The sequence below is a fragment of the Streptomyces sp. NPDC006733 genome, assembly GCF_040636125.1.
GTDB lineage: Bacteria > Actinomycetota > Actinomycetes > Streptomycetales > Streptomycetaceae > Actinacidiphila.
The window spans coordinates 1-48,771 of record NZ_JBEYJD010000059.1 but is presented as its reverse complement, the minus strand read 5'-3'; the positions used below and the strand labels follow the sequence as shown (position 1 = coordinate 48,771).

Sequence of the window (48,771 nt, the reverse complement as noted above, 5' to 3'; positions counted from 1 at the left end):
GTCAACCCACCACCTTGCGCATACCTCATGAAAACGGCATACCGCGAGGATCAAGACCTGTCACCACCACCGACATCACAAGTAGAAGGTCAGTAATGGCGGCCCGTACTCCGGATCCACGGCACCGCCCCAAGGCTTGCGACGCGGCGGGCGGCGTCGTGCCACGGCTCCGGCAGCATACCGTGCTGCCGGAGCTTTTCAGCAGGCTGAATGCGGCGGGAGAGGCGACGCAGGAGTTCACCACGGTGCTCGATACCTGCGATCCCGAACCTGTACGAATGGCCGGGCGATGTCCGCGCACAACGCGCAGTTTGATCACCACTCCTCGGCGCACGAGTCCGCCCGAGCCCGCTCCTGGCTCCCGGTCACGGAGCGCCTGAGCACGCTGGCGTTGAGCCGCCGGGTGGTCCCGCCTACCGATGATTTGAAGGTAGGTCGTATGCCTCATCGCCTGCCGCGGCGCATCGCCGGATGCCAGCTACCTCGACCGCCGGCCCATTGCCCTGCTCTGCTTGCTGTACGGCGTCCCGGTCCCAGTCGGATGCGCGAGGCTGTAGCGGTATGACGCCAGCTTCCCAGCGCCCGACCGGTAAACCACCGGGCCTCATGCTCCGGACCCGGGCACGGCGCACCCCTGGCCCGGCGGTCAGCGGGGCTGGATACGATCAGCGTCGTGTCTATCGAGACCATTACCTCTCTCGTCACTGCCGCCGTCGCAGTGGTCGGTGTACCCGCCGTCTACCTGCAGGCCCGTGCAGCACGCCTATCGGCAGAGGCCGCCGGGCGCGCGCAGCTGCAACACACCCGTCGAACGAGCCAGCACGCGGCGAGCGTCGAAGTGCTGACAGCGGCAGACGAGCTGAAGCGAGCCTGCGACAACAGCGGCAGCGCGACCTCGTGGCTTACCATGATCTACGAAGATCAGGCGAGCGACGACAACATCCGCCGACAGCGAGCCGCGGAGCAGAGGGAGAGCGCCGAGCAGCGCCAAGAAGAGGCATTCGACCATGCCTTCGAGGCGTTCGAGCGCCTGGTCAAGGCCGTAGCACGAGTCGAGTTGGAAGGCCCGGACGCACTCATCGCCTCCGCGGCCAGACTGGCCGACCTGGGCGACCTGCTCCAGCTTCAAGGGCGCAGCACGGACTTCGACGAGGACCGTCTGGTCTACGTGACGGAGCACGATCAGCAGCCCTTTACCTGGGTGGTCAGCCAATTCGCCGCAGCGCGAAGCACGTTCATCCTCGATACGCGTTCCTACTTCAACGACATCTGACGGGTGGCGCTGCACGGGCGCCTGACGTGCGGTGGCCCCGATCCAGGAGCTCCTGACCACGGGGGATGGGCAATAGGCTTGAGTGCTGCGACCGAGTGCGTTCTACCACGCTGACAGCACCCCGGCCAGGTGCTGCCTGCAACCCGATTGACATCTTCGGCGAGGTCACAGGGCCAGCCAACTGCTGGGTGTGTAGGTTGTCCAGCTGCTGCCCGATGCCATCAAAAGGGGCTGGCTCGGGAAGTGCTTGCAGACGGTCCGGTGCGCAGGGCTCTACCTGCAGTGGCGCCTGGGCGACATCATGCAGCGGCCGTCATCGCGCAGCACCGGCAGCGCGGCCTCACCCAGCGACGGCACGTCGAGGACCTTGTCGAGAACACCATGCGCCGTGCGACCCCCCCGCCCGGCGGCAACACATGAGCGCCCAGTCCTCGCCTTCCGGGGTACGGTCTACGCCACCTGCGAGCAAAGAGCCGCAGCGCCGATCGCAGGCCAGCTCGCGCGGTGCCGCTCGAAGCGGCTACCAGGGCGGGCTGCTGGAGCCGTCCGCTTCTAGGCCGCAGCGCACCAGCTGCGCCTCCCCGCCGGGGAAGCTCGGATGCAGGAGCTGAGCGAGCTCGGTCAGTACGGTGTAGTCGCCGCCGTCGATGGCGTCGCGAAAAAAGGACTCGGCCTTCGTCGTATCGCCGGTGATCAGCGCATGCTGTCCCAGGAGCCGGCGCGCCTCGGTCCGGTGGGCACAAGCCTTCTGCAAGAGGTTCAGGATCTCCGGCGGCACCGCAGACCCAGCTTTTGGGTTGGTCTGCTGCCATTGATCAAGGCGCCATAGGGCCAACGCCATCTGTGCCCCGCCATACCCATCATCGGCAAGTTGGCCAAGGTGCGCCTCGGCCAGACGTCGTACGGCAGGTTGGGGCCGCGTCAGCAACGGACGCAGGGCGGACACCATGGCCTGGAACCGCCCGCTGTGCCGGCACCGCGCCAGCAGATCTTCCGCCTTTTGGGGCCGGCTCGTACACCAGCGGGAGACCAGCTCGGCGACAGCCTGGTCGTTTCCTTCCTCGGCCGCCGTCATCAGCACGGATGCCGCAGCCTCATCTCGTCCTTGGGCCGCCAGAGACCGTTCGAGGTCGAAGACGGCGACCTGCGAGCCGCTGTCGATCACGGCGGACAGCAGCTGTTCGGTGAGATCCGCGTATCCGTGGTCGGGCAGGCGGGTCTGCCAGCGCAGCGGTAGCAGTGACGGTTCGCGAACGGGGCGGCGTGCCAACCGGCGGATCTCGTCTGGGGAGGCAATCACCTTCGCTGCCCCCTCCTCCTGCGGGCCGGTCGTGCGCTCCAGTACCTCCCGGATGCTCTGCACGAGCCCAGGTCCCTCCCCAAGCTCCGGGGCAGGCTCGACCTCGCTCTGACGCGCGTGCGCAGTGAGCTGGGCCGCCTCGACGGACAAACCCGTGCTTTCCCACAGCTCAGCCAGGGAGAACGCGGCGTCCCGGTATCCCGCTGCGTAGGAGTCGGCCAGAAGTTCGGCGGCCAGGACGCACATCTGCTGGTCCTGTTCCTCTGGGCCGATGCTGGCCAAGGTCGAGCCGACGAACCACAGGCTGTAGCCGCCATCGTCTGCCGCGCGTGCCAGCGCGGCGAGCTCGTCGCGGCCCTGCGCGGTCAAAACCCGGCCGGTCTCGCAGTAGCTGAAGCACATGCCCTCTACGGCATCCGTGCTGCCCTGCGTCGCAGCTCGCAGGTACAGCTCGCGGGAGATCCGGTAGCGGCTGCGGGAGAAGGCGTGCAGCGCCAACCGCTCAAGATCGTCGCCGCTGCCCAGGTGCTGGCGCGCGGCATCCCAGAACGTGGCAGGCGGCACCTGGTCCCAGCGCTGGGCTCCGGCATGCTGCTCGAGATAGTCCGCCACCTCGACCACGCCCGGCAGCGGACCCATCCCCGTGGGATGGGGCACCGGCAACAGGGCACTGGTGACCTGCTTGATCGGCCGGCGCGCATACGCCATCGCCTGCTCGAACCAGTCGGGCTCCGCCTCGGCCCGCTCGCGTGGTGTGAGATATCCAGCGACTGCCTGCTGCAGGAAGACCTCCCGAAGCGGTGTGCGCACACCAAGGCGCCGCGCATCGATGGCCGCGGTGAGCAAAGCCTTGCTGCAGGCGTGCGGCGCCTGCTGCCAGTGCTCCAGCAACTCCGGCCCCGCGGCCAGAGTCTGGGTCACCGCCCCCGCTCTGCCGGCGGCGACCGCCACCGCTGTCAACGACGGGTCCGAGGCGGCCCGCTGCACAAACTCCCGCCACTCCTGGCCGGCGAACGACTCGGGCACGTCCACCGTCCAGCCGCTGTGGAGCAGAGCGCGGGCCTGACCATGGCGATCTGCCTGCCCGTTCCCGGGCGTCGCCACCAAAGCCCGGTGACTCTCCGGCCAGATCGTCGCCACCACTGCCACCGGCCCCGGCCGCTCCAGCAGATCCCGCAGCAGGGCTGCCGCCTGTTCACCGGCAGGCTCGGCCAGCAGCCGGTGCAGATCGTCCAGCCACACCACCGTCCGTGCCGCCACGGTGGAGCCGGCCAGCAACTCCACCAGATCCTGGGCCGTTTTCGGATACGCCAGTGGCCAGGTGAAAACCACCTCCCGCACCGCCTCGTACGCGGTGCGGGTCTTACCGGTACAAGACCCGCCCCGCAACACCAGCAACTCGGCCTTGCCGTCGTCCGCAAGATGCCGCAGCCGGTCACGGACCGCGACATCGTGCCCCCGCGGCACGTAGGCGGGCAGTACGAAATCATCCTGCCCGCCAGCGCATCGTTCGCCCGGCACTGCGGCGTGCACGCGCAACTGGCGGGCGCTCCACGAGGACACCGCACGGTGCACCGGCGATCCCTGCTCCGCGGGCGCACCGACCGGCTGCGGCCGGCCCCGCCGAGCCCGCCCGGTACGGGCCGACCGGCCGCGGGACTCACCGCGCACGGCCTGGACCGCCGCGTGCGCCGACGACCAATCGACCTGATCAAGGCGGGCCACGTGAGCGGCGGTTGACGCACCGGAATGCTGACGTGCCGCAGCCAGCAACAGGCCGGCCGTCCTCTTCACCGCATCGACCTCATCGGGAACCTTCCCGTCCCGCAGCCAGGACTCCAAGGTGGTCCGCGGCACACCGACCCGCGCCGCCAGCTTCCGCCAGGACACCTCCACCAGGCCCCGCAACTCTCCCAGCGTGAGCAGCAGCGTGCGGAAGTACTCCTCCGGCTCTACCGACCCCTCCCCGCGCAACGCCACAGGCCCGACGCCCTTCCTGCCTCGCTCCAGCAAAACCAGCCCCGCGCACCGTCGGACACGCTGTCCCACGCACAGCCCCGCTGAACTGCACATTTTACGGCCCAGGCACCGGGGTGTCCGACGGGCGTGACGGACACCAGGCGCTGTCGGCACCGTAGGGGCATCACGGCACGCACACGGCGTGACCCCGCCCCAGCTCAAGGAGAACGCATGTCTCTTGCCCTCATCGTGGCCTTCCTCGCCCTGGCCGTCACCCTCTTGTGCGCCGCGCTCCTGGCCGCACTGGCGGGGCTACTGCAGCGCCTGGACGGGGCCAGCCTGCCCCTCGCCATGAGGGAGGCCCTCCTGGCCTTCTTCATCATGTTCGCCACGGGTATCGCAGCGCTCGCGCTGCTCACGTCGTGGATGCCCAGATGACCAGGAGCCGCCGCGGAGCACGACCGCCGCCGGGCCGACACCGGCGGCTCGGCGCCCCGCTGCCGATCTTCCCGAGTGGGTTGGTGCGCGCACCACCGAACCGGTGCGGTGAGGCCTTCCTTGCACAGGAAGGCCCGTTTGATCCCGCAGACCAGATGGTGGGTGCGGAGGGCCAACCCGGGGCGGTGAATACGTCACGGGCCTGCGGCACTGCGGCTAGCATCGCGCAGCCGGCCCGGCCGTCCACCAGCACGACATACTGGGCTGCAGCGCCCGCGCCTCGCCTGGTATTTGGTGAGGTACGCGCTGGGAGCATATGCGGACTGTCGCTACGCCTGACCGTAACGAGAGCGGCGTCCGGCCTGGTTCGGGCGGTCTGGGAAGGCCAGCCCAAGGGGACCGGTCCGCTGCCAGGTCACGAGCCGGCGCCTATACTGGTGCAGGCGCAGGTGCAGGCGCGGACCCCGCCGAGCTTTGTCGCCTTCTCCCGCAGTCGCCGCCCGTATGAGCAACTGCCGCACTGTGCAACAGTTGTTCGGCCAGTTCACCGCAGAGCGCCGTAGTTCGATACTTCGGCCGGGCGCGCGACGCCGTAGGACGCGGGCGGATCGGGAAGCGACCCACCCCCGTCCCCTACGAGGAAGATTTGCCGGTGGCCCCGGCCGCTCAACGACTGCCCATCGGGCTCAAACAGGCGACGCGGCCGTGGCTTCCTCGTTGTCCTTGATGGACTTCCCCCGGTCGTCCTTCCACTCTGTTCTGCCGTTTTTGCTGCCGCCGGCGAGGACGCTGGCGGCACTCGACGGGCTGTCGAAGATGTATGTCCTGGACAGCCGATACTGGCTCTCGTTCTCGCCCGTCAGGATGCCTTCCGCGATGAGCTCCTTGCGGACTCGTTCGTATCCCGGGACCATCACCTTGGTCTCCCTGCGAGCCAGGGCGCCCACCAGGACTGCGAACCCCCGAGAGTCGCTGAATCCCTCAGCTTCGGTGTGCTGCGTTTTCAACCAGTAACGTTTACCGGCGATCGCCGCCTGATCGTTCTTCGTCACTGGCGCTGCCGCAGATGCTTCGGGTGCATCGTAGATCTCGAAGGCCGTGACTCCCATGAGGGGAAGCAACGTCAGCGCCTCGTCAAGATAGGACTCCATGTCCGCGGTCTCCGGCTCGGACAGTCGGCCCAGCGTGGCCGGGTTGGTCGCGTTCTCGACCGCCGCGATCTGCGCGGCCTGAGCCATGGCGATCAGACGCGCTTCCAGGTACCTGATGTGTGCCTTGTTCAGCGAATCATCCTTCGTGGACAAGACGAAGGCAGTGGACCAAAAATCCTTCTTCGTGACGTGAGAGTCGAGACGGGTCCGTACTTCCTCCCCCTCACCGATGTAGATCCTGACAGGCCGCACGCCCTGCGGATCTGCTCCCACAAGGACGTAGACACCAGAGTGCTGCAACTCCTCACGCTTGCGGGCCCGGTCCCAGTCGGCGCGCGAGAAACCCAAGCAGCACCCTGTCCAGCCGATGCGCTCCACCAAGCGCATCCCCTGAGGCGTCCCATCGATAAGGAAGATTCTTATACTGGCGCCCCGCTGCTGCGTATTCATCGCACCCCTGCTGTGAAGAAGCTGCCGGGCTCGACTGGTAGGAGACCCTCGACGAGCACATCTAAGGAGAAAGGATCATAGAGCAGCAGCCGACGGCCTGCGGTGTCGAGGTGCTTTCTTTCTGGCGTGCACGGTGGTGTCCCGGTGCCCGTCGGTACGTGGCGTGAGCAATACACCCACCGACGTGAGATGTGTGAGGTCTGTGCTCTCGCTGGGTTCGTGGTGGCGTAGCCGGAGCCATGCGGAGAACGCGGCGCGGGGGTGCGGTCGGTCAGGGCGGAGCAGACGGCGAAGCCGAGCTGGTCGTGATCGGGGCCGGCGCCGAAGGTACGCATCCGCCACACCGTGGTGCCGGGCTGGGCCTCGGTGACGGTCGCCAGGGCGTCGAGCAGCAGACAGCCCAGATCGGAGCGGTACCCGACGGGCAGACTGTCGAGGGAAGCCAGCGTCCGCAGCCAGCTCTGCCGCTCGCCGGGCCTTTCGCGGGCAGGGGCCACCGCTCAGGGGGCGGTGGTAGGGATGGTGTCATCGATGATGACCTCCGGGGCGGGATCACTGCTGGTCCGAACGGCAGTGATCTTGTCCACGGCTTGTGACAGTGCGTCATACACGCGCGTCGACTCCGCCTTGTTGTCCCTGCCGCCACTAGCCCACCCCGGGTGGGCGTTAGCATCAAGCTCCTTCAGATAAGCGACCAGTTGTGGGCCGGTAAGAGTGATCTGAACTAGCCCTCGCTGCCCACGCTCGCCGGGAGCCGGTGGCGTGCTCACCTTGGTGCCGATCGGTCTGGTGTCATCCCACAAGCCCTTGACGCAGATGACCGTGATGCTGCTGACGCCGGCTGCTTTGGTTAGCCGTGCTCCCTGAGCAGCGGGCGAATGGGTTCCCGCTCCGCAGCCCGCCAGAAGCAGAATTGTGGCTGTCATAGCTATAGGGGCAGTGCGCGGCATCGACATCCCGACATCGTCAGGGGTGGGTTGAGGATGACGCGCGGGCTCGGACAAATATGTCCGGAATTCGCCCTGGGGCGCTACGCAAGGGGCGTGAGGGCGGAAGGCGAAGGCCCCATCGGATGAGGTCTCCGCTCCCGCGGTGGCCCACGGCGTCCTGGCGGTTGCGCCTCACCTTGTGCAGGCGATGTGCCTTCGACGGGATGGGTGGAGGTTCTGATCGGGAGAGTCGTGTCCCTGACATGCGGCCGTAGAGGCCGATGTCAGTGCCCGCGGGGCGGTGGACGCAGGCGCACAGGAACGCCGCGATGATGGCCGCGTCACGGGGATGGAGAAGAGCAGTAGCGCCGTATCGGCGGCAGCCTACGTGTTGTCCTGCCCCTAGTACTCCCACCGCTCGACGTTTCCCCAGGTCAAGCCACGAAGTACGGCTGGAGTACTAGTCCCAGGCGCCCTCACGTCCTCATCGCGCTTCCCGCGCGTGCAGCGCTGGTGTTGGCTCCGGGACGACTGGCAGGAGGTGAGCTGCTCATGGCCGCGGTCCTCGCCGAGGCCCAGAAGTTGGCGGTCCCTGATACGCCGCGCCGCGCACATTCGCTACGCGTGCACGGCCGGCTGCCATCAGCGGTCGACGCCCGTCAGCTGCACCCCAGCAACCGGGGATCCTCCGCCGGCTCCCGCTGCAGGGCCGGTCCGCTCAACCACGAGGATCACGTGGCCTCTCCACTTCACGCCCTTGCTCCCGCCGGAAGCCAGACGCCGTCGGCCTCCCAGGGAACCAACACTCCGTGCCGGCGCAGTGGCACGGAAGGCGATTTGTTAGCGGATGAGCTTCCCGAAGAAGACCACGCCGCCGGCGAATCCGACGCCTGCTGCGAGGACTGCGGCGGGCAGGGGCTGATGGCTTGCCCAGGTCAGGAACCCGGCAGCTATCCCTACCCAACATCCCAGAAGAAGGATCACGGCGGCTCGAAGATCCATTAGAGGGGCCTCGGGGCCTTGCGGCGCCGGCAGGGCCGGTTCCCCTGCAGAGCCGTTTGCCTGAGGGTCGTTCTGGCTCACGGTAACTCCATGTCGATGTCGATCGGAACTTGCCAACTCTTAGGCACCAGAGGGCCGCTCCCCCTCGCAGGAAGTAAAAAAAGAAAGTTGTCGCCCACGCGAGGGGAGGGGCGCATCCACGCCCTACAAGGAGACGTCGTCACCCACAACAGCTGATGCGCCTCAGGAGGTCGCGCGTGGTCTCGAACCATGAGGGTCACAGAACGGAGGAGTGTGCGGCCTCTCCTCCCGGCGGTCGCGATCCTTCGGATCTCGGCGAAGGCGACATGGCGTTTGCGCAGATAGCTTCAGCCTCGGCGAGTTCCGTGGCACCGCCGGGACTTGAGACACCGCCACCACGTCCGAACGCTCAAAATCGGTCAAGGCGGCCGGCCGCAGCCCCCGTCCTGGACGGTTGGACGGATCTCCAGCTCGCGGAGCGTCTACGCAAGGATGGCTTCGATGGCGAACTGGGCCGTGCCGTCGTCGAGAGACTCATGCGGTATGGGCTGGGAGTATTAACCGCCTGGATGAACTCTGGCGTGATCTGGGATCGTGTCCCCGGCGGCGGGGTATGCAACTGGAGCGAGACGCAAGCGATTGACTTGCGCGCCACCACGGTGACCGACGCGGTGATGGCCTTCAAGAAGCAGATCCTGGAAGGAACTTGGGACCCGGCTAGGGCAAGCCTGCGCACATGGTTCATCGGCGGCTGCAAGTTCAAGTTCGCCGACGCGTACCGGGCTTCAGGGCTCGCCAGCAATAAATGTGTGCCAATGGAAGACGTTCCGAATCCACGCATGGGACAGGATCCAGAAGTCATATCCGTGCAGCGGGACATGATTGCCTTCCGAATGAAAGATATGGACCGACGGCTCCAACGTATTCTCTATTTGCGATCGGAAGACTATACGATTCCTGAAATTGCACACCTTCTGGGCGTGACAGATAGTACAGTGGAAGGCGTGCTCTACAGGTACAAACGAAAGGCAACCGGGGAGGATCGCGGTGACGAGTGACTCGGCGTTCTATGAGAATCCGTACCTGTCTTTCGTGGACAGGCCCGCCCATCCTTCGGCGAGCGCCGTACAGAGAGTGCCCATCAGAACGCTCCATCAGTACGCACGGGATCTGATTCCCATAGTGGCCAGGTCGCACTTCGAAGAACAGGCCGATGCAGCCGTATCTGAACCGCCGTCTACGGCAATGCCGCTCGTCCGCCGGCCAAGGCATGCTGCTGCGCGTGCCGTGTCCGAGGAAGCAGACAGCCACCTTTCGGCCGCGAATCCTTCGGCGACGCAGCACGGTGCCCCCCTCCGGCCCTGGGCCGATCAACCGCAACCTCAGTTGGATTCCTTCTTGCTGTTTTGCGACAGTGAGAGCGATCGGTGGGAACCCATCGAAATCCAGCCCGACGGAGAGCGGTGGGAGCAAGAACTCATCGAACGGTCCTCTCTGGGTGACCCTACAATAGCCGCCATCGGGAACAATGTGTCCGATAGCGAAATGAACGACGTGATGCGCCTGTTGCACTTCAAGGAGGCCAGCGAAAAATACCCGCTGCCCAATGATGCAGTGGAGGGGTCGCTAGAGGAATGGGTTATCAGTCATTCCCAATACCCTGAAACTTTGATGAAGGCCGGCCGCTCCTATGAAAGACAAGGCTTTCTCTACAGGGCAGAGCTATGTTTCAAGATGGCATACATCGGAGGATACTTCGAGGCTGAAAACGCCTTGAAGATGCTCCCGAGGGATGCCGCGGGTAACGTTGTTGTTCCTCGTCGAGAACAAGACGACATAGTTCCTATCGACGAGGAGGTTGTCGCTCTCGTGGAACGCGGAGTCAAGATGGCGAGGTCTGGGAGATACGGGCAGGCTAGACTTCTGCTATCCCTCGGCCTGGCAATCGACAGCGGACTATAGAGCGGCAGGTCTGGTGACCTGCCCCAACTATGGCCCGAGCATGGACCCCGGCGACGGCAGCATAGAGGCCCGCAGTCGTCAACCTGTGGATGACCGGGCAACAGTTGGGACCGCGTGCCGCACGAAAGGCGCCTGGGGCCGATGGAGCACTTCGCGCGGCAATGACGTGCCGGCCCGTGATGCTCGATCACCCTCCCGGCCGACAACCGGGGCCAGCGCTGCGAGCCTTCGCGCCCCGGCGCGATCGACGTTTTCGTGGCCCGGAACACTGAGCAACTGCCGCTATCGCTAAGCCGAAACCATTTCGCCGACGACCGCGCCGCTGCGCCCCGGACCCATTCACGCGATCGTTTGGGCGCTCGCCACCTGCCCTGGGCTGCGTGTCGGCCGAGCCCGACAGCGCCAACCACGTTGGACGAAGCAACGTATCTGCGCGCCGTCCAACCACGTGCAATCTTCCGCAGCGTCGCCTCAGCAGTCACCGCAGCAGAAGACTACGCACGCGAAGGCGAAGGCCTCATGGAGGTACTCGAGATCGTCGACGACTACCTGGTCCGGCATAGAAGCCTGCTGCTGAGCGGCGCTGCCTGCACGACGGGCCTGCGGAAAGTGCTGGAGGCCCTTCGGCCACCTCGGATGGGAGCCAGCCATCCAGCGCGCGCAGGAGCTCGCGGAGCTCTTGCGATAGCAGCTGGAACCACCTGCCGAGAACCTCGTCCCGGCGCCGCCAGGAATGTTCACCGCCCCGCCGACAGAAAACCCGGCTGGTCACGCGCGCGAGGGTCCTGCTGGTGTTGGACAGGCTTGACCCCACCGTCTTCGACGGCATCCCCGGCCCGTAGGCCCCCGCGCCCGCGAGGCGCTGGAACAACTGAGCATCTGCCGGCACTGCGAGTTGACAGCCCTCACGGCCTGTCGCCCTGTGCACGGATGTGCTGTCAGCGCTGGCCGATAGATTGGCCGCCTTGTTGAGAGTGGGGGCGTCTATGACTTCGCAACCGCGTCGTAGCTACACCAACGCGACGATCGCCGGGCTGATGACGTTGGCCCGCGGCGCGTGCTATTGGCCCGGTTGTGGTGAGCCGGTCATCCGGATGGTCGGTGCTGAGCCGATGCTCAACCTGGAGATCGCCCACATCCGCGCCTTCGAGAGCGGTGGCCCCCGGTTCGACCCGGCCTGGACGGTCAAGCAGCGCAACAGCTTCGTCAACCTGATGCTGCTGTGCACTCCTCACCACAAGACGGTCGACGGCCCCAACAGGGCCCTCTACCCAGTCGAATTGCTTGAGGGATGGAAACACGACCGTGAGGCTGAGGGCCAGGACGCACTGGCGGGCCTGCGGGATCTCAGCGAGGAACACCTGCTGGGCATGTGCACTGCCCTGCGCGACGAACTGGTAGCGGTGCTCGAGGAGATTGCCAGCAGCGGGCACGAAATCCTCCACCGTCTGGATGCACGGACAGACTTCCAGGCGGGGCTGCAGACCTTGAACCTTCGGGCACAGGAAGAGGCACAGGCCCTGACGGGAGCGTGGCCGGCCGTGGAGCAGGCAGTCGGGCTCTTGCAGAGCTGCCCGACCGAGCGCGAGGCCCTCTTGAGGCAGTGGGCCGACCGGTTTCCGAGGTGGATGGAGAAGGCGCCCCCGCAGGCGTTCGCCTGGCTGGCCCAACTCGCCGCGGACTACGAGGCCCACCAGGCTTCGGTCACGTTCTTCCAGCGTTGCATCGATGATGGCGGCTTCCCGCGGGACTTGTGGGTCGCGCGCGCAGCACAGCAGCTCAGCGCGGCCGGATCGGACCAGGATGCGCGCGACTTTCTCGTCACGAACAACCATCCCAGCTCACCTCTCCTGCTCGGAACGCTGACATTGCTCGACAGCGACTGGAAGAAAGCCCTGGGCCATCTCGCATCCTGGGCGCCGGCAACCCCAACTGCCCGGGCATTCAAAGCCGGCCTGGAAGCCCATGCCCTCACCAGCACGGGCCAGGACGCCGCCGCCCTGGCCCGGCTGCGTGCCGCGGACCCGGACGACACCCTGTCCGGCATCCAGTACCTGTCCGCTCTCATCCTCCTGGACCGTGCCGTCCGCGGCCGGAGCGAGCACCGGCTCGCGGACGCGCGCAACGCCCTCACCCTGGCGATCAAAGCCCGCGACGGCCGCCGGACCTGGTTCGGTGACAGCGTGGGACCCACCGTGGTGGCGGTACGGGCAGCGCAGCTGTGCGGCGACGCCGCCATAGCCTGGGGCCTGACACAGGAACAGCCCGAGGGCCAGGCACTCGCCCGCGAGGCGAGCGACGCCCGCCTGATCGAACACCGGGCAGCGCTTGCCGCGCTCACCGGCCGGGTGGAGCAGGCTCAGCGCCTGCAGAGCCAGGTCGAGAGCGCCTACGTCCGTGCACAGATCACTGCCATGCTCCTGGAGCGGGAAGCCGGCGGCCAGATCGGGACCCCGCAGGTCCAATCCGCCTGGCGCGCCGTGTGGGACGCGGCCACCACCGAACAGGAACAACTCCAGGCCGCGATGGGAATGGCGCAGTGCGGGACGCAACCGGCCGACCTGGACCGCCTCGACGGCGCCCATCCTGAGTTGGTCGCCGAGATCAGACTCATTACCCGGGCACTGACCGCCAGCTCCACCGGCGACCTCTCCGTGCTGCGCGCCAACGTCACCAAGAGTCGCATCATCGTGATAGCACTGGCACAGCGGTACCAGATCAGCGGCGAACGGGAGCTTCGGGCACGTACGCTGCGCTCGGGCGCGGAGCATTGGCGTGACGCCTTCCTGATGGCCATGGCGGCAGACGCCTACCGGCATGCCGACCTGCCCGGGCAGACGAAAGCGTGCGCGCGCGAGGCCCTGGCACTGGCCGGTCCCGGTTGGGCTGCACAAGGCGAGATGTATGCGCTGCTGGTTGAGGCGGAGCTGGCGGAAGGCAACACCGACCGGGCCACCGACGCGGCGCGGAACATGCTCGCCCTTGATCCGCACGACCACAACGCCCGGTGGGCGCTGGTCCGCTGCCATGTAGCCCGCGGCCTGTTCGAGGATGCCTGGAATGTTCTTGCCTACCAAGGCACGCCGATCGAACCCCGCACCGGACACGAGGCCCTGGTGTGGGTCAAGCTCGGGGCGAGGCACTGCGGCGAAGCCAACTTCACCGGCCAAGCCCTGGCCCTGATGCAGCGCTGGCCCGACGACGAGGAACTCCTCGGCGCCTTCATCGCTACCCTGCACCTGAGTGCCGCCGGCACCCCCGAGCGGTGGTCCGAAAACGACGCACGCCAGCTCAACGAAGCCACCGCCGACTACCTGCAACGGTTTCCCGACAGCTCCCAGTTCCGCGCCGTGAAAATGGGCCCCGGCGATGATCCGCTGGTCAACGTTGCGGAGGAATTGCGTCAGGCCCACGAGAGCATCAAGGATGTCCAGAGCAAGGTCGCAGCCGGCGACCTCCCCCTGGGCCCCCTCACGTGGGTGGCCGGGCGCAGCTACACGGAGCTGAGCCTGCGCCGGGGGGCCGGATTCGTCTATGCGGGCGACGCCCAGACCGCCGGTGCGGGAGCCGAAGCGGTGACCACAGCCCGCTCCCTGCGCACGGTTATCGATCCCACCGCTGCCCACACCCTGGCGCTGCTGGATCCGGGCCATGCCGAGCGGCTGATCGGCAGCTTGGAGGAAGTGGTCACCACCGACCAGCTGTTCCAAGACGCCCTGCACGCGAAGGAGTCCCTCGCGCTGCAGTCGGAGCTGACACTGGGCTGGGACGAGGCGGGACAGCGGGCACAGGCCCACATCGACGAAGCGGCCAACGTCCAGTGGCTGCGTTCCATGTCGATACGTGTCGTGGAGGTCCTCCGGTCGGTCGCCCGCGTTCCCCGTCCGGAACTGCGACGCTTCCCCCTTCCCGGCACGCACGGCACAGAGTGGCTCACCGCCCCCGACTACGCCAAGGAGCACGGGCTGGTCCTGTGGAGCGACGACCGGGTCCTGCGCGCGATCGCCCGTGCGGAGCAGATCCCCACCTTCGGAACCCTCGACCTCCTGGACGCCACGACCGCTGTCGGCCAGTTCAGCACCCACCAGGCCCTGCTCATCAAGGCCGACCTCTTGCGCAACCACTACGTTGACATCGAGTTCTCCACCAACCTCTACGAGGCCGCAGCCCTTGCTGACGGCTGGCAGGCCAAAGCCGTCGCAAACGCCCTGTCCCGCCCGCAGGCATGGACGCAGCCGCAGTCCGCGGCATCGTTCGTGCTGGAGTGCGTCTCCCACATCAGCGAGCATCGCCCGCACGACATCAGCCAGTGGCTGGCTGCCGCCTCCACCGGCCTGGCCCGAGCCTCGGTGCCCGGGGCAGCGAACCAGAACCTCAAGGCCCTGGTCTGGCAGGTCCTGACCCAACCGTGGGTCAACACGTCCTCACTCCCGTTCATCCTGACCGGGCTCCGCTGCGGCCTCGCGGTTCGCGACGACGCCGGGCTGCCCTTGGAGGAGGCGCTCGCCCAGTTCTACGCCGCCCTGGTCGCCCGGTCCGGTCACGTAGTGGCCGCAAGCCAACTCATGAAGCTGTACAAGATCGCTCCTGACGCGGAGAAGGCGGCCGCCGCCCGGGTCGTCCTCACACACCCAGGAAACTGAAGGCGCCCCGCTCAGGACCGCACAGGGGCCCGACGCGGCTCCGCACAGCCCAGGGCAGACCGCAGCCTCCATCGAATCCGCACCGGTTTTCACCAACCCCTGCGGCTTTGCCGAGAAACGGGTTGCGGGCCGTGCACCGGACAGCGGGGCAGCCGGATCGTTCGCCCCGACGCGAGGGCCTGCTGCCCATCGGTCGCGGGCCCCCTGCTACCTGCCGCGCAGCTCGTCGACCTGACGCTGCTCGAACCAGTCGGAGATCATGTCGAGGCGCCGCACGGACGGCTCGACGCGGCTCAATGCCCGGTCCAGGTGGATGAACGGCATCATGAGCCCGGTGAGCGACAGGGTCTTGGTCTTGAGCCCCTCCGCCTGTCTCGCCCAGGACGGCAGGTGCTTGGACACCTCGCAGAGACCCTTCAGCATGCGGGCCATCTCATCATCGGGAAGGGAGGCGTCCGCCTCCCCGGAGCTGTGGACACCCAGCAACTGCTGTGCGGTGGCGACGGCTTCGGCAACGGCCTGCACGCGCTGCACCGCGTGACCGCGGAACCGGTGGGCCATCGCCTTGCCGTCGATGTCCACGCCTTCGGTGAGCCGGCCCCGAAGCTGCTGGGGCGTCACGATAGGGGCCGGATCGGAAGACGCCATCGTCCACGCGATGGGTTGGTGCCGGCCGATGAGTTCGTCGGCCAGCACCCGGTACGCCAAGACAAGATCGGAGATCAGGTCCGGCTCCAGCGTGTCCCGGTGGTACGCCGTGTTGCGGTACTGGTGCAGACGGTCGAGCACATCGCGCTCCGGGGTTGTCAGCACGCCCCTCTGCATCAAAAACTTGGTCTTCTCGCGCAGGTGAGCGTCCATGGCCTGGCGACGATCCGGCCCCACATGCTCATCGACCAGCCGGTTCAGCTCCTCGCTGAGGTCCCCGCCGCCGTCGCGGAACGCGCGCATCTCTTCGACGCGACTGTCAGCGATCTGGAAGGCCAGTTGAGCGTTGACCTCACGGCCCACCACCACCTCCGCCAGGTGGTCAAGGAGGATGAGCGCAAGCCGGTCGTGTGCCTGATCACCCACGTCGGCGCAGCGCCGGATCTCGGCTATCTCGACCGCGAGCCAGTTCCACTGCTCGGATTGCTGTACTGCGACGCGGTCCCAGTCGGGAGCGAAGGGCTGCATAGGGGGCATGGCATCAGCTTCCCACCACATGACGGCGCGCTGTGAACTTCAGCGCGCTGCTTCCGCGGGGAAGCAGCGCTGTGATCGCAACGGTGCTGCGGGACGCGAACCGGGCGGCCTGGCGTCCTGCGGCTGAGGGGAGGGCTGGAGATCGAGGAGCAGGTCGAGCGCCCGTCATTGTCGTCACGTTGACGAGAATGGGGGTGAGGTGGCACCCTGAACCTGCGGCCTGTCGGCGCCGCGCCCCGTGCGAGTCACCTCTTCTGGCGGCAACAGTGAACCACTCAGACGCTCAGCACTACGAACATCAGCTGCAAGCGGCCATGGCGCAGATCAGGCCCTGGGGAGCCGTAGCCGTCGTCGGGGCTGGCATGTCGTTCGCCGGATATCCTATGACCGCCGGACTCACCCCCTTGCTCTGGCAGGCCCTGGATGCCTGCCCGCCCGCACTGCACGCGACAGCCGACGCCATCGGTCAGCCGCCCGCACCAGCCAAAGACCTGATCGGCAACGACCGGGACAGACTGAGCCACGGCTACCAGCAACTGCGCCTGCACGCCGATGCCCGCACTTCCTTCCAGGACGGGTTCGAGGCACTCGACCGACAGCGCCGGCCCTCACCGGCACACCAGGCCATGGCACGCCTGATGCACCAGGGCCTGATCGAGCTCACTGTCTCCTTCAACTGGGACACCGCCATCGAACGCGCATGGGGTGCCCAGTACGGCACCGCGCTACCGGCTGCTGCAGCCCAGTTCGTCAAACCCCACGGGGACGCCGCCCATCCCGGGGCCCCATGGATCCTGCCCGACGAGCCAGGCCGCGTCCCGGCCGACCTTGCCGAGCGGGTACGCACCATGCTCACCGAACGCCCCCGCGTTCTGCTCATCGTCGGCTACTCCGAAAGCGATGAGGACGTCGTCACCCAATTGACCGGCCCCATGGGGCAGCACTGGCCCGTCGTGCGCATCGGCCCCTCCGCCACCGGTCCACTCGCCGTCACCGCCACGGCCGACGACGCCTTGCCCGACCTCGCATCCCAACTGGTCCCCGAGCCCGAACTGCCCGGCTGGCGCTGGGTCGACTACACCATCCAGCGCGACTTGGGGGCCGCCCTGCGCGGCTACCGGCTCACCTCCCAGGACACCGAAGCCTGCCCGCAAGCCCCCGAAGCCGACGATGTGGCCCAGCGGCTGACCGTCGCCAACCTGGCCCGCCTACAGGCCCCCAGCGGATGCGGCAAGTCCCTCACCGCTTTCCAGGCCGCACGCCAGCTCAACCGCGACGGCTGGGAAGTCGTCGAACTCGCCGAGGCCGCAGTCGCCACCCGCGCGACCGTTCAAGCCCTCGCCCACCCGCGCTATCCCACCGTGGCTGTCATCGACGACGCACAAGCCCTGCGCCCCGAGGTCCACACCGATCTGGAACACCTTGCCTCCAGCCGACTGAAGATCCTGCTCGTCCACACCGACGACGAGAACACCCCCTCGACGGACCCCGCCACCGTGCACCTGCTGCCGGCCCGGGCTGTTCGGCTCCTGGCGGACCACATCAGCGCCCACCAAAACGACCTCCTACCCGTTCTCTCCCAGCTGGACGACCGCCTCGGCCACAAGCCCTTCACCACGCCCATCGACGAACGGCTCACCCAAGCACGCCACGCCACCCGCCCATGGCAGTTCATGTTCGTCCTGACCGGAGGGGAACGCCGCGCCGCGGAGGAAGTCGCTTTTCTGCGCGAACACCAGCGAGCAGACCTCCTGCTCGCGGTCCTCAGCGCGCAGCAACTGCTGTCCCTCGACGCCGGCATCGACGAGGCGACACTGCTCGCCCTGGCCACCGAGAATCTCGGCCGTTCCCCACGATGGGCCCACGACGCGCTGGCCGCCGTCACCGGACGCCGCCTGACGCTGCCCGGCGAACGCATCCGCACCACCCACCAGCGTTTCGCCGCATACGCGCTGCGTGCCGTCCTCACCGCGGACCCCCAACCCGACGAGCAGCTCCTGCAACTTCTCCGCAAGCAGCTGACCGATCCGGCCACAGCCCTCCAAGGCATCCACTGGCTGCTGGACGACCTCCGCCAAGTCGACCGGCTCCGGCACAGACGACCGCAAGTGCTCATGAACGAGACAACGACCTGCACCCTGGTGGAACGCTGCATCCACGCACCCCGCGAGGAACGAGCGGCAGCAGCGATGGTCCTGTGGAACATCACCTGGTGGGGAGAACAAGCCTGCACCCAGGTGCTGGCCCACGACAGCACCATCGCTCGTTGGATCAACGAGGCCACCTCAGCTGAGGCCTATGCGCTGCGCTGGGCCGCCAGCGCACTGCGCTCCCACACAGGCGACGGCGGCACCTGGGCCACCACCGCAGGACAGATCCCGCCTCGTGAGTTCGCTCACCGCCTGAGCGCCGAACTCACCGCCGGATCCGTCTACTCCTGGGCCGAGCTGGTGGGCGAGCTGTGGCAGGCAGTGCCCCAGGTGTGGAAGGAGCAATGCGTGCAGGCGCTGGACCGCGCACCCCTGCTGGCCGCGGCCCACGACCTCGACGAATACTCCCTCCACGGCTACACCGAATTCGCGATGTGGTGCGCCGCCGCGGACACCCATCTGTACTTCGAGATGATGGGCGAGACCATTCCGGCCATCAGCCACGCGCTGACCGCGGCACCCGGGCCAGCCGTCAATGACCTGTTCGGCTTCTTCCTGGCGACCTTCTGGGGCGAGGAGCCGCACCCCCTGGAGGGGGCCCGGCGTGGGTTCGTCGAACAGGCCACGATCCTTGTGCAGCGCATCATTGCCGCGACGACGTGGGAAACCGCGGCTGATGCGGTCAGCAACGGCGACCTTCGCTCGTGGGAGAGCCTGGACCTGCTGGCCCACTGGCTCCACAGCCACGACCCCGCCGCGTACGCCACGCTCACCGACCACATCGCTCTCACCTCCCTGGACGCCCGCACCAAAGGGCTCTGGCACAACATGGCGGAACTTCGATCCATCACGCAGGCCCTCAGCTGCGGCACCACCCGAGAACCGGGCCGCGGCTGGATCACCGCCCACGCAGACGACATCACCACCATGCCGAGTTGGGCCATCGCGATCTCCCCGGAAACTGCAGTGTCCGTCGGTCAGCGCGGTGGAACACTCTCCCTGGACCTGTCCGGCGGGGCGCACTGGGACTGGGCGGCCGACGCCATCCAATCCCTCGCCGCAACGAACAGGCCTGTAGCTGTGGAACTGCTGCGCCGCAGCTGCCCAGACCTCACCAGCGCACTGGCGAACGACAGCTTCCACGCTGCCAACGGCTTGACGGAGTTCCTCAACGCGGCGGACGCTTGCGCCCCCGAGATCCTCGACGCCGCCCTCGAGGCCCTCGACCCGACCCGGACCAGCGTCTCTTGGTCGGCAATGCTGGACGGCACGGACAACCAGCGCATCGCTGCAGCAATACTGATCAGCCGAACCGCACGTGTCGCCGGCCCCGTAGGAGAGCAAGCTCGACAACTGCAACCGCACCTCCCATAAGGCCGCCGCCTCCGCCAGGTGAAGCCGACGCATGCCCGGTTCCGCTGCGCAGTGCGCGATTCCTCAACGGCAGGCGACATAGCCCGCGAACACCCGGAGGCCCCGTACCGCGGCACCCGGCCCTGCTGCTCCCTTCGCGACCCGCTTCGTGGCACCGCCGCGAGGAGGTGCGCGCGACAGCCACTCAGCGTCCGGCGCCGCTCGGCGGGCCCTACCGGAACACGGTCACCATGATCGCTGAGGCTGTGCTGCGCGGATACATCCTGGAAGAAGTCCTGGCATGGCTGCTGCGGTCCAGTGGGTACGAAGTCCTCACCGCACAGGACGATCAGGAGAGGGCGCCGTGGAAAGTGCTGGAGGAACGCAACCATGGCCTGGTGGTGCGCGGCCGTGGAGCGTGGCATCAAGCAGACACCCTGGGGCAGTTCCGGTACGTCCCGCCCTTCTCGCTGCCGGTACGCCTGTTCGTCGAGGGGAAGTTCACACACCGCAAGGTCGGACTCTCCATCGTCCGCAACGGCCATGGAGTCGTGCACGACGTGAACGAAAACGTCGTGACCACCGTGGCCACGAGCTCAGGCCCCCGTTGGCCAAGGGCCCGCTACCGCTACAGCTACGCGATCTTCTCTACCTCCGGATTCACCCAGGACGCCCAAGAGTTCGCGCTGGCACACCAGCTGTCCCTGGTCGACCTGTCGGTCCCAGACTTCAAAAAGCTACGGAATTTGGTGAGAACGGCAGCAAAGGATGTCCACGCCGCGATGAAGGCGTTGCCGGCGGACGCCATCCCTGCCACCAACGAGATTCGGAACTATCTGCGGCGGCCACTTCTCGGCCTGTGGGATGAACCGGTCGTCTCCCACGCCTCGCTCACCATTCCTCTCGACACCCTGGCACAAAGCCTGCAAAGCCGCTCCACCCTGGGACTGATCCTGGCATTTCCCGCCGCGCCGTTCGTCCTGGGCCTGGCCTCCGACGACCTGTACGCCTTCGTCAACTACGCGCTCGAGCAACCGACACACCTGGTCCGCCTGCGCCGGCTCAGGCAGTCGGCACCCCACCATGTATGGGAGATCCGCGCCCTGGACGCCCCGGACGCCTACAGGCTGACCTTTGGCCTGCCACAGCAGGTGGAAGCCTGGATCCTCGACCAGAATGCTGGTGCGCCCTCTCGCACCCGCTGGGTGAAAGAGAGCATTCTTTCCGCTATGACCCTGTACTGGATGAACGGCGACCATGCCCATACCTTCCAGCTCCGGTACGAGGCATCCCAATTCCTGCAGGGACTCGGATGACAACGATCGGCCAGACACCGGCTCCGCCATGTGTCCAGTTGCCCGGCTGTGTAATGTCGCAGGGTGGGGCGGCGGTGGAGGCGACCGTGGACCCAGCCCACCTGGGGATGCTGCAAAAGAGACCGGCTCGCCTCCCAGGGGGACGGCCCACCCCGTGAGCGACGCCGGGTGGGGCGCTGGCCACCAGCTGCATCCTGCCGGGTGTGAGGGCTGTTCGATCAGCACGGGACCCCGGAACCATGACCCCGGGGCCCCGCTGTGCACTTCATTGACCGACCCTCTAACGACCGGGCGCGGCCCCCGTTACGCCCTGTCGGCGTCGAAGGCGTCGACGATCCCGATTGCCCCAGCCAGCGCAGGAGGACGTGCGCTGGACGCCGGTCTGCGGCGTCGGACTATTCCCCCGCCGGGGGCGTCGCAGGACGGTCATTGCGTACCCAGGCGGATGACGGAGTCATCGGCGTTCGGAGCTGGCGCATGCCGGTCCCACCCCGCGCCCGGCTACGTCGTCCTGGCGGGGTGCCGCGCACGGCTGCAGCCGATGGGTGCCCTATACATGTCAGCCATCCCGGTGCGAGGGGCCCTCCCCGGTTGGTTGCGCCCGTAGCATGGCTCGGCGCACCGCGTGGCTGGTGGTCTTGCCGCCACCGGACCCCTGCGAGGCATTACCAAACGCACAGGAGAGCGGACATGGCGGGCGCCCCCTCGGATGACGACATCCTCGAAGCGGTCGAGCGACGCCTTGCGCAGCGTGGTGTCCTGCAAAAGCTCCACACACCAGGGGCCGCCACCATCGCCCGATGTCCCCTCCTCGACTGCCGCATCGTCCGGTCGGTGGAGATCCGCCGGGAACAGCAGCGGACGCACCACGGCGCCAAGGACCTGTCGACGTATCCGACCTACCAGGACCTGACGGCCTACCCGTGCCCTCCGCCCCGTGACCCCGCCACGTCCCAACAGCACATCCTGGTCCTGCGCGGGTCTGTGCGGGAGCGCCACTGCGACTGCGGCAACGGCAAGGTCGGATGCCCCCGCTGCAAAGGGCGCGGGCGGCTCTCCTGCGATCCCCGCACCGTGTGCCTGCAGTGCCGGGGGGCGGACCCCTGCCGTGTCTGCCGCGGTACCGGCCGGCGCCGCCACGTTCCCCGAACGTCGGCCCTCCCCGCGGACGGGGATCTGGTCACCTGCACGCAATGCGGTGCCCGGGAGGCAGCCTGCCCCACCTGCACCGGCCGAGGCACCTTGACCTGCCCCATCTGCAACGGCACCGAGGTCATCACCTGCGCGGACTGTACGGGCAAGGGAACGATCAACCACGCGGCGTGCGGCGGCGAGGGCCGGACCACGTCATGGACCGAAGGCACGATCAGCCACACCCCGCAGGAGGCAGCACTCGTTCTGCCCAAGAAACCGTTGCCGCTCGTCGTCCGACAGCGCACCCGCAGCCAAGGACAGTGGCGCAGCGCTCAGGTCGCCGGCAACGACCAGCCGCCCGAGGACCTTGATGCCACTCACCGTGCGGCGATCGGCCGCGTGTGGGGTGAACGGCCGAATGAGGTGGCCCGGAGCACGAACATACGGCACCTTGCGCTGGCCCGGGTCGAGGTCGCAGCGGATCCCCATCGGGTGTACTACGTCTTTCCGACCCCGACCGGGGTGCAGGCTATCTGGCTGCCTTCGCCGCGCCTCGTCGAGCGCGTCCTGGCTTGGGGTGCGGGGTTCATCGCCCTCCTCATCGTCATCTTTGTCATGATCCACTAGCGGTGTGGGCCGAAGGGCTCTCCCTGCTTGTCCGTGCACTTGGCAACGAGCAAACCCGGCCCTGGCTGTGACCCCGCCCCATCCAGCGAAACGGTCCAGCACCACCGGATCGGGACGGCGAACCGGTGGCGAGACCGACCCCTGGGAGCCCGGGGTGCGTCGCGTCGGCCAGGGTGAGCGGTTCGGCCCTCGCCGCCTGTATTAGCATTACAAATATTTGCCTCCACCACCAAGTGGGCGATAAATGCGGAGGGTTTCTCTGCTGGCGACCAGGGGGTGCGGTACGATACGAGGCCTCTAACGTTACAAGTTGTGCGGGCTGGGAGTGGGCATGCGGACCTCGGGAACGAAGGATGTGTCTGCCGGTCGACGGGTCGGTCGATCGTTGGGGGTGCATGAGGCCCGACGGATACTGCCCTCGCTGGTCGCCGACGCACTGAAGGGGGCCGGGACGCGGATCAGCCGTGACCCGCATACCGCGGTGCTGGCCCCGTTGGCCTGGTTGGAGGAGGGTCTTGCCGAGGAGGAGGGGCTGGTGTCGCACACGGCGGTCAGTTCGGCCCGCGCTCATCTGGGGGACCACGTCGCGCAGGCAGCCCAGGGTCGGCCGCAGGTCCTGACCCGGCACGGCAAGCCGGTCGCGGTCCTCCTGCCGGACACCCCCGCCCCAACACCCGCTGCTGTGACACCGTCCCGCGCTCGGCGTAAAGCCCCCAGGGCTGGGGGATCGCGACTGGTCGCGGCCGGTGAGGTAGTGGCGGCGCAGGAGTCCCGCCCGGCGCTGTCCTTCGGCTTGCCCGCTCTGGACGCGGCGGTGCGCGGTATTACGGACGGGCACCTGGTGCTGGTGGCCTCGCCCCCCGGGGTCGGCGGAAGCCTGCTGGCTATCGCCGCGGCCCGGCAGGCCGCCCTTGAGGAGGACCGGACCGTGTTGTACGCGGCCGCTGCGGGTCTGCGCCGAGAAGACGTCGTCGCCCGCGTGGTGGCCTGCCACGCCGGCGTGTCCTACCAGGCGCTGCGGGCCGGGACCCTGACGGGGGAGCACGCCGACGCCGCATGTCAGGCGCAAGCCGACCTGTCCCAGGCCGCCCTGTACATTGATGACGGCGCCGACCTGGACGCGCAGACCATTACCGACAGTGCGAGCGAACCGTGGCACGAGTGGGGCAAGCCGCTGTCTCTGGTCGTCGTCGACCGCCTGCAGCACCGGCATGCCCCGCATATCGCTCTGTCCGGACCGGCCCTGACGGCGGCGGTGCAAGAGCTGGCTCGGCTGGCCGCTCAGAGCACAGTGACGGTGCTGGTGGTGATGGACAGCGCGGATCCGGCCCTGCTGGCGGAACTGGACGCGGAAGTGACTCTCACCTTGTCCCGCCTCGGCCAGGCGGTGCGGGTCGACATCACCGCCCGCGACCTGGGTCCGCTGAGCGCGGTGGCCCTGCACAGCGACCGGACCCGGGCCCGGTTCCTGCCGCTGCCCGAGCACTACGCCCAGCGCCTGCTCGCCGACGACACCACCACCACCGACACCCCCCAACTGCCACCCCCCGCGCCGGCCGCGGACACCGCGGTTCCTGCGCCGGACGCACCCCGGCCGCCGCACGACCCCTCGCCGGCCGGGCAGCGGCCGCCCGCTGCCGCCCCCACCGTCCCGGAGCCTGCTGCGTCTCCTGCCCCGGCCGACCCGCCGACCTCACCCCCGCCCGGCGCGTGGCCCGCCGCCCTCGCCCCCCGGCCGCACCCCGCCCCTGCGGCAGCGGACGGTGCCCCTGCCCCCGCCGCCGCGGCCTCCTCCCAGAGTGGGGCGGGTGCAGGGACCGCGCAGGACGATGTGCCGGAGGAACAGCTGCCGGACCAGGAGAGCCCAGTCGGGCGTTTCGAGTACGGGCCGTTCGCCGTCCTGGACGGCACCGGCCGCGCCCACCTGCCCAGCGGGGCCGTCCTGCCCTGTCCCGCCACCACGGTGGCCGAACTGGTCGCGTGGGCCGCCGACCGGCCCTTCGGCAGCCCCCGCCTGAGGCCACACGGCCGGGACGGCGACCCGCTGATCGTCCTGGCCGACGAAGCGGTCCAAGCGCTGGGCCTGCCCGCGCGCGAAGATCCCGAAGAGCGGGCCCTGCCCGCCGACCACCCGGTCATCCGCGATCTCAGCGCGCACGGGTGGAAGTTCCCGCTGCGCGGCGGCCGCCCCTGGTTCAGCGCCTGGCCGCGGATCTACCAGCCGAACACCGGTAAACGCCGCTCCGTGCAACTGGCCATCCTGCCCTGGGGGGCCCTGACCACCGGCGGCTGGCCGGTGCCCGCCGCACCGGACAGCCGCTCCCCGGCCGTGCCGGTGGCCGAACTGGTTCGCTTCCTAAGCGCGTACAGCGAGCGGGTCATGACGCCGGTCAGCTCCACCGCCAGCACCGGCCAGGAGCTCATGGCCGCCCTGCGCCCGCCCACCCGCGCGTTCCGCGACCCGACCAGCGGCGAGGTCGGCCCCCAGTGGCTGGATGGCGCCCTGCACGTGGCCACCGAGGCGGCCCCACCAGAGGTCCCGCCCGAGCACCCGCTGGCCCGCGGCCGCGACGAACGCGACCCCGCCCAGGTCCTGATGGAAGAGGCCCAGGGCTGGTGGCGGATGCCCACCGACGCCGAACGGGCCCTGCCCTACGTGGTGGGCCTGGACATCAACATGGCCTTCGGCGCCGCCGCCAACGGCACTCACCTGGGCACCTGCGCCCCCTACCTGTTGGAGCACCCCCGCTTCGACAAGAAACTCGCCGGCTGCTGGCTGGCCGACCTGTCCGGCCTGGACCTCGACCCGCGGCTGCCCAGCCCGTTCACGCCCACCGGAACCCGCCCCACCGGGCCCGCCTGGTACGACACCCATACCCTGGCCTTTGCCGCCGAACTGGGCCTGACCCCCCACCCCCTGCAGGCGTGGGTGCGCCCCACCCCGGCCCAGGCCGCGGCCCTGGGCCTGAGCGCGCACCCGCCGGTCATCGACCCCCACCGGCCCACAGCCGGCCCCGTGCCGCCGTTCGGGGCGGGCGCTTACCTCAAGCCCTGGTACCAACGCCTCAACGACGCCTACCTGACCACCCTGGAGCGGCTGGGCGCGGTCCACGACGACGCGGGCCGGCCCCTCACCCCGGCCGCCTACCTCGCGGCGATGGACGCCATGAAGGACCCCCGGTTCCAGGCCGAGCACGCCGCCGACCTGTGGGTGCTGGCCGCGATCAAGTCCACCGTCAAGGGCGGTATCGGCAAGCTCCGCGAACGCCCGCATGACCCCGGCCGCCGCTCCGGCGACCCCCACGCCCCCTGGAAGGCCCTGGAACGGCCCCTGTGGCGGCCCGACATCCGCGCCGCGATCATCGCCCGCTCCCGCGCCACCATGCACCGCAAGATCCACGCGACCCTGCAGGCGACCGGCGCCCACCCCCTGGCCGTCAACACCGACTGCATCGTCTACGCCTGCGCCGACCCCAGCATCCTGGGACTGATCGGCCACCGGTCCGGGTTCACCGCAGGCCCCAACCCCGGCCACGTCAAACAGGAAGGCTGCCAGCCCATGGACTGGTACGTGGCCACCGCCGCGCAGGACATTAACCCGGCCCGCCGGATCAAGGACGGCGCCACCGACACCGCACGGGACGGCAAGTAAATGACCACCACCCCCGTCCTGGACGCCCTGTGGGCCGCCCAACGCGCTGCCGTCGACCGCCTCCAGCGCACTGCCACCCCCCGCAGCATGCCCCAGAGCCCGCAGGCCCAGGTCGCCTTCCTGCACCGGCGGCTGGGCGGCAAGACCGCCCGCCTGGCCGACCTCCTGGGCGTGCACCCGGAAACCGTCCGCCGCTACCTGCGCGGACAGCGCCGCCATCCGCCGGCTGCCTTCGCCGCCCGCCTGGCCGACGCCGTCCGCGCCAAATTCCGCCCCCGCCTGGCCCGCACCGCCGACGACGCGATGCGCACCCGGGGCCTGCGCTGCAACATCACCGCCACGTTCTCCTTCGCCTCCGCCTCCGCCGGCACCAGCGACGACGGCCGCGAACGCCGCCTGAACGAAGACCTCACCCCCCACGACACCCGCCGCCTGCTCGCCGCCCGCGACGCCGGCGACGAAAACGGCGCCCTGGACATCGCCGGCCAAGGCGTCGCCGCACGCTACTTCGGCCTCCACGGCACCGGCATGGACGTCTGGGTGCGCGACCTGGTCCACATCACCTTCGAACTCTGACCCCCACCCTGACCGCCGAGGGACCCCGATGCTGCCCCACCCCACTGCCGAACCCCCGCCCCACCCCGCCCGCCACCAGCTGCGCCGCCACCAGCGCACCGCCCGCGACGCCGGCTACAGCGCAGTGCGCGACGGCGGCCGCGCCACCCTGGTCTCCCCGTGCGGCACCGGCAAGACCCTCATCGCCTGCCGCATCGCCGAAGACCTCACCCGCACCCGCCACGCCACCCGGGTCCTGGTCCTGGTCCCCACCTTGGACCTCCTCGTCCAAAGCGCCCGCGTCTGGCGCGAACAAAACCAGCACCACGGCACCCTGCTCGCCGTGTGCAGCCCGCGCCCCGACCTCGACGCACTCGGCATCCCGCGCACCACCGACCCCGGTGAACTGGCGGCCCGCCTCAACGACCAGGACGCCTACACCGTCTTCGCCACCTACGCCTCCCTGCGCGGCGCCGACCAGCCCGCCACCAATGCCGAGGAGACGGACGAGGACACCCGGCGCAAGGAGGACCCAGGGGAGCAGGGCACCGGCGCGCTCATCGCCGCCCACGCCACCGGCTCACTGCCCCCCTGGGATCTGATCATCAGCGACGAGGCCCACCGCACGTCGGGATCCGCCAGCAAAGCGTGGGGCGCCGTCCACGACGACGCCCAAGTCCCCGCCCGGCGCCGCCTGTACTTCACCGCCACCCCCCGCATCTGGGAGACTGACCCCGCCTACGCCGAAGGCCTGCACCCCACCCGCGGCGGACCCGTCCTGGCCGCCTCCATGGACGACGAGGACCTCTTCGGCCCCACGGTCTACCGCATGGAACTGAGCCAGGCCATCGCCGAAGGCCTCGTCTGCGACTACCGCATCGTCCTGGTCACCGTCGACCACCCCGGCCTGCAAACCCACCTGCGCCGCACCCGCAGCGCCACCGCCCAGGACACCATCGCCCTCACCAGCCTGGCCACCGCCCTGTTCAAAACCGCCGCCCGCTACGGCACCGGCAAATGGGTCACCTTCCACCACCGCATCGACGACGCCGACGCCCTGACCCGCGCCCTGCACACCGCCGCCGGCGACCTCGACACCACCACCACCACCGACGGCCCCACCGGAACCGTCCCCCTGATCCCGCCCACCTTCCGCGCCGACACCGTCTACATGAACCACCCCCAGCGCGTCGAGATCCTCACCAACCTCGCCTCACCCGCCCCCCGCACCGACGACGACCTCCCCTCCTTCCTCACCATCGTCTGCAACTGCCGGCTCCTGATCGAAGGATGGGACTCCACCAGCGTCGACCTCTGCTTCGCCGCCCCCCGCCGCGACGTCACCGGCATCGTCCAAGCCCTCGGCCGCGCCCTGCGCCCCCGCCCCGATGGCTCCAAAGCCACCCTCCTGGTCCCCATCTACCTCGCCCCCGGCGAAAACCCCCAGGACCTCCTCAACCACCGCACCTACCAGCCGCTCTACGACGTCCTACTGGCCCTGCGCGCCCACGACCGCCGCATCAGCGACCGGCTGCCCACCACCCACCTCGGCGAAAAGGCCCCCGCCCCCCACCCCGACACCACCCCGCCCAGCACCGCCCCCCAGGACCCCGCCGCGGAGCAGCAGGTACAGCCCACCACCGACCGCCCCCACCAGGCCGCCGCCCCCTCCTTCGACCCCGCCGCCCCCGCGCCGGAGATCGTCACCCCCGATGGCGTCCCCCTCACCGCTACCGAGATCGCCGACGTCATCACCCTGCACGTCACCCGCCCGCCCGGCGTCACCGCCGACTGGATGCGCGGCGCGTCCGCCGCGGCGGACTACGCCAACACCCACGGCCATCTCGCCCCCACCCGCACCACCCCCAGCACCGCCCCCCACCTCGTCGACCTCCCCACCTGGCTCGACCTGCAACGCACCGCCCGCCGCGCCGGCGAACTCGCCCCCTGGCAAATCCACTACCTCGACGCCTACGGCATGGTCTGGGAACCCCGCCAGACCAACCGCGAACAACTCCTCAGCTACGCCGAGGACTACGCCCGCGCCCACGGGGGACTGGCCGTCGCCTCCACCTACCAGGCGCCCGACGGCCGCAAACTCGGCCGCGAACTGACCAACCTGCGGCAACGCGCCAAGAAGCAAGCCCTCACCGGTGCCACCGACAGCGACCCCGCAGCCAGCGACGACCAGCGCGGCTTCACCGACCTCCTCGACGCCCTCTACCAGATCGACCCCTGGTGGAACCCCCCGTGGCCCCTGCCCTGGCAACGCCACTACCAGCAAGCCCTCCAACGCCACCGCAGCGGCCAGCCCCTGGCCCGGCCGGGCGATACCCGCACCTACCGGCAGTGGCTCACCGACCCAGGCACCGGCCTCACGGTGGACCAACAGGACCTTCTGCGTGCCATCGCCCATCCCGCCCTTGTGCAAAAGTAACGCCACCTTGCCCGGGGGGCAGCCGCCTCCACCTTGCCCCCCGGCGGCGGCGGCGCCGGCAGGCAGGACGCGAGGGTGCGGAAGCAGCCGTAGGCGCCGGACGCCTACGGTGAGTCCTCACTCGCGCAGCTCGCGATGGATCGAGGGAAGGTTGTGACCGTCTTCCCGCCAGCGGGCATGCTGAAAGGGCCTGTCTCGTCTAGCACAGGCAGTCGTCCGGCTGCTTGAGCCAGCAGGTGTCGAGGCTGCCGGCCCGGACGTAACCGCGAACGGTGCAGTGGTCCAGCCGCGATGTCTGACCCATCACTGCCAGGGATTGCCTGCAGGGCCGGCAGCGCCTGGACCGCTTCGCATCCCTCTGCCGCGCTGACCAGGTACCGGTGCCGGTCCGCGACATCGAGGCTGCGGCCCGTCGGGACGAAGGGCTCGGCCACTACCCCCGGCGGCTCCGTCGTAGCCAAGCTCCTTCGCGGGCATCTCCGACGTGCATGGGGCTGCGCGAACGCGGCCAAAATGCAACCGTGGTGGGACTGACCGTCTTCTCCACGGCCTCCGAGACTTTCCGCCACAACTGCCAGGAGGTATCGGCGCGCCGGTGATGCGGTCGGGTGGACGCCAAAGGGACCTGGAAGGGGTCGTCCCTCGCCAGGGCGGGTAGTGCCGCGTGCCGTGGGTGCTGTATCGGTTACTCGTTGGGGATGGTGGTGAGGGTTCCTTCGGTCGCGGTGGTGACGGGGCTGGGCGCTGTCGATCTGCGGGTTCGGTGGTGGCCGCCGAAAGGCGGCCCGGGCACGTGGGTGGCTCGGGCCAGACCCTTTCCGCGTCGCCTGAAGACTCGATACCGCGGTGAAATTGCACCTTCGCGCACGATGCCGCTGTGGCGCACCGGGCTGACCGGGTCCTCACCTTGACGACGACTTCCTGCGGGGTGTGCCATGGGCACCGGCCGCGGACTGGCCCGCCAGCTGCTGCGCCCGGGCCGCACCGCCGACCGGGCCGCCAAGGACGGTCGCGCCGATTCCGCACCACCGTCCTGGCCCAGACCGCCGCCCATTTGTCGTCGCATCGGTGACCTGGCACGGCCGCGAGGGGAATTTGCACACTTTCCCAGTCCCTCGCAGCTCTGACCGCTTCTCACCGATCGAACCAGAATCTTTCATCGAACTGTCCTATGCTCTTTGGATGTTCCCTTCCTAGCCGCAGGCGCGGCGGGGACCACGGTCCATATCCTCCTGGTCCAGCCGGTGCTCGGCGGCACCTACGGCGCAACGCTGTCCTGGACGCTGGTGGCGATCGTGGCGGCTGTCGCCATCGCCGTGAGCGGATCAACTGCTGCTCGTAGAGCCGGCGGTTGGCGACTCCGGGCAGATTGACATCCGGCCCCGGGCACGGACCTCAGGGGTCTAATCCGTCCGCCCAGCAGGTGTGTTCCTCGACGCCGCTGCCGTCGTCTATGTCGAAGTGGGTAGGTGCTGCGCTGGGGGAGCCGTTTGTTGGTTCGGGGACGGCAGCGGAGTAGGTCGTGGTGGTTGCGCACGCCCGGCAAAGGTCCGCCAGGCGCCACGTGTTTCCCGCGCGGTTGCGCGTGAGGGTGAGCAGGATCGATCCATCGCAGCCGCGTTGGCGGGGGTGCCAGGGGCAATTCTGGGCGCCGCACTGGCAGGTCCGCAGATGGGGAGCCAGCGGGTTGCGGCGGGCGTGCTGCGCCAAGTGGGCCAGCACGGCGGCGTGGGCGCCTGCCCCGGCTGGGAGGGATTGAGTCCCACATTGCGGGCAGCTCAGCACCAGGCCGGGAGGGGCCGCGCGCAGTTGCACAGCCCAGCACCGGGCCGGCTGCCGGGTGATGGCAGACCCCATGGGGCGTTCCTCTCCTTCCTGCCGGGCCAGGGCGGCCCTGGCCTTGCGGGTGTCGGCGGCAGGGCCCTGTTGGGCCGCGGCGGCACACGGTAGTGCAGACTCCTGCCCTCTCCCGGGGTGCCCAGAGGGAGAAATAGGGCAGAGATCTGCACTGACAGGGCAAGTGTCTGCACCGTCGGATGGACGGGTGACGATCTTCCCGCCCGACCCCGACCTCGGAGCACTCCGCCTGGAGCTGTCCCGGCTGCGGGCTGAGCGCGGATGGACCTACGACGAGCTCGCCGCCCGTACCGGCCTGGCCCGACGCACTCTGATCGAGATCGAGCAAGGGCGCACCATCGGCAGCCTCAAGACCTGGCATGCCCTCGCCCACGCCCTGGGCGCCCCCCTGGACCAACTCCTGGGGACCTTGTGCGCGGGCCACGAACCCCCCACCCCACCGCTCGCCTGACGCCTGGTCGGAGGGAGCGCGGCGCCGAGCCGGCGCTGGCCACCGCCACCCGAACTGGTACCGGCACGCGAACGCACGAACCAATAAGCGAACGTCTGCGCGGGAAATGCCGCCTCCCGGGGGACATTTGCGGCTCCGACATCCCGGTGACGGCGTGTCGCCTGCGACGGTCCCCGCATGCGCGCCACCAACAACCCCGCCGCTGACGGCTTCGCCTGGGACGGCACCCCCAAGAACCGCCGCCCCCCGCGCGCCCTGCGCGTCAGCCCCGACAGCCCCACCAAACTCCTGCGCTCCTGCCAGGCCGGCCACTGCACCGCATGCGGTAACCGCGTCGAGTGGTACTACCGCGACAACGACCGCCCCGTGCCCCTGCACCCCGGCGAACTCCCCACCCGCCTGGTCCCGGACGGCCAGCGCTGGCATGTCCTGTCCGGGGTAGCCCGACCGACCCAGGACGGCTCGCCCTGGTGCCGCGTCCACCACCACTCCCTATGCCCCGCCACCCCCGATCCCGGCACCCCCGGCCTGCAAGCGGCCCGCCGGAACCTGGCGCTGAACACTCGCCGCCTGATGGACGCCGGCCGCTTCACCCCGCACCAGAACCCGCCCGACGCCGAACCGACGCCGGCCCCTTCCCGCCGCCCTACGGTCCAACTCCTCCACCTGCTCTACCTCGCCCCCGTACCCATCGACCAGATCCTCTGCGTGGCCCAGACCCGCACCCGCCACCGCTGCACCCTGCCCCTGCTCGCACCACGCACCACACCGGGCACCTGGATCCTCATCCCCACGCCCGCCACCGCCGGGCACCTGAGCGCCCCGAACCTTCCCACCGCGATGGCCGCCTACGACCTCACCCAGCTGCCGTACGCCGAACAACTGCGCTGGCGCGCCCAACGCTGCTCCGCTCACGCCGCGACACCCTCCGCCGCCGACGCCGCCCTGACCGGCTGGGAACCCTTCGACCCCTTCCTGCACCACCAGCACATCCACCCCCACCTTCCCGTCGCAGCGAACAGCCACGACCTGCCGGACCCCCTGCCACGGCATCCGCCGCCCCCTTGAGCACACAACCGAACGTCGTGCCCCCGCACCCCACACCATCCAGGCCGTCACCCCCTTTGAACCCCTCGGAGCAACCCGTGCTGAACCCCACCGACGAACAGACCACAGCCGCCGACCGCTTCCACGCCGGCGACCACCTCGCCCTGCAAGCCGGCGCCGGCACCGGCAAAACCAGCACCCTGCTCCTCCTCGCCTCCCGCACCCAACGCCGCGGCCGCTACATCGCCTTCAACAAAGCCATCGCCCTCGACGCCGCCACCCGCTTCCCCCACACCGTGCACTGCAAAACCGCCCACGCCCTGGCCTACGCCGCGATCGGCCACCGCTACGCCCCGCGCCTGAACGCCCCCCGCCAGGCTGGCTGGCGCACCGGAGCGGCCCTGGGCCTAACCCAGACCGTCCGGATCGGGGAACGGGACATCACCGCCAGAACGCTGTCCCACACGGTCTTGCACGCGGTGGCCCGCTACTGCCACTCCGCCGACCGCACCCTGGCCGCCCACCACATCCCGCCCCTGCGAGGCCTGGAAGACAAAGACCTCCACGCCGAGCTCACCGAGCTGCTCCTGCCCTTCGCGCACAAGGCCTGGGCCGACCTCCAGCACCCTGAGCAGGGGGTGGTCCGCTTCGACCACGACCATTACCTGAAACTGTGGGCGCTGTCCGACCCCACCATCGACGCCGACTACCTGCTGCTCGACGAAGCCCAGGACACCAACCCCGTCCTGGAGCAGGTCTTCTGCGCCCAGCGCGAGCACGCCCAGCTCGTTGTGGTCGGCGACTCCGCCCAGGCCATCTACGGCTGGCGGGGAGCGCGCGACATCATGACCGGCTTCAACGGAACCGCCCTGACCTTGTCACAATCCTTCCGCTTCGGCCCCCGCCTGGCCACCGAGGCCAACCGGTGGCTGGCCATCGCCGACGCCCCGATCCGCCTGACCGGAACGCAGGCGCTCCACACCGAACTCGGCGAGGTCCCCGACCCCGACGCTGTGCTGTGCCGCACCAACATCGGCGCGATGACCGAGGTCATGGCACACCTGGCCGCAGGCCGGACCGTGGCCCTGGCCGGCGGAGGGCACAGCCTGCGCACCCTGGCCACCGCCGCGCAAGATCTCAAGGACGGCCGCCGGACCCCGCATCCCGAACTGGTGCTCTTCCCTACCTGGGGCGAGTTGCAGGAGTACGCCGAGCACGATCCCGCCGGCCGGGACCTGAAACCGTTCGTGGACCTCATCGACCAGCACGGCACCGAGGAGGTCCTGGCCGCCGTCGACCACCTCAGCCCCGAAGGCCGCGCCCAGGTCACCGTCTCTACTGCCCACAGGGCCAAGGGCCGCGAGTGGGAGACCGTGCGGATCGCCGACGACTTCACCCCGCCCAAGGACACGGACGTTCAAGACAGCAACGGCCATCCCCTGCCTGGGCCCATCGAGGACACGGAGGCCCGCTTGGCCTACGTGGCCGTCACCCGGACCCGCAACCGCCTCGACCTCGGCGGCCTGTCCTGGATCCACCAGCACCCCGACGGAAACCCGGCACCGAGGCCACGCTGACGGAGAAACCCCTGCGGGGCCGCCACCCGAGACGACCATAAGACGGTGCTCGGCTGGCTGCCGCCGGCGCGGCGGCCACCTGCAGGTCCCCACCGGCTCCCTGCCGATCCGCGGTCAGCCCTGTTCCAGCGGCACGCCGTCCTGCTCCCGGCCAGGGAAGTACCGGACACGGTTACGGGACCAACCCTCCGTCCGCTGTGCCGCCGAGCCGCGCCCCGGGCGGGTCAACGGGGTCCGTGCGCACGCCAGGCAGCGGCGATGGTCGATTCCAGAGCGGAGTCCGCGGTGCCGGGTGTTTCGGTCAGGGCCGCCAGGTGGTGCAGCGTCACCAGGGCGCCGGCAGCGTCGGGGTGCTCGGTGGCGAGGAGGTCGACGAGGTCGTCTTCGGACAGGGGCTCGTCGAGTTCGGACAGGTCGTGCAGGATGCCCTGCAGCGCGGGATCCGTGAGGGCGGCTGCCTCCAACAGTGCGCTGGCGCCGGCGCGCGTGGCGAGAGTGTCGTGCAGCGTGCGGCAGATGTCCGGGGCACTGGGTCTCGTGGCGGCCAGGTCAGCGGCGCGGTTGAGGAGCATTGGCCAGCCGCCGGTGGTGGCGTAGAGGCTGCGGCGGTTCTCGGGGGCGTTGAACACGGTCAGGGCATCGGTGGGGGTGACCCAGCTGCGGATGCCGTCGGCGGTGGCGCGTTGCAGCGGGACCAGGAGGTCCTCTGCCGTGTGACGCGACAGGACCTCGAGATGGTCGCGGTTCCCAGCGTCGATGAGGGCGATGACGCAGCGGGTGACGCCGGAGGCCGGCTGGCGGGTGACGGCGTCCCGCAGCGCGGTATCGACGGCGTCGGGCTTGAAGGCCCGCATGTCGCTGATGATCAGCCGGTGGGGGCCGCGGGCCTTGCCTGCGCTCAGGGCTTGGCGGTAGGCGTGGAGCGTGGTCGGTTGGATCAGGGGCGCCAGGTCACTGGGGGTGCGCTGCTGCTGGTCGGCCAGCACGGTGGTGACGTCGTCGAGGCAGGTGGCGTCGGTGCCCAGCACGATGCGCAGCGCGTTGTCGCGGCGCACCAGGCCTGCAATCTGCTGTTCGGTCAGGGGGCTGATGCGGGCACCGGCAAGCGGACGGCGCGCCTGACTGATGGACAGGCGGGTGGGGACGTCGTTGGGATCGTGGGCGTGGAGTTCTTCCTCGATGGCGTCGGGGGTGCCCAGCAGCCGCAGGACGTTGGAGGAGCGCAGGCGCCAGCCGTCGCGTTCGGTGGCGAGAATGCCCAGGCCCACCATCTCCTCGAGCAGAACCCGCGTGGGCTGTCGCTAACTCCCTAGTGCCACATCAGGTGGGGGCTTGTGCGGTCGTGGTCGGTGAGGGTGCGTTCACCGATCTGCCGGGTGGCGCCGCCGGTGAAGTAGCTGCGGTGGGCTGCCCACAGATCGGCGTAGAAGTGCCGGAAGACGAAGTCAGCGAAACGCCCTACGTGTAGAGGAGCGGCGCAGGCGATCCGGCAGTGTGCCGAGTTGATGGTCAGATGCGAGGCTGGGTGCCCCGGGGTGGCGGAGGCGGGATCGTAATCGAAGCGTATGGCGGAGTGCAGCACCATGCTGGTGGGGGCGTCCGCTATGTAGATGTCAACGACGTCCAGCAGCGGTTCCACGCGGACCAGCGCGTGGTCCATGCGGTACGGGGCGGGTATGTAGGCGAGCCGGTGGCCACTGATCTCACCTCCCTCCACGTCGTAGGTGAGCTGCAGGAGCGCTCCGTCGAGGAGGTAGGCGGAGAAGGCGCCGGCCTGCACCCATCGGCGGTAGTCCTCCAGGCCGGGATCCCCGCGGTGGGTGAGAAAGGGCAGGCTGGGATCGAGCGGATGCCACGAGACTCGGGTGCCGTCGATGGAGACCGGGTTGATGTAGACGGCGATCTCCGCAGTGAGCAGGTAGTCGAGGAGGTTGTTGATGTCGTCGCGGACGGCTCTAGGCGTCGTCACCCGGCAGCTCTTCCCTCAGCTTGGTCATCAGACGTGTGCGCAAGGCCGGGGGGATGTCGCCGAAGTCGATCTCTTCTGCCTCGTAGGCCTCCATGAACATCTGCAGGCCTTCGGTGGCCCGCTGCACCGAAGCGCGGCCGTCGGCTGACTGGCTGCGGTTCACCTGCCGCATCTGGTTCAGCTTCGCGCGGCTGGGGATCGTGAATTCCAGCTCGAAGTTCTTGGCGCGGACCGTGTCGACCTCGCGGGAGATCACAGCCATGGCGTCGCCGTAGCCCACGATCCGTACCCAGGCCCGGCTGCGAGTGATGGCGGTGAAGAGGGTGTTGCGGCGGGTGACCGCGTTGTATTCGCTGGCTGCGTGCTGGGCGTCGACGACGTAGACCATCGGTGCCTCGTTGCCCTTGGCACGGAAGATGTGCGCCAAGGCGACGGAGCCCCTGACGAAGACCGTGTCCGCGCTGGTGCTGACGCCCACCAGGTGTGAGGGGATGTCATGTTCGCGCAGGGTCCGCATCAGCCGCGGGGCGCGGGACTTCGCGCGGTAGACGTCGGGCAGGACGATCAGGATGTCGTCATGCTCCAGTTCGTCCTCGGTGAGGTTCTTGCGGATCTGCTGGGAGACCCAGATGTCCTGTGCTTCCTGGCTGTCGAATGCCTGCATGACAACGGCGTCATCCACCTGCAGCCGATCGCGGAAGTAGGCCGGGGCGCTGTCGTGTTTGCGTCTGAGGGCGACACGGGCACCGAGGGCCAGTTCACCGCGCACGGTCTCGTAGCCGATGTCGTCCCACAGCGCCGGGTCGTCGAAGTGCTGCAGCAGGCCGCCTTCCCGGTAGGCGCCGATTCCCAGGGCGTGCGCGGTGGCCAGAGCCCACGGGGTGTTGCGATAACAAATGGGCAGAACAACGTCCTTTCGCGGTTCCTTGTCCCGGTTGACGATGCTGACCAGGCTTTCTCCCTCGGGGCCGGTGCCGAAGAGCTCGTCCGTGCTGGGCATCGCCGACTCGGACAGTTTCTGCAGCTCGTCATAGCCCCACACGATCCGCTTGGGGTCCTTGGTGAAGTGGTAGATCAGTTGGAAGAATTCCGGGGGAAGGTCCTGGGCCTCGTCGATGAGAACGACATCGAAGATGGGGTCCGGACAGGATTCCTTGACGATGGTCAGCAGCTCACGGCAGACCCCTTGGAAGGCGTCGTTCATTCCGTAGGTGGCGCGGGCATAATTCCAGTCCCGCGCTGTGGTACCGGCCGCACGGGCCATTTCGCTGTAGAGACCGGCTCGGGAGGCAGAGCCCCACGAGTGCATGATCTGCAGGAACTCCTCGTCCGGACGGTCATTGCTGTACTCGAATGTGAACCGTGTGACGAGATTGTCGATCTGCTCGTGCAACGCCCGGGAGTAGTAAGTGAAGGCGATGCGCCATTCAGGATGCTGGGTGTGCAAGTAAGCGGCCTTCAGCGCCAGGACCACCGTCTTGCCCGACCCGGCCAGACCGCGGATGCGCTGCGGTCCTTGTGGGGTCTCGATCGCTGCCTTCTTCTGCCACTGGTCCAGATTGGCTATTCCCGCCTCGATGATCTTCAGGACGGCACCGCGCGAGGCATCGTCCTGGACTGAGGCGCGCTTCTTGACCGGCTTGATGGTTGTCACCCGCTGCAGCGCCGCCTGCACCGCCCGCTCGAGGGACTCCTCCATCCTCGGCAACCGACCGACCTGCGCCGCAACGTCCTGCAGATCGCAGTAAATGCTGCTCTCGACACCGGAGTCAGGGGCCTCCACCCGGCCGGGAAACACCGTCACCGTGGTGATGTCCACGGCGAGCGACCGCCGCCGGCGCAGCGTCTGATGCTTGCTGAGCGTGCTGTCCAGCACGTTGTAGAGCCGGTCCTGACACGCCTGAGCCTCGTCCCACTGCGCCGCATCCTGCGGGATCGAGTCAGGCAGCAAGAACGCGACCAAGCCGTGTGCCTGGCTCACCATCAAGGCATCCACCTCGACGGTCTCCTCGGCTGTGGCCAGCACCGGATAGCCGAGGTACACCGTCCCCTCGTTAGTCACCTCACGCAGCTGCTCCGCCAGCGTCGAGGCGCGGATCCGATCCCGGCTCTCGCCGTACACCACCTGCAAAGACATGCGCGACGCAACTTCCTCGGGATCGGGTCAGGAGATCCCCTGGCCCTGCCTAGGGCCCCTGACCGTGCTGTGGACGTCATCCTAGTGATAATGCGGTGCCGTTCGTCGACCCCACGTCCGCAGTCAGTTGCCCTTGCTCTGTGCGTTATCGCAGTGCGCGGCAAGGTATGTTCGGCCGGCCGCGGTGAGGCGGTACTGCCAGGCACTTGCGTCCTCGATGTAGCCGTGTCCATCCGGACCGAGCCGGCGGGCCGCCACCCGCCCGATAGCGACCTTTGCAAGGGTCTGTTCGGGGGCGGCGGCGACCGTCTCGAGTGCCGCCTGTAGCCACTCGGGCAGGAGCGACGGATTGGGTACCTGCTCGGCGGAGATCGGGTGCAGGGCTCGCCCGACGGCTCGCCCGGCGCGTGTGAGCCGGACCTGGGTATGCCAAACCGGGCCGGTCGCACTGTCCTGTGCGATCCGTCTCAGCTCGATCAGCCCCCGGCGCTGCAGGGCGGCCAGCGTGGCACCGGCGCCCGCATCGAGCACGTGGTGCTGGCTCAGCTGCTGCTGGACCGCGGTGGCCTCGGCCGCAGGGTGGTCGACACCGTAGGTGATCCACCGCCACTGCTCGGCTGGCCGGCGCTCCCGGGTGGTGTGCCAGCGGCGTGCCTGCGTGCTCTCGTTGTCCTGGTCGATCGTGAACAGCACATTCAAGTACGCCTGCTGACGTTCGTTCAAGCCCTCCAGACGCCGACCCGCACCGCCTGGCGGCCCGCCATGCGGCGTAGGCGGTACGGGCGGCGTCATGAGGATTCCGGCTGCTCGATCGATTCGAGCTGGTGGGAGGGGAGCAGGGCCTGGCCGAGTTTGTAGGCCAAGTGCAGCTCGACGGGCAGCGTCACAGGATCGGCGAAGTGCGCGGCCGCGGAGCGGCGCTGATGAGCCAAGGCCGCCCACGCCGCAGCCGGGTCGTCACTTTGCTTAACCGCCACGAGCAACTCCAGCAGCTGTGGATTCCACACGTCCTTGCATGTATCCACCTTCCACACGAGCTCCTTGGCACGGTTCTTGCCCTGATGAGCCTCCAGCCGTGAACCGCCCGGGCTTCCTGGCCCTGCGGTATTGGGCTTGTCAGCGGTGGCGAAGAACAGCCGGTCGCTGTGCGTGCTGGCCCACAACCCGCCACCCACCCCAACCCGAGCCTGCGGACCGGCCTTGCCAAACGCGAAATGCTGCGCGCTCTCGTCAGCAACGTTGGTACGCAGCCGGATGTGTCGCAGCCCCTTGTACCGGTCTGCGTCAAGAGGCTTGTCGGGGTGAAAAGCGAGCCGGTCGGGGACCAGGTTGGGATTGGTCAGCGCCGGGCACTGCGAGCGGATGTTCTGGGCCAGAGTGAACAGAGCAAGGTCGCTGCCGTCACAGGACTCGGCCACGCAATCGGAGAAGAATTCCTGGATCTCCGGGTTTTCGAAGGTGCGCGGACGATTCCAACCCGCCAGCATTACGACCGCCTGATGGTAGGTGACCCAACCGGAGTGCGGTAGACGCACCATGACGTTCGACCGGTCGGGCACGCTCGCCACGGCCAAAGGCATGACGGCCCGGAAGTCACCGGTGCGGCGGACCACCCACAGGCCCAGGCACGCCACGTCGGTCAGCTGATGCTCTGTAGTGCCCTGCAGCGCCGGAGGCCTGATCAGGCCCGTCTGCCGGATCAGCAGGTCGCCGATGGCCCTGCGGGTGCGCTCCCGCTGGCTGTTTGTGCTCTCTGCCTCCGTGTCGTCATCAAGGCCGCTGCCCGATACGGCTGCGGCGGGAGGCCGCAGGTTCTGGGCGACCGCCCCGCAGGTGGCTGCCCCCGCACGCACGGACATCTTCGGGTCATGGTCGGCCGAGGCGAAGCCGTCGGCGCCGCGCATCTCCACCAGCACAAACCGAGACGTCACCCCAGACTCGGGATGCCCGAGCCGACTGCGTACCTGGACCTGGCGGCTGACGCCGGCGTCCTTCAGCCGGTCGCTGCGGCGCCTGATCTTTTCGTCCAGCTCCAGATCATCGGCGATCGCGCCCACCGGCTCCACACGCAACAACACCTCGAGTTCGGGCAGGGCGAACGTCTGCCGCCATACCTGGACCTGCCCGGACAGCTCCGCCGCGTCCAGCGGCAGGTCCAGCGCGAGGGCTACGGCCTTCAACGCCTCGTCGCGCATGGCAGCAGTGTCGCACCACAGGACGATCTCGATGCGTGATCCGGCGACTGCGGCAAGTGCGCCGCGGTCGATGCGCAGCAGTTCCTCAGCGGTTGGACGCACGCGGGCGGGGATCGGTACGCGAACGTGGGGCTCGTCCACTGCCGCGAAGCCTTCCAACGCTGGCACCAACTGGCTGAAGATACGCCACTTGTCCTTCGCAGACACGCCGTCGCCGACAGCGTGTCCGGTGTTCTTTCCCAGCCCAGGCCGATAGGGCACGCCCGCGATGGGCTCCCGGGGACGTCCTTCCTCGTCCAGCCCGGGCTCCAGGAAGCCCAGCGGATCACGGGCCAGCTCGGCCGGATGGGGCAGGAAACCGAACGAGCCCAGACGCTCCAGCGTGGGCACCAGGTCGTTGGCCCATCCCATGAACCCCTGCTTCGTGCCAGCCGGGCCTGAATGCCACGTCATGGACGTGAGCCCGAACGGGCTGCTGGCATCCGCCCAGGGAGAGGGGGAGAACAGGTGCACGCCGATGCTCCGCTTCGCATCGAACACGTTGTACCTGGCCCAGCGACGCATCCCGACCCGCACGTGCAACCGCGCCTGCGCCACCGCTTCCAAACCCCTGGTCTGCACCGACAGCCGCAGCGTGTAGGACCAGGGATAACGCACCTTGCCCCTACTCTCATACACATGCGGCGGCCAGGACACCAGCTCCGCCCCGTCCCGGGCAGCCGTACGCCGCCACCGGGTCGTGTGCACCACCCGGGCTGTCACACTTCTGTCTTCGCCTTCGTCACCGGACTGGTCAGCGATCTCGTCTTCGGTTTCCGGCCCGGTCCCCTCTTCTTCACCTTCGTCCCCGATGGGGTCCGTCGCCGCAGCACCATGGACGACATGCCAGTCCGTCAGGCACAGCTGTGTGGCCAGCGCATGGGGCACCAGGGTGTAGTCCGAGCCCTCGGGAGCCGTACCCGGCCCCAGGTCGAGGGTTTTGCGCGTGAACTTGAGGTCCTCTCCGCGGAATGTCTCCAAGATGGCGGCCAGTGCTGCGATGTCGATGGCCGGCGGGCGCGAGCGGCGCTCGGCTCGCTGGTTGCGGTGGATCGCGGCGGCCATCAGCCCGCCTTTGACGAATTCCACCAGCAGAGCGCGGTCCGGTGTCTTCTCGTCCGCGTCCGCCGCCCAGGCCAGCCACATCTGACCCCGCCGCGCGCGGGCGTCGTGCGTGAGGACTTGCGGCATCAACGCAGCGATCGCACCGTTGACCGCCCACAGAGGAATGTCCCGCTTCTCCTCCTGGCTCTCGCCCTCCGCGGCCGCTGGCCGGAAGATCTGTTCGCGCAAGGGCTGCGCCCATGCGGCGGGAAACTCGCACGTCCAATACCGGGCCAGGCGATGGTCGGCGAAAGACTGCAGGACAAGCGAGAGGGGTTGCAGGAGGTCATAGCGCACGGTGTTGCTCCACCAGGGTGTGCAGGGACTGTCGAAGGGGCCGGTACAAAGGTCCGGCGATTGCCCTGTCCGGCCCGTCGAGGGCTTCGTTGAGGGCGTCGAGCATGCCGACCAGCATGCTGTCGTCGTGCTTGGGGTCGAAGGCTGCGTCGCAGAAGTACACGCGGGCTGTGGCGCCGCCGCGCAGCATCCGGCCGATAATCTGGTCTAGCGGGGCAATGTTCGTCCAGTCCATGGCACGCCGCTGCGTCGAGTGGGCCTCGGTCGCCCGGTACTGCAAGCTCCCCTCCAGTAGGTTCAGCCACATACGGCGTCCCAGTTCGCGGAACATTCTCGCCCGCTCGCCCAGCGCCGTGTCGGGTCCGGCGGTGGGAACAGCGCGGCGGATCTCCTCCACCGCCCACCGGTTCATCGTCTGTACGTGGTAGCTGAGGTCTTCCGGGTGCAAGTGCGGACGGACCAGATAGAACGCAGCTCCCAACGCGGCGATGTGGTCGTCGTTGAGGATGTTGTGGCCGCGTTCGATGGCCAGCTGGGGCGCGATCAGGATCCACGCGTCCCGTTGCTTGGCCATCGCGTGCACACTGCCGCGGGCAATGGTCTGCCCGCTCCAGTGATGGCTGCCGGAATCGTCGTCGGGCACCATCTGCAGAACCTGGTCCGCCCATTCGGGCCGCATCCTGATCAGGTGCCGCAACACCTCCTCGGCCTCCCGATAGCTGCCCACCAGCAGCAGAACCCGCTGCCGCCCCTCCGGCAGCACGTCCCGGATCTCCTCCAAACGGCTCTTGCGCGGCCCGCGCGGTCCTTGCTCGTGCTGGCACAGTCCCGCCAGCAGTTCCCGCAGCGCTTCCAGACGGTCCTGGCCCTGCTTCCCGGACACGCTCACCGCGTACGCAGCCCCGCTGGAGGAACTCTTCTTGACCGGAAGGTACTTCAGCGAGATCCGCTGATGCAGAGGCACCCTGTCCCCGGTGTGGGAGGCCAGGATGCCCGCAACGGGGACCTGCACGTCATACCGTGGGGAGTTTCCCGCCCAGCTGGTGGCCGACAGCAGCAAACACGCAGGCCCCGGGTCCTCCTCGCCAGCCGCGCCCTCGTACAGGTGCGGCAGGTTGAGCAGCAACCAGCGGCCGATGCCCGAGCAGCGGAAGAACGACAGGGTACCGATCTGTTCCAGCGCCCCCTCGTGCTCCCGGTACTGAAAACCCAGCAGGTTGCCCATGGGGGACTCCGGCACCAGAGGCAGATACTCTGCTGGCGGACGGTGCACGAGGCTGGAGCCCATGGCCTCCAAGCCGGTCTCCATTTCCACTTCCCAGCAGGCGCGGGTCAGCAAGGCAAGCTTTTCGGCCAGTAGCGCGACGATCATGGTGACCTGGAACCGCACGGCCAGCCGTTCCAGAGCCTGGTCTCCGGCAAGGACGACGTCGTCCTGCCCGCGCAGCCACTCCACGAGGTCCTGGGTGACCAGGCCGGGCGGCTGATAGCCGCGTGCGGTCAGATCACGCAGGAACGCAACGGACGGGTCCGCGCCCAAGTAGCGGCCCGCCGGGGCGTCGAGCCACTGAGTGAAGACAGCCAGCCACCGCGCGCGACACTCTTCGTCCGAGTCCCACAGCGGCCGCTGCCCCCGACGCGGGGGGCCGCCGTCCCGTTGTGAACGCGGGCGGCGGGAAATCTCACCGGCTAGTCCCACCGCTAGTCGCCACTCATTGAAGTAGCCCTGGCTCAGCCATTCCCGCACATGACTGTGCTCGGCCAGCAGATTGCGCAGATGGGTCACCAGGAGTCCAGCTGTGCTGATGTCGATGGACCAGTCCCGCACCGGCTCGCTGAACAGGTGCTGACCGCGGGTATGGCGCATGTGCCGTTCGAACAGCGGCCGCACCTCGTCGAGCCAGGCATCCTCGCCCGGCCCGGCCAGCGACTGCGAGGGGCTGAACGCCTGGTCCCACTGGATCTGCACCCGGTCCGCCTCGTCCACGACGAACGCGTCGCTGCGCTGCCAGGCCAGTTCCAGGTACCGCAGGTCGCGCTGCGACAGCTGCTCGGGGACCCGGCAGTGCAGCAGGCTCGCGGACGTGGCCACCCACACGGTGGCATCCACCAACTCCCGTGCCGCCTCATACCGCCCGCACACCGGCAACAGCGAACATCCCACGGCGGCCTCCCGCTGTTGCTGCTCCGCACCCTCGCCGCTCCACGGCCGCAGCCGGTGCGCGCAGGGGGCGTCCTTCAGCGCCAGCGGCTCCGTCAGCTCGGCCACGCCCTGCAGCACACATTCGGTGGAGATCCACCGTAGCCGGGGATCCTCCAGCAGCTCCAGGCCCCGAGCGTGTGCGTGTGCCGGGCGGTGGACCTGCTGCAGGTGACGTCCGCGGTTGGCTGCCCCCAGGATCGGCGCCGCCCGTACCCCGTAGCGGCACAGCGCGGTGACCATGTCGAGAACAGCCACGACATCCCCGAGGACCACCGTCAGCGTGTGCCGGCGGTGCGGCTCGGCACACGCCGACACGGCGGCGACGGTGATCAGCGTGGTCTTGCCGACAGCCGGCATGCCCACCACATGCATCACGTCCGCGAGCACCAGCTTTGTTGACTTCTTCAGCCGGCCGTCGCTCTGACGTACCAGCAGGTACAGGTCGTCGATCCGACCGCGCCAGTTGTTGCGCAGACCCAGCTGTGCATCCACCGCGTCCATCTGGTCGGCAGTCGCGGTGAGCGCCGACCAGCGCAACACCACCTTCTTGCGATGCCGCCCGGCACGATGCCGCTGCACGGGGGAGCGGCTCATCCCCTCCGGGACCACCACACTGGCGTCCCCGCGCCCCATGCGGTAACGCACTCCCTCCTCAGCCAACCGCACCTGCCGCTCACGGTGCTCCGGCAGCGCCGCCAAGGCCCGCGCGTACTGCCGGTCCCGGTCGGAGGCCACCGACACCGACTGACGCCGCTCGGGAGGCTGCAACGGGTCCTTCACGTCGAACAGCCGCAGCATCTCCGGCAGTGCCTGATACGACTCCAGAGCCTTGTTCCAGGCCGTCGGGCTCTTCAACTCGCCCACCAGCCACCGTAGAGCCGACGACGTCGCAACCACCCGCTGTCGGCGCGTACGGAAGTCGTAGCCGCCCATCAGGGCCCAGGCATCCGCAGCCGCTGCCCCCTCAGCCCACGACTCCAGCGCGAATAGCCCGAGCTCCACCGAGGCCACCAGCCGCACGTCCACGCGACCCAGACCGTTGCTCTTGGCCGCCCGCCGTAGCTTATGCCCCAACTGCTTGTACCAGCTACTGCGATCACGGGCCACAGACGACCTCCCCTGCCCCCGCCGTACCCAGATCAGGACAGGACGCCACCAGATCGTCGTCGGAGACCACCTCGACCCAGGGCTGCGCCTTCAGGGCCTCGCTGCGCTGCACGAGGATCTTCACATACCTGCGATTAGCGCGCACCCGGTCCTGCGGAACGACCAGATACCCCTTGCGGTAGGCATGGGGGTCGTCGGCGCCCCATCGGGGGAACATCTTGATCCGGCGGGCCAGCAGGTAGGGACTGTGCCAGTCCTTCACATCCACCCCAACGCTGTGGCCGCCAGGCCATACGGCCACCAGGTCCAACGCGTCCAGCTTCGGATACAGCACCACCCGGGCCCCCCGCGCCGCCAACCGCCGCGCAAGATCCACTTCCGGCCGACCCGGCAGAGCCACGAACCTCACCAGTTCCGGCTCCAGACGCCGGGCTCCCTGCGCCTCCACCCGAGCCGGCTCCGGGAGGTCGTGCCGTTGCACGCACCGCCATACCTTGCACCGCACCCGGCCGTCCGCCTGCGGGGCGATCCACTGTCCGCACCCACCGCACACCGCCACCCGCCCGCCAGCCGCAGCCTCCGCAGTCACCGCCCCATACGACTCCTCCAGCCAGGTCGCCCACTGCGGCACATCCAGGACGGCGTTCTTCGCCGCCAGGAACTCGTCGGGCCCCAGCACCGCATGGTCGGTGACAAACAGACGCCACCGGGCGTACAACTCCGGCCGCCCCAGCAGGGCCGCGGTGTCCTTGACGTGCTTGACCAGCACACTCTCGTGTACCTCGGATACCACGTCCCGGGCCGTGACCGCCCACTCCAGGCAGAACTCGCTCGGCTCCCCGCCGATCAGAAGCCGCTCGCCGCTCACCTGCGCATCGGGATCGAACTCCAAGGGCCAGGAGTCCACCGGCCGCTGGGCACACCACACGCCCACCAGATCCTGTACGCCCACAGGCGCGTCCCTGCCCGCCCGCACACACAGGGCGGCCAGCCGGTCGAGCCCCAGCTGCAGACTTCTGTCGTAGGGCTGTTGAAGCCGACGCACCCCCGCCCAGCCGCGCATGCCTACCAGCCCTGACGCCACCAGACTCAGGACCACCTCGCCAGCACGGACCGCACTGGCACGCCCGGAATACACCGGGCCGAACTGTGTCAGACTCACCCGCCAAACGGTAGAGGTCCCCACTGACAGTTATCGCGCAAACCCGCCAGTAACCTCCAGCGAGCAGGAGCAACACCGAATTCACCCGCCCCTTTGAATCCCCTGCGCCATTCGCGCCAGGATCAGCCGCAGACGGTCGGCCCGCCCCGGCTCCCACGCCGGAAGCAGCACCCCCGACGCCGGGTCGAGCTGACCGCGCCACTGCGCGACGCGGTCTCGCACCGCTGTCTGCCACCCGTCCCAGTCGCTCCCCGGACTACTACTAACCAGCGACAGCCGCAACGGATGCCCCAGCATCTCCAGCCGGCTCGTTAGCGTTGACACCTGGGCCTCCGTCCAGGCCAGCACGTACCGGCCGCCCAGCGCACGCTCCAACACCGCCGCTCCCTCGGACGGAGCACACGCCCCATCCGGCACCCCGCGGCTGCGCACCCCGGCGAGCCGCACCACGACGTCGGCCAGGTCCTTCCCCTCCCCGTCCACCGCCGTCACCCAGGCCGCGACGGGAGGACGCGCTCGCCCCGCCGCCGTTTGACCTCCCTCCACCTCATCCACCCACACCACCGCAAGCCGAGGGTCTCCCAACAGGTCCTGCGCCCACCGGGTAAGTTGTCCGCGCAGTTGCCCCAATGACTCCTGGACGGCAGCAACTTCCCGCAGCCGCCAGCACATCGGGCACAGCCCACGCCCGTCCCGGACGATGAGAGGACGATCACAGCAGGCACCGCACCCCCCGCACCCGTGCGTCGTATGCGTACGCCTGCCCGCCGCCGCTTCCAACTGCCGCGCGGACGCAGCAGTCGGTCGGCTGGCCTCCACCTGGTACAGCCCCACCACCCCGTTGCGCCCGCGGTGGTAGGTGCTCACATAGGCCCCTGCCCGGCCGACCGGCTCCCGTGGAAGATCGGCCTTCAGCAGCTGAGTCCTCGACGCCAAGAACCACGGCACCTGCTCCCATTTCTCATACCTCACCGCCATGCCCAAACCTCCAGATCTTCACAATCAGTGATGGACCGACTAACGCGAAGGTAGCTCTCAACGGCGACAGAGGCAACTACAAAATAGTGCTCTGAGCAGCAGCTTTGAAGTTTTCAAACTAATACTTAGCCGACATGTTGGCGGAGTCCCCATTCCAATCCAGCCCGCAAAACATCACCCACTGTAATGACTTGATCCGCCAATCGCGCATACTCGGCCAACGCCTCCTGTGCACCCCGATCCAGCCCCACCCGGGAGACCACAACCCCCGGATGCCGGTCTCGCCAGTCCCTCAGCGCGGACATCGCTCCACCCGAGACTGACCAGCACCCACCCCGCACCTGCCGCGCTACCACCACGGGAAGTCGAAACGACACAGTCTCCGGATACCCACCGTCCTGAGCTCCCGGCCACCTTCCCATCTGTCCAGCCCCGCCCTCGGCATCCGGCCACTCCCTCAGCCACCGGCGCACCGTCAGTTCGTGACGCACCCCGTGCAAGGCAAGTGAATCGACCGTGTCCAGCAACCAACCCCCCTCACGCAGTCGCGCCACCTCTGTTCGCAACCGAACACGCACCGCGTCGGCTTCACGCCCACTCAGTCCCGCAACGTTCCACCTTTCCTCACCTGCCAACTCCCGCCGCAGGGCACGATGGCGCCCCACCACGATCTTCACCCGGGACCTTGTTCCCCGGGGCACCTTCACCGTCATCGACGCCAAACCCTCGTCAGCCACCACCCCAGATTTGCAGAAATCGGGACCCCCGACACGCAGCCGGTTCACTGAGGACAGACCCGGAAAGAGCCGGCGGCACCGCCACTGGGACCGAGGAGACAAGTCTTGCAATGCCTAGAGATAATCTAGATCGGCGCATAGATCTTCTGACGGGTCATCAAGTTCGTGTCAGAGATGCAGCTCGCTCCCTTGTTGCTGCGCCTTGGATCTTGAAGCGAAGGATGAGAGTAAAATCCCCACATAGAGGCAGGAAGTACGAGACGCAGTCTCGTACTTCCTGCGCTGTGAACCTCCTGCGCGCAGCGCAGGAGGTTCCTCGGGACGCAGTCCCGAGGTTGTGATGGGCGCAGCCCATCACAAAACCCATAAAGGAA

Annotated in this window: 27 protein-coding genes and 1 pseudogene; 16 read left to right on the top strand and 12 right to left on the bottom strand. The window is 68.6% G+C overall.

The features are described 5' to 3' along the window. Positions 1 to 673: 673 nt before the first annotated feature. Entirely contained in the window at positions 674 to 1,273 is a 600-nt protein-coding gene (locus tag ABZ721_RS35745; protein WP_358792957.1) for a hypothetical protein, read from the top strand. Between the two features lie 520 nt (positions 1,274 to 1,793). Here the strand turns inward: ABZ721_RS35745 and ABZ721_RS35740 are convergent. Next, positions 1,794 to 4,553 (bottom strand): hypothetical protein, encoded by a 2,760-nt coding sequence (locus ABZ721_RS35740; protein WP_358792956.1) that lies wholly within the window; start codon positions 4,551 to 4,553, stop codon positions 1,794 to 1,796. A 210-nt stretch (positions 4,554 to 4,763) separates the two neighbouring features. Between ABZ721_RS35740 and ABZ721_RS35735 the strand changes: the two genes are divergently transcribed. After that, on the top strand, positions 4,764 to 4,970 hold the full coding sequence (locus ABZ721_RS35735; RefSeq protein ID WP_358792955.1) for a hypothetical protein: 207 nt from the start codon (positions 4,764 to 4,766) through the stop codon (positions 4,968 to 4,970). Between the two features lie 686 nt (positions 4,971 to 5,656). Here the strand turns inward: ABZ721_RS35735 and ABZ721_RS35730 are convergent. Both ABZ721_RS35730 and ABZ721_RS35725 read right to left on the bottom strand, forming a co-directional pair. Beyond that, positions 5,657 to 6,571: a GIY-YIG nuclease family protein gene (locus ABZ721_RS35730; RefSeq protein WP_358792954.1), complete on the bottom strand. Its 915-nt coding sequence runs from the start codon at positions 6,569 to 6,571 to the stop codon at positions 5,657 to 5,659. A 500-nt stretch (positions 6,572 to 7,071) separates the two neighbouring features. After that, a complete protein-coding gene (locus tag ABZ721_RS35725) occupies positions 7,072 to 7,497 on the bottom strand; it encodes a hypothetical protein (RefSeq protein WP_358792953.1) in 426 nt (141 codons plus the stop codon). Between the two features lie 555 nt (positions 7,498 to 8,052). Here ABZ721_RS35725 and ABZ721_RS35720 point away from each other — a divergent pair. The 4 genes from ABZ721_RS35720 (at position 8,053) to ABZ721_RS35705 (ending at position 15,128) form a co-directional block, all read left to right on the top strand. After that, positions 8,053 to 8,505, top strand: a complete 453-nt coding sequence (locus ABZ721_RS35720) for a hypothetical protein (protein WP_358792952.1) — start codon at positions 8,053 to 8,055, stop codon at positions 8,503 to 8,505. A gap of 254 nt (positions 8,506 to 8,759) precedes the next feature. Further along, a complete protein-coding gene (locus ABZ721_RS35715; protein WP_358792951.1) occupies positions 8,760 to 9,581 on the top strand; it encodes a helix-turn-helix domain-containing protein in 822 nt (273 codons plus the stop codon). Positions 9,582 to 10,068: 487 nt separating this feature from the next. Next, positions 10,069 to 10,485: a hypothetical protein gene (locus ABZ721_RS35710; RefSeq protein ID WP_358792950.1), complete on the top strand. Its 417-nt coding sequence runs from the start codon at positions 10,069 to 10,071 to the stop codon at positions 10,483 to 10,485. A gap of 986 nt (positions 10,486 to 11,471) precedes the next feature. Continuing rightward, entirely contained in the window at positions 11,472 to 15,128 is a 3,657-nt protein-coding gene (locus tag ABZ721_RS35705) for a tetratricopeptide repeat protein (RefSeq protein ID WP_358792949.1), read from the top strand. 207 nt (positions 15,129 to 15,335) lie between these two features. Here ABZ721_RS35705 and ABZ721_RS35700 read toward each other — a convergent pair whose 3' ends face one another. After that, positions 15,336 to 16,304, bottom strand: a complete 969-nt coding sequence (locus tag ABZ721_RS35700) for a hypothetical protein (RefSeq protein WP_358792948.1) — start codon at positions 16,302 to 16,304, stop codon at positions 15,336 to 15,338. Between the two features lie 392 nt (positions 16,305 to 16,696). Here ABZ721_RS35700 and ABZ721_RS35695 point away from each other — a divergent pair, with 392 nt between their 5' ends. From ABZ721_RS35695 to ABZ721_RS35650, 10 genes and pseudogenes are all read left to right on the top strand, one after another. Beyond that, positions 16,697 to 19,837 carry a hypothetical protein gene (locus tag ABZ721_RS35695; protein ID WP_358792947.1) on the top strand — a complete coding sequence of 1,047 codons (3,141 nt, stop codon included), beginning with the start codon at positions 16,697 to 16,699 and terminating at the stop codon, positions 19,835 to 19,837. Between the two features lie 230 nt (positions 19,838 to 20,067). Further along, complete coding sequence (locus tag ABZ721_RS35690; protein WP_358792946.1) at positions 20,068 to 21,132, top strand: hypothetical protein; 1,065 nt, start codon at positions 20,068 to 20,070, stop codon at positions 21,130 to 21,132. A gap of 690 nt (positions 21,133 to 21,822) precedes the next feature. After that, a complete protein-coding gene (locus ABZ721_RS35685) occupies positions 21,823 to 22,893 on the top strand; it encodes a hypothetical protein (protein ID WP_358792945.1) in 1,071 nt (356 codons plus the stop codon). Positions 22,894 to 23,224: 331 nt separating this feature from the next. Beyond that, positions 23,225 to 23,536 (top strand): annotated as a pseudogene (locus ABZ721_RS35680) (type II toxin-antitoxin system prevent-host-death family antitoxin); the annotation flags it as partial. Between the two features lie 111 nt (positions 23,537 to 23,647). Continuing rightward, on the top strand, positions 23,648 to 26,545 hold the full coding sequence (locus ABZ721_RS35675; RefSeq protein WP_358792959.1) for a DnaB-like helicase C-terminal domain-containing protein: 2,898 nt from the start codon (positions 23,648 to 23,650) through the stop codon (positions 26,543 to 26,545). Further along, positions 26,546 to 27,121 (top strand): helix-turn-helix domain-containing protein, encoded by a 576-nt coding sequence (locus tag ABZ721_RS35670; protein WP_358792944.1) that lies wholly within the window; start codon positions 26,546 to 26,548, stop codon positions 27,119 to 27,121. Between the two features lie 28 nt (positions 27,122 to 27,149). Then, positions 27,150 to 29,537, top strand: coding sequence for a DEAD/DEAH box helicase family protein (locus ABZ721_RS35665; RefSeq protein ID WP_358792943.1), 2,388 nt, complete (start codon positions 27,150 to 27,152; stop codon positions 29,535 to 29,537). A gap of 2,044 nt (positions 29,538 to 31,581) precedes the next feature. Then, positions 31,582 to 31,845, top strand: coding sequence for a helix-turn-helix transcriptional regulator (locus ABZ721_RS35660; protein WP_358792942.1), 264 nt, complete (start codon positions 31,582 to 31,584; stop codon positions 31,843 to 31,845). A 177-nt stretch (positions 31,846 to 32,022) separates the two neighbouring features. After that, on the top strand, positions 32,023 to 32,913 hold the full coding sequence (locus tag ABZ721_RS35655) for a DUF6083 domain-containing protein (protein ID WP_358792941.1): 891 nt from the start codon (positions 32,023 to 32,025) through the stop codon (positions 32,911 to 32,913). Positions 32,914 to 32,993: 80 nt separating this feature from the next. Next, entirely contained in the window at positions 32,994 to 34,469 is a 1,476-nt protein-coding gene (locus ABZ721_RS35650; protein WP_358792958.1) for a UvrD-helicase domain-containing protein, read from the top strand. A gap of 224 nt (positions 34,470 to 34,693) precedes the next feature. Here ABZ721_RS35650 and ABZ721_RS35645 read toward each other — a convergent pair whose 3' ends face one another. From ABZ721_RS35645 to ABZ721_RS35610, 8 genes are all read right to left on the bottom strand, one after another. Then, the gene (locus ABZ721_RS35645; RefSeq protein WP_358792940.1) at positions 34,694 to 35,740 is read right to left on the bottom strand and encodes a hypothetical protein; all 1,047 of its coding nucleotides are present in this window, start codon (positions 35,738 to 35,740) and stop codon (positions 34,694 to 34,696) included. Between the two features lie 38 nt (positions 35,741 to 35,778). After that, positions 35,779 to 36,438, bottom strand: a complete 660-nt coding sequence (locus tag ABZ721_RS35640; RefSeq protein WP_358792939.1) for a DUF2290 domain-containing protein — start codon at positions 36,436 to 36,438, stop codon at positions 35,779 to 35,781. Beyond that, positions 36,425 to 38,575: an ATP-binding domain-containing protein gene (locus tag ABZ721_RS35635; RefSeq protein ID WP_358792938.1), complete on the bottom strand. Its 2,151-nt coding sequence runs from the start codon at positions 38,573 to 38,575 to the stop codon at positions 36,425 to 36,427. The genes ABZ721_RS35640 and ABZ721_RS35635 overlap by 14 nt, the downstream gene beginning before the upstream one ends. Positions 38,576 to 38,698: 123 nt before the next feature. Then, complete coding sequence (locus tag ABZ721_RS35630) at positions 38,699 to 39,298, bottom strand: hypothetical protein (protein WP_358792937.1); 600 nt, start codon at positions 39,296 to 39,298, stop codon at positions 38,699 to 38,701. Positions 39,299 to 39,363: 65 nt separating this feature from the next. After that, positions 39,364 to 42,210: an RNaseH domain-containing protein gene (locus ABZ721_RS35625; RefSeq protein ID WP_358792936.1), complete on the bottom strand. Its 2,847-nt coding sequence runs from the start codon at positions 42,208 to 42,210 to the stop codon at positions 39,364 to 39,366. Then, positions 42,200 to 45,520 carry a hypothetical protein gene (locus ABZ721_RS35620; protein ID WP_358792935.1) on the bottom strand — a complete coding sequence of 1,107 codons (3,321 nt, stop codon included), beginning with the start codon at positions 45,518 to 45,520 and terminating at the stop codon, positions 42,200 to 42,202. Before ABZ721_RS35620 ends, ABZ721_RS35625 begins: the two co-directional genes overlap by 11 nt. Next, positions 45,510 to 46,682 carry a hypothetical protein gene (locus ABZ721_RS35615; protein ID WP_358792934.1) on the bottom strand — a complete coding sequence of 391 codons (1,173 nt, stop codon included), beginning with the start codon at positions 46,680 to 46,682 and terminating at the stop codon, positions 45,510 to 45,512. Before ABZ721_RS35615 ends, ABZ721_RS35620 begins: the two co-directional genes overlap by 11 nt. Before the next feature lie 81 nt (positions 46,683 to 46,763). Then, on the bottom strand, positions 46,764 to 47,237 hold the full coding sequence (locus ABZ721_RS35610) for a hypothetical protein (protein WP_358792933.1): 474 nt from the start codon (positions 47,235 to 47,237) through the stop codon (positions 46,764 to 46,766). Positions 47,238 to 48,771 lie beyond the last annotated feature (1,534 nt).

Coding starts and splice junctions, on each gene's coding strand:
- ABZ721_RS35645 (WP_358792940.1), bottom strand. CDS start 35,740: ATGGTGGGCCTGGGCATTCTCGCCACCGAACGCGACGGCTGGCGCCTG.
- ABZ721_RS35695 (WP_358792947.1), top strand. CDS start 16,697: ATGACCGCCGGACTCACCCCCTTGCTCTGGCAGGCCCTGGATGCCTGC.
- ABZ721_RS35655 (WP_358792941.1), top strand. CDS start 32,023: ATGCGCGCCACCAACAACCCCGCCGCTGACGGCTTCGCCTGGGACGGC.
- ABZ721_RS35705 (WP_358792949.1), top strand. CDS start 11,472: ATGACTTCGCAACCGCGTCGTAGCTACACCAACGCGACGATCGCCGGG.
- ABZ721_RS35720 (WP_358792952.1), top strand. CDS start 8,053: ATGGCCGCGGTCCTCGCCGAGGCCCAGAAGTTGGCGGTCCCTGATACG.
- ABZ721_RS35735 (WP_358792955.1), top strand. CDS start 4,764: ATGTCTCTTGCCCTCATCGTGGCCTTCCTCGCCCTGGCCGTCACCCTC.
- ABZ721_RS35665 (WP_358792943.1), top strand. CDS start 27,150: ATGCTGCCCCACCCCACTGCCGAACCCCCGCCCCACCCCGCCCGCCAC.
- ABZ721_RS35690 (WP_358792946.1), top strand. CDS start 20,068: ATGATCGCTGAGGCTGTGCTGCGCGGATACATCCTGGAAGAAGTCCTG.
- ABZ721_RS35685 (WP_358792945.1), top strand. CDS start 21,823: ATGGCGGGCGCCCCCTCGGATGACGACATCCTCGAAGCGGTCGAGCGA.
- ABZ721_RS35725 (WP_358792953.1), bottom strand. CDS start 7,497: ATGACAGCCACAATTCTGCTTCTGGCGGGCTGCGGAGCGGGAACCCAT.
- ABZ721_RS35670 (WP_358792944.1), top strand. CDS start 26,546: ATGACCACCACCCCCGTCCTGGACGCCCTGTGGGCCGCCCAACGCGCT.
- ABZ721_RS35710 (WP_358792950.1), top strand. CDS start 10,069: ATGAACGACGTGATGCGCCTGTTGCACTTCAAGGAGGCCAGCGAAAAA.
- ABZ721_RS35730 (WP_358792954.1), bottom strand. CDS start 6,571: ATGAATACGCAGCAGCGGGGCGCCAGTATAAGAATCTTCCTTATCGAT.
- ABZ721_RS35700 (WP_358792948.1), bottom strand. CDS start 16,304: ATGCAGCCCTTCGCTCCCGACTGGGACCGCGTCGCAGTACAGCAATCC.
- ABZ721_RS35635 (WP_358792938.1), bottom strand. CDS start 38,575: ATGTCTTTGCAGGTGGTGTACGGCGAGAGCCGGGATCGGATCCGCGCC.